The following is a 57,671-nucleotide window of genomic DNA, read 5'->3' on the forward strand; positions in this document are numbered from 1 at the left end:
ACCTTGAACTCGGTGTCCTCGTTGCGGCGGGCGATCTCGAGCAGCTGGTTGCGCGTCAGCACGAGCTCCGAGACCATCGTCATCAGATGTTCGAGCGTGTCGACATTGACGCGGATCGACTGGTTGGCGACCTTGTCGCTCTCCTGCACCTCGCCATCGGCATTGGCCTTCGGCCGCGCCGCCTTCTTGGGTGCTTCAGCCTTGGCCTCCGCCTTGGCCGGTTCTGGCTTGGCCGCTGGCGGGGTTGCCTTGGTTTCAGCCTTGGTTTCGGCCTTGGCCTCGGAGGCCTGCTCGTGCGCCGGCGGGGTCTCGATGGCGGTTTCGCGGAAGGCGCGCTCCAGCTCGTCCAGCGACACCTCGCCGGGACGCAGCGGACGCTCCAACGTCTGGTCGATCAGGGTGCCCTGGGTGGCAGCCTTGGCCGCAGGCGCGGCGGGAGCTTCAGGGGCAAGCGGGGGCGCGGCCTCGGCTGCGACTGCAGCCGGCGCGCCGGCCATCGCGGCCATGCCGCGCTCGACCATCGCCTCGAGCTCGCTGATGAGATCGCGGTCTTCGCCCTCGGGCTCGGACTCATTGGCCTCGAGCTGGGCCAGCAGGTCCTTAATGCGATCGATCGTGGTGAGGATCAGCGTCACGGCCTCGCCGGTGACCGGCATGCCGTCGCGAAATTTGCCCATCAGGGTTTCGGCGGCATGCGCCAGCGCTTCGAGCCGCGGCAGGCCGAGGAAGCCGCAGGTCCCCTTGATCGTGTGCACCAGCCGGAAGATGTTATCCAGGATCTTGGCGTTGTTCGGCTCCTGCTCGAACCGCACCAACTGATTGTCGACGGTATCCAGGCTCTCGCTGGTCTCCGTCAGGAACTCACGCAACAGATCGTCCATGAAACTGGCCTTCCAAGAATTGGTGCGGCGATCGCGGGCGACCGCTGATCCTGTCAGAGCGACGGTTGGTCCGGTGCCTTCGCCATGCAGCGCATACCCAACCGCCGTCTGGCTCGGCTCAACGGACTTTCCTCGTTGCCATCGTTAGGCCGGGCTTTTATCCGTCCCGTTAATTTTAGTGTCCGTGCTAATACGGAACTTAACACCGGCGCCGAGGGCGCTCCGGCGGGGGGCTCAGGGCGCAGCTTCGGCGTGGACGGCCGGGCAATCCTCGCGCTCGAACAGCGTCCGAATCTCCTTCAAAGCCTTGTAGAGGGAGCCTTCCGTGACATGGCGATCGACCACCTCGGCCTGCCCCGCGGCATGGGGAAGTGCCCTGCGCAATTCGTTCATGCAGGCGAGATAGGACGCTCGATAGCGGATCGTGTCATTCTTCAGATACATCGTCTGGACGCAAAGATAGAGACGCTTGGCCGGTGTATCGGCCGTTTCGGCCGTCACGGTGTCTCGCTCGCGGAGAATGGGCGCATCGCCCTCGACGATGAAACGGGCGCGCGTATTCGAATTGACGATGACGCTGTCGCCGATCACGATCCGTTCAAACGGCTTCAGCTCGACCCGCAAGGGCATACGCAGATCTCCTCTCAGGAGTCTCGCCCGGGAGGCTCCTCGCGGGAGCGGCGTCGTCGGCAGGCTGGGTCGGCGCGATACGACGTTGCTCGCGTGCTTGGCTTCTCGGCTCATCCGCCGCACAGGTCGATGCGTGGCGACGTCATGTCCGGAGCTTGGAGCCGAAAGCGGCGGGGAAAGCCCCGCCGCCTCCGATGTTGATGAGTGCTGACCGCGCCTTAGCGCAGGAGCTGCAGCACGCTCGCCTGCGACTGGTTGGCGAGCGACAGCGCGGACACCGCGATCGACTGGCGGGTCGACAGCGCCTGGCTGTTGGCCGCTTCCTCGTTGGTGTCGGCCAGAGTCAGGTTCGACGAACCGGTCTGCAGCACGTTGATCAGGTTCTTGTTGAAGTCCTGACGAACCTGCACGACCGAGAGGTTCGAACCCAGCGTCGAGGCCTCGGACCGCAGCGTGGAGCTGGCGGTGTTGAGGACGCCGATCACCTTGTTCGCCGAGTTGTTGTCGAGGAAGTCGGTGCCCGAGGTCAGGCTCGAGAGGCCGAGGCCCGCCGAGTTGAACGTGACACCGGTGATCGACAGCGTCGACTTGCCGGTCTCGTTGAAGGTCAGCTTCAGCGTATCGCCGTTCAGCAGGTTGATGCCGTTGAACGAAGCGTCGGCCGCGGTCGTGTTGATCTGCGCAAGCACGTTGTTGTACTGCGAGACCAGGCTCGAACGCTGCGACTGAGCCGTGGAATCCACGACGGGAGCCGCAACGGTGGCGCCGTTGAAGGCGTTGCCGCTGACGGAGAACGCCGTGCCGCCGATGGTGCCGATCGTCGACGACGCCGCATCATTGGTGGTCGAGATCGTCAGCTTGTTGGTCGACGAGTCGAGCGTGGCCTGGAGGTTGTTGGCCGCGAGCTTGGTGTTGAGGTCGCTCAGCGACTTCACCTGCCCTGTTCCTAGTCCGAACGTGAAGCTGGTCGCCGTTCCTCCGCCTGTCGCCGCGATCGTCAGCGTCTGGCCCGCCAAGGCGTTGCCGGTGGCCGACAGGCCGAGCTTGGCCAAGGTGCCGGAGCTGCCGGAGACGGTCAATCCTGCCGCCGGCGGCGTCAGGGTGATCGCACCCGCGGTGACCGAAGCGGTCACGCCGGCCTGCGTCTGGATCGCCGACAGCAGGTTGCTGACGGAATCGCCGATACCAATGCTGGTGCCGGTGGAGGTTGTGCCGGTGACGAAGGTGAAGGTGGTGCCGTTGACGACCAGCGTTTCACCGGAGGTGATGCCGGTGGCCAGGTTGTTCGACGCCGTGCCTGCGGTGCCGGACAGCTTGGTCGAGCCGGTGATCGCCGAGGCGGACGAGGTGTTGTCGTTGTTGACAACCGAGCCCGTCACTGCGGTCGCGCTGGAGCCCAGCAGGTCGCTGGCGGTCGCGCCGGTCAGAGCCGAGGAGACGACGTTCGACTTGGTGGAGTAGCCGACCGCGCTCTGCAGCACCTGGTTGGCGATCGACTTGGCGCTGTCGACGAGCTTCTGCAGCGAGGTGATGCCGGTGTTGGCGGCCTGCAGAACCTGCACGCCGTTGCCGATGCCGTCGAGCAGATTGGAGATGTCGGAAGCGCGGTTGTCGAGACCCTGGGCGGTGAAGAAGTTGGTCGGATTGTCGAGAGCCGAGTTGACCTTCTTGCCCGTGGAGAGGTTGTTCTGCGTGGTGGCGAGGAGCTGAGCCGTCGACTGGAGCGAGAGCAGGTTCTGGCGAACCGACGCAGAGAGTACGATACCTGACATTGTCATTCCCTTCTGGATGAACACGAGTAGACATCGCCGCACCATTCTGTCGGCGATATGCGACACTGGGCCGCGGAATCCTACCCGTTCCTTAAATCGATCCAGGAACTGCGACGCGAGGCACCCGCCTCCGCCGTTAATCCTAACTTGCTGCTAATCGGCTTGGTAAAATACGAGAAAACGGCCGGAATTCGCGTCTCGATGGCACAGTCTTGCGCAGGCGGGCCTGGCCGCGCGATCGCGGCGCGACGCTACCGTTAGGGCGCCGCTAACCATGGCGCGGAAGGACCTGCCGGCTAGGAGGGCTCTCGGTCCATGCGCGGAAGGACGATTTCGACACACGCCGTCCGGTCGTGCGGCTCCTTCAACGCCAATCGTCCGTTCGAGCGCCGCACGAAGTCGTCCACCAGCTTGATCTCGGAGAAGATCGGCTCGGACGGAGAGACACCGTCCGCGTTCACCGATGCGGTGAGCACGATCAGCACGTCGGCGCGAGGGTCTTCGCCGGCCGCGCCGCCATCGCTGATGCGCCTCGCATCGATGTCGATCCGGCCGCCATGTTCGAGCCGGTGGCGCGCGCCGATGGCAAGACACAGCAGGGCCGCCATCAGCTGGCCGGGGTCTGCGTACACGGACGGTACATCCGCCGCCACCGAGGTCGTCACCTCGACATCGGTGCCCAAGGTCGGACGAAGCAGACGGCCGACATCGACCAGAAGTTCGTTCAACTCGACCGCACATGGCCGCGGCGGCCGGCCCCGCGCGAAAGACAAGAGCTGCGACGTCAATCGTGCGCCGCGCGTGGCTGCCTCATCGATCAAACGCGCGACCGCTGCGAGTTCGGGTTTGTCCTCGACCGCCTCGGCGAGAATGTCGATGGTGCCTGTAATCACCGTGAGGATGTTGTTGAAGTCGTGCAGCAGTCCGCCGGCGACCTGACCGACGATGGCCATTCCAGGATTGACGCCGGACGATTCCGACTCCGACACGTCGACACTGCTGCTCGGCGACGGCGATGACGAGGCGGACCGTTGGTGGGAGCAAGAGGCCATGAAATCCTGAGCTACCTGTTTGGGAAACGGCGGACCTGCCGGGATGACGCGAACGAACCAAGGCGATGGCGGCATTCAGCCTCGATGCGGAGGAGCTCAGCCTCGTTGCTGACCATCGATCGCGCTCCGCGCCGGATGCGCAATCAGCCCCCTGCTCAAGTCCTGCTGTTGCAGGACGACTGCTACATCATCGTCGGTCGCCGAACCTCGGCCGAAGCCGCCATTCAGGAGCACAGGGTTGCATCGGACATGAAAATATCCGTCAACGAATCAGCGCGGTTATTAGCGATTTTGGCTTCAAGATGTCGGCTGTCAATCGCGGTGGCATGCCGCCGTGCCGCGGCGAGGGCGAGAGGACGCGAGCCATTCGAGCAATCATGCGCTTCGAGTGATGACGAGGGAGAGAAAGCTTGGATGCGATCTGTATACAAGCGGCACTCACGTAGCTGGCTCTCCGCCGCGTTTTTCGGCGGACCAATCTTCCACGACATTTTCACGCACATCTGCACACCAACGAGCACAGAGGGAACCATGGCGCGTGACAGCTTGTTATTTCTCTTGTCAGCCGATGGGGCGCAGTTTTAAGGAACCTTGAGTGCATCGAGATCTGCGAGGCTCAGTCGCTGCAATGCAGGAGATGGCTTTGGACCCCAGCTTGCGTTCTCCCAACGGCTTCCTGTCATCGCTGGTTGACGAGGATTTCGAGCTCATCCGCCCCTATTTGCGGACGGTCGATCTCGTGCAGGATTCCGTTCTCGCCGAAGTCGGCGAAAAGCTGACGCGGATTTATTTTCCCCATCGTGGCGTCATCTCGCTGGTCGTCAATCTCGCACGCGGAGAGCGTGTGCAAGTCGCGATGATCGGGCGCGACAGCTTCTTCGGAGGCATGTCGCTGCTGGGCGGCGGCGACCCGCTCGTGCTCAACAGTGCGGCCGTGCTGGTGCCGGGCAGCGCGTCGGTCGTCGATATCGACAGGGTGCGCGCCGCCGCGGAGCAGAGCTCCACGTTCCGCGCGGCCATCCTTCGCCACGCACTCGCCATTTACGTGCAGAGCCAACAAACCGCCGGTTGCAACGCTGCCCATACGGTTGAATCCCGCCTTGCCCGCTGCCTGCTGCAGACGCATGACCTCTCCGGCGGCAACAAGCTCTACATCACCCAGGAATCGCTGGCCCAGATGATCGGCGCCCGGCGGAACAGCGTGTCGCTGGTGGCGAGCACGCTGCAACAGGCCGACTTCATCCATTACAGCCGCGGTCATATCGAGATCATCGATATCGACGGGCTGAAGAAGACGGCCTGCGAATGCTACGGTGCCGTCAAGGCTCAGTACGAAAAACTGGTGCGCCCGCGCCCGCTGCCCTGAGAGGGCTTTTTTCCGGCGATCAACTGCCGGGCGGCCCCGCCTCCGTACAACTACGGCCTTACGCACGATCCGCCCCGTTCGCCCGCACGGAATTAACGCGCTGTTCAACGGGCGCTGATAATTGTCGATGTGCTGACGAGCGCGAGTTCCAAGAAGCGTCGAATCATCTTCGTGCTGAAATATCTCGCCCGTGTTCGGCTTTTGACCAAACGCGCGGAGTAATGACATGGCCTTTGATCTGTCGATGCCGATTCTGGTGGTCGATGACTATGCCACAATGATTCGGATCATCCGCAACCTGCTGAAGCAGCTCGGATTTGAAAACGTCGACGACGCCAGCGACGGATCGGCCGCCCTCGCCAAGATGCAGGCGAAGAAATATGGGCTGGTGATCTCCGACTGGAACATGGAGCCGATGACCGGCTACGACCTGCTTCGCGAGGTCCGCGCCAGCCCGGAACTGTCGAAAACGCCGTTCATCATGATCACGGCCGAATCGAAGACCGAGAACGTCATCGCCGCCAAGAAGGCCGGGGTCAGCAACTACATCGTCAAGCCGTTCAATGCGGCGACGTTGAAGACCAAGATGGAAGCCGTGTTCGGCCCCGCCGACTGATCCGGCTGCCCCCCGAATGATGCGCAACGGCCGGACCTGTCCGGCCGTTTCCTTGTTGCCGGGCTGAAGATCGCACGGCCTGCGATCGGCGCGCGTGGCGGCCCCTGCCTTGCTTCCCGTAGTTGTACGGAAACCAAAATTTACGAGGGGGTCAGAGGCGCCCGTTAGACATGGCCTGCTTGCCGTCAAATCCTCCAGGATGGCAAGGGGACAGGGCTTCATGCGCAACGAACTCCTCGTGATCGAAGACGCCGACGTGCATCAGTCGATCTTACGGAAGATCGCATCCCAGTCTGGTTTCAACACCACGGGCGTGAATTCCGTCGATGCCGCCTCGAGCGTTCTGCAGAAGAGGCATTTCGATTGCGTCACACTGGACTTGTCGCTCGGCGAACGGTCCGGGACCGAGGTTCTCGATCGTCTCGCCGAGCTGAAGTTCCGCGGACCGGTGCTGATCATCAGCGCGTCCGAGAAGGATGCGCTCAACGCCTCGGTTCGTATCGGGAATTTTCTCGAGCTGAACGTCTATCCTGCCTTCTCCAAGCCGATCGATGTCGTTCGTCTGAGGGAGACGCTGAAGCAGATCGCGCAGGAGACCGATCTGCGACGGATGGTCAGGACCGCGGGCTGGTAGCTGGTGATGAGCAACAAGAAACGTTTTCTGGGAGCGCCTGCGGCAATCGCGCTCATCCTCATCTGCGTCATTGCCGGCAGCAACCTGTTCTTCCTGTCCAATCTGCGCGAGAACGCGCTTCAGCACGCCGAAGAGGATCTCAGCCGGCACAGCCTCACGCTGGCCGAGAACGCCGACCGCTCCGTCAAGTCGGTCGACCTGGTGCTCACCAGCGTCCGCGACTATCTGGCGCGCGGCGGCGCGATCGACGCTGTAGCCTATCACAAGATCGCCTCCGACTATCAGACCCATCTCCTCCTCAAGGAAAAGATCGCGGGACTGCCGCAGATCGATGCCGTGACCCTGATAGATGCGCAAGGCAAGCTCCTGAACTTTTCGCGCTACTGGCCGATTCCGGACGTCAACATCTCGGACCGCGACTACTTCAAGGCGCTGAAGGCCGATCCCGCGCTGCAGACCTTCGTCAGCAAGCCGGTCCAGAACCGCGGCGACGGCACCTGGAACATCTATTTCGCCCGCCGGCTGGATGACTCCGCCGGCGCGTTCATGGGCATGATGCTCGGCGCGATGTCCGTGCCCCATCTGGAGAACTTCTTCGGCTCGACCGCGCTCGGCCTGGATGCCTCGGTGTCGCTGGTCCGCGACGACGGCATCCTGCTCGCGCACTTCCCGCCGACGAGCGAGATCGGGCGAGCGACCTCCGGCTTCGGGCAGCGCGCACTCTCGGCCGGCGGCGTGCTGCGGGAGCCATCGACGCGGACGGGCGAGATGCGTCTGCGGGCGGCAAAGATGCTGCCCAACTATCCGGCCATGATCGTGGTGTCCGTGCCCGAGCAGCACGTCCTGAAGGAATGGCGGGCGATGGCCATCCTGCTCGTCATCACCTCCCTGCTGACCGCCGTGGCGGTGCTGGCCGCGGCCGTGCTGATCTCGCGCTGGTGGGAACGGCACGAGCAGTTGATCAACGCCGCGGAAGCCGCCAATGCCGCGAAATCGACCTTCGTCGCGATGATGAGCCACGAGATCCGCACGCCGATGAACGCGGTGCTCGGCCTCGCAACGACCCTGCTCGAGACCAATCTCGATCCCGAGCAGCGCCGCTCGGTCGTGGCCATCCACAATGCCGGCGACAATCTGCTCGAGATCCTGAACGACATCCTCGACTTCTCCAAGCTGGAATCCGGCCAGCTGTCGCTCGAAGACATCGCCTTCTCCGCCGAAGCCCTCGTTCACAACACGCTGAGCATCATCGGGCCGCGGGCGTCCGCCAAGGATCTCAAGCTCCGCAATGTCAGCGATCCAGCGGTGCCGCCCGCGCTGGTCGGAGACGCCGGCCGCATTCGCCAGATCCTGCTGAACCTCGTGTCCAACGCGGTGAAGTTCACGTCGTCCGGCGAAGTCGTCGTCACCACGCGCTGCATCGACAAGGACGCCGAAAAGGCAACCGTGGAATGGACAGTGACCGACACCGGCATCGGCATCGCCGCCGACAAGATCGGCTCCCTGTTCGCCAATTTCGTCCAAGCCGACAACTCCATCAGCCGCCGCTTCGGCGGCTCCGGACTCGGACTTGCCATCTGCAAGCGCCTCACCGAACAGATGGGAGGCGAGATCAAGGTGACATCGACGCTCGGCAGCGGCTCGACCTTTTCGTTCCGGCTGACCTTGCCGATCGCAGAGACGGTGGCCTTGCCCGAGCAGAACGACGACAGCATCTACGCCTCGCTGCAGAACAGGATAGCGGCCTTCGGCCGGCCGCTGCGCGTGCTTGTCGTCGACGACAATCCGACCAACCGGCTTGTCGCGACCAAGATGCTGAAGGATTTCGATGTCCAGACCGACACGGCCTGCGACGGCACGGAGGCCGTCACGGCGGCCAGCCGCTTCAACTACGACCTCATCCTGATGGATGTGCGCATGCCGGAGATGGATGGCTTCCAGGCGACGCGGACCATCCGCGCGCGCGGCGAGCGCCGATCCAACGTGCCCATCATTGCCTTCACCGCGAACGCCTTCATGGAGGACATTCGCGCCTGCCGCGAGGCCGGGATGAACGACTTCGTCGTCAAGCCGGCGCGCAAGAAGGCGCTGGTGGAGGCGATCCTGCGCGTGCTGCCCCTGCCTGCCCCGGCCATCGAGCTGGCGGGCGCCGAGACCGCGTCACTGGTTCCGGCGGATCCGGACGCCAGCGGGCCCGACCTCTCTCCCGAAACGGACGTCGCTCCCGAGCCGGCGCTCGATCGCGACGCCTATGCGGAGCTGGTCGGCGAGATCGGCGACGACGCGGCGCAGGAAATCCGCGACGTGTTCCTCAGCGAGACGGACGCCCGGCTGAAACTGTTCCGGAAACTGTCGCTCGACAGCGAGCGTATCAAGATCGGGCGCGAGGCGCATTCGCTGAAGAGCGCCGCAGGCACTTTCGGCTATCGAAGGCTCGCCAGCTATGCGCTGACGCTCGAGAAGAACGCACCACGCCTCTCCGAGGGAGAGTACATCGAGCTGCTGGACAATATCGACGCCGCCTATGCGGCCGCCCGCGCTCAGGAGCTGCAATATTGAGAATGAGGCCGTTCGTGAACGTGCCGCCGAGTATCCGCCGGTCTCTGCGCTTCTGGCCCCGACACGCGTCCACGGTCCGCGTAGCGACATCACAATGACCGCGACGATTTTCGACAACTTCAAGTCGACGGATTCGCGAAGCGCAATGGGTATATTCCCTTACAATGAGTTGACGCCGTACTTCTACGGCTCATGATTTTCACGATCAACTAATCATGAGCTGCGAGACTTGGGCTCACATAGGAGATGTGTCCCATGTTTACCTTTGAAACCGCCGACCAGAAGGAAGTCAGGCGTTTCCGAATTGCGCAGTTCAACGGCCGGACGGCGACCGTGAAGTCCGGCGGATCAACAATCACCGGCCACGTCCGTTCAGTGATGGAAAAGGAAGCGAGCGTTCCGCCGCGCTGGACCATCACGATCGTGCCGACCCCTCCCAAGGCGCAAGCGCCGTTGCGGCCGACCTCGCGGGTTCGCCCTTTCGCCGAAGATTATTTCTAAGCCCACGGCCACACAAGCAGCCGCTGTCCGATCGGCCGCCTGAGGCGGGCCCGATCGGATAGCGGCGCGTGTCGTCATCGTTCGAATAGATCAGCCGGCGGCGATCGGCCGCCTGCACGTGCCGCGTTCACCCGATCGGATTGAGAAGGGCCGCGCGGACCAGTTCGGCGGTGTTTCGCGCGCCCAATTTTCGCATGGCCTCCGCACGATGGCTCTCGAAGGTGCGCGGGCTGATGCCCATGCGCAAGGCCCCTTCCTTGTTGGAGTGACCTTCGCTGATCAGCTTGAGAACCTCGCGTTCGCGGGGCGTGAGCGACTTGCTGGCGCGGCCGGGCTGTCGGGCCGTGCCCTGTTCATCGACCGGCGGCGTCTGTGAAGGCGGGGCGAACTGATTCTTCGCACCGGCCATCTGATGAACCAGGGCACAGACCCGTTCGGTCTGCAGCAGCGCATTGTCGACCACCAATTGGACATGCCGCCGCTCGCCGGGCGCCTTGGCGATCTCGTCACTGCGCTGCTTGATTTCGCCCATGTAGAGCATCAGTGCGGTAAGCGAGCCGTTGAGCTGGCGCGCCAGGGCGACCACGTCATGCTCGTCGGAATGGTTGGAGCGCAACGCGCCCTGACGGGCGGCCGGAAAGCCGGGCTCGTTAACCCTCTGGCCGCCGGACAGGGAGGCGGCGCGATCGTCCGAAACGCTGTTGCTCAGCTGTGTCATGCCCCATCCTGGCCCGCCGGCAACTTTAACATGGTTAACATTGCCGTCCGTAACAATACGGGATTCTTCCGCAACCTCCCGCAAGCGTGGAGAAATTCCCCCATAAGTTGCGATCGAAAACGTTAACCCGGCGAAAGCGCGAAAGACGTTCGCCAGGCGGCCGCGCACCCCTGACGATCCAATCCACGACAGCGTGCATTTCTACGATTGTTTACTGATATTAATTCGGCACCAACTGTTTCGTGATTCCATGCGCCCCGTTCTCGTCCGTGGAGATGAGCACTCATGATTGACAGCCGATAGCCTGACGCCGATGGGACCGGTCGACCGGATCTGGGAATTCCTGCAGCGGTTATCACCGTTGACGCGAAGCTGTCTGCTCAGCGAGCTCGAGCGGCTCGAACTGAGCGGCGTCGACATGCCGGGGTCAGCCGACCTGCAGGCGCGGCTGCGCGCGGAGATCCGCAACAACAACGGCGCCGGCGGCCACCGCGTCATCAATCCCTCTCGCTACTTCTTCATGCCGATCGAGCAGCTTCTGATCGACGGCTCGCCTGAACATGCCAACGAAGGCCGCATCGCCCGAGGCTCCCTGACGCCGATCTGGGAATGGATCTCGCGGGATCTGCTCCCGACCATGGCGCGGGACTATAACGCGCAGATGCGCGAGCTGATCGCCGGGGACAAGCAGCGTGAATGCCGGCAGGTCGCAAACGCATTCCAGACCAAGGTGACGAAGTCGTTGGAAGGCACCCTGTCGCGGGCCGACGGCATCGAACAGGTGCGCGAGAAGCTCAAGGCCTACACCGCCTCGCCCTCCGTGTTCGACGACGTCATCAAGCTGATGAAGGCGCTCCGCGCGCGCGAAGAGCTGGCAAAGTTCGCCGACTCGCTGCCGGACCGGATCGCCGAGTTCGACGATCCCCAGGTGAAGAAGATGGCGCTGCTGCTCGACGGCCTGCGCAAGAAGGAGCCCGAAGCCGTCCCATTCGCGCTAACGCTCGTCGCCAAGCGCCTGAAGGAGCCATGGCAGGTGATGCGCCTGGCCACCAAGGCGGCGCGCTCGAAGAACGTGGCCGATGTCATCACCGCGCCTTACGCCCTGACGGTGCCGATGGTGCTCGACCAGCTCGAGGACAAGCGGCTCGCGCTGCGGATTGCCTTGAAGAACAACCGCGTCGTGACCGCCAAGGAAATCCTGACCAGCATCTACGATATCGAATACGCCATCCAGGTCCGCATCGATCGCATCGAGGACTCGGATTGGGGCACGCGCCTCGCCACCATTCTCAGTAACACCGACAGGATGGTACAGGCCGAGATCAAGCGCTTCCCGGCCGAGGTCGGACACGTGCTCGGGTCGAACAGGCTGCGCGGCCATCGCTCGATCGGCGACCGCCTCAGCTATTTCGCCTGGAAGGGCCGCGACGCGATCAAATCGGCGCTGCGCTCGGCGACCGGCTGAGGCCCGGGCACGCCGGCACGTCCCTCCCCAAGCGGCGCCGCGCGCCGACCTCGGTCGGGCTGCGCTCATGCGAGCGCTCTTTCGCCGCCGCAGGATCCGGATCATCGCTGGACGGTTTCAGTGAAGCGTGGTTGAGCTGCGCGGCATGTCACATGCCCGATGACGCGGTCTCGTACCCTGTTTCGGTCGGCAAAAACAATGGAGAGACACGTGAAAGCGAGCAAGATGTTGCTGGTTGCGCTGGCGCTGGGATGCGCCGCGCTTGTCAGTTCCGACGGTGGCGCACAGAGCGTCGCGGAGCCCGCGACCGCCGCGCCGACGGCCGACAATGCCGTGCTGCTGACCGTCTTCCTCAAGCACGATCAGTCGCGCCCCCTGAGCGAGCTCAACGCGCAGCTCGAGCGCCAGGGCTTTTACAAGGCGTTCCCGCCGGCCGGCGTCGAGGTGGTCAGCTGGTACGTCATGATGGGGGTTGGCCAGGTGGTGACGCTCCGTCTCGCGGCCTCGCGCCTGCGCGAGGTCAACCGCATCTTCGAAACCACCGCCTGGGGCGCCTATCGAACCGAATTCTATCCGACCTATGACTACAAGGCGGTGGGGCTCGGGAATCACGACAAGGCGCTGCAATAGGCTGGCTTGGCCGACGCGTTCGGATCGTCGCGTCATCCCCTGGCCAGGCGCTCACGCGCCGATTTGAACCCGGCGACGAAGCGCGCCAGGGTGTCCGAGGTCTTGCCCCGCGGCAGCATCACCTCGATCAGCGAGAACTGTCCGCGCCGCTGCACGGCGCGCTGCAGCGCCGCCACGAGTTCGGCGCGCGTTCCGACACGTTCGCCGGCCCCACCGATGGAGTTGGCAATCTCGGCGTAGTGCCAATCGTCGAGGTCGTTGAAGCGCGATTCCGGCTGGAATACGCGCAGCATTTCCCAGCTGCAATTGTTGAACAGCACGACGATCGGATCGAGCCCGTAGCGGCGGCAATTGCCGAGCTCCCAGCCGGTCATCTGGAAGGCGCCGTCGCCGACCAGGATCAGCGGCCGCAATCCGGTGGCGGCCACGCCGATGCCGGCGGGCACGCCGAACCCCATGCCGGCATAGTAGCCGGGCGCGGCGAGTGCGGTGTTATCGATCTCCATCGCCGTGAACAGGCAGTCGCCGATATCCGAGGTCATCGGCATGCGGCCGTGGCGGTCGAACATGTCGTTGATCGCGGTGGCGATGTCCGAGGGCGCGATGGGCTGGCTGTCGGCAACGAGGCCGCGCGGATAGACGGAGCGCTGCCGGAGCGGTCCGGGGCTCGGCGCACGCGGCGTGGCGCGGGCCTCCAGCGCGTCGATGAGATCGCCGAGCGGCATGTCGCGATAGGCGTGATGGCCGATCTGCACCTCGCGGCTCGCCGCCAGGATCATGCGGCGCGGATCCGGCGCGCGGTTCGACAGCGCGAAATTGGTGTCGGAGAGAATGACGCCGAGCATCAACACCAGGTCGGCGTCCTCGACCAGCTGGGTGATCGCCGGATTGCCCGCGGCGCCGAGATAGGTGCCGGCCACGACGTCGTCGGCCTTGTCGAGCAGCCCGCGGCCCATGAAGGTCGTGACCAGCGGCAGGCCGAGCTTGCGCGCCAGCGCCGCGATGCGGTCCTCGACGCCATAGCGGCGGATCTCGACGTCGACCACGATCACCGGGCGCTCGGCACGGCGGATGCGCGCCAGGATCTCGTCGACGCATTCGTCGAGCGCCTCGCGATTGGCGCGGCGCGGCGGCAGCGGCACCACCGCCTCGACCTCGGCGTCGACCATGTCGCGCGGGAATTCGAGATACACCGGCAGCGACATCTCCCGTGCGCTGCGCAGCACGCGCGCGATCTGCGCCGGCGCTGTCGCGGGATCGCTGAGCACCGCCTGGTCGCAGGTGATCTCCTTGAACACCGCGAGCTGGGTGTCGACCGTGCGCGCCTGGTGATGCAGCAGGAAGCCGGAGACGCGCTCGCGCGCGCCGGGCGCGCCCGCGATCACCACCACCGGCGAGCGCTCGGCATAGGCGCCGGCGACCGCGTTGACGACATTGAACGCGCCGGCGCCGTAGGTGACGACCGCCACGCCAAGGCCGCCATGATAGCGCGCGACCGCATCCGCCGCGAAGCCGACCGCCGGCTCATGGCTGAGCGTCACGCTCGGCAGGGTGTTGCTCTCCTCGATGACCTTGAACAGCGGCAGCACGAAATCGCCGGGAATGCCGAAGATCTCCCGGGCACCGTGATCCTTCAGGGCGGCGAGCAGGACAGAAGCGAGAGCGGGCATCCGACGTCCCCGTGTGCATGACATCCGCCCTGGTGCTACACGAGGTCAGCCGCGCTGCCAATTGCCGAACCAGTCATGCGCGCGCAGCTTGAAGGGCCGGCGGGACCGAGCGGCACGGGCGCATCAATGTCCCGTCATCAGCGATGCCTGGACCAACAGTGCTGACGATCCGACCGCGTGCGGGATGACGAGGGTGGCCGCAAACAGAAAGATGGCAGCCACCATCATGACGACCTTCATCACGACGGTTCTGCGATCGGTGATCGGCAGGAACAGAAAGAACAGCAGCACAGCCGCCAGCGTGATCTCGAAGACATAGGACATGGCTCATCTCCTCCGTTGCCCGGACACGATGAGCCATGCCGATCACATGGACTGTGGAACGCGTCACACAGACCGGCGCGATCCGCGCCGAAATGCGATGCGCGCCGGCGCGGCTGCGAACCAGCCGCGAGCGGACGGCCATCCGCTCAGGGCTTTGGGCATTCCGAGTAGAACGTGCCGTTCGCGGCGACGAGCCGCTCGAGACATTGCCGCTTGTCGGTGACCGATCCAGCGACGGAGAAATCAAACGCCCGCGCCTTCAAGACGAGCGCATAGCGGCCGGGACTGAACTGCAGATCGGGATCGCGCGGCGTGAGCTCATACATCTGCGGATCATCCTTGAGCGGCGACGCACGAAAGGGGATCGAGATGTTGCGGATGACCCAGGTCTCGTCTTCGTTCGCAACGACCGGCTTGCCCGAAGCATCGAAGCTCGTCGCCTGCCGGACGCGCGCGACGATCCGGGCCTCGACCTTGTCAAAGGCGTCGGGAGCAGCGTCGCGCTGGAAGACGACGAAGCGCAGGCGGCCATCCGGAAGAATCGATTCGCTTGGCTTGGTGATGGCGGCCGAAATCGCGACGCGCGGATCCGGCACGCGGCCCGGCAATTGCTGCAGTTCAAACATGCGGCCATTGCTGTCGGCATAGACACCGTAGGCGGTCGGCAGGCGCGGATCTCTCGTGGGTGCGGCAACCGGAGCGCTTGGGGCAGCGGCGGGCACCGGAATCTGCGGCGACGGCACGGACGTCGCCACCGCCCCCGCGGCAGGCTCGCGCGCGCCGGCCGGGCTGCTTGGCCGGGCCACCATGTCGCCACGGCCACGTTGAACCAGAGCGACGACCACCACGACGACCACGATCGACAGCAGAACCGCGGCAACACGCGCGGGCATTGACTCGAACAGGCGACGGACTTGCCAGCGAGAGCTGGTCACCGCCGTTGCGTGGCTCTCTCTCAAAGATGGAACGCCAGGGTCGACGGCGGATTGGGAGCTCTCGATGAGCGAGACCGCAAGACGGCTGGGCTGCGGCGCCACTATGCCCGTCGGCCGCGGCAGAGCTTGTGGACCTGCCTTGGCGACGTGCGTTTCGACGCCGGCAATCGCCACTTCGAGCGCCTGCATCAGGCGGGCTTTCTCGGTGGGATCGTCCTCGGACAGTTGCTGCAGCTTGTGACGAGCGAGTTCGTAGACTGCACTACGCAGTTGCTCGGGATCTCCGCTGACAGCGTCGATCGTGCGTGCCAGGACGAGCGCAAATTCAACCTCGGGATGAGCAGCGGCGATGTCCTTCACGCGCGGGAGTGCCGAATCCGACGTCATGACTCAATCCAGCCACACATGAAACTTCACACTCGTTTGTTAATTCGCGGGCGAATGCGTGCGGTCCGGCCCATCAAAAGCCGACACAAGGGCCGGAAAGGACGGCAGCGCCGCATGACATCGTATCATTGCAACAGTCTCATTCATTAACATTTTCTCGGACGGCCGGCACATTTACCTTGCAACGACCGCCGAACAAACCGGCTACCCAAAACGGCCGAGTCGTGACATAGTCGCGTGCATTGTACGAGGCCTCGCGTAATTCGGGTGACGGACACCTTGCCGTCATGTGTTTGTTCGAGGCTGCCGGTAAATCATTGAACATGACGTCTACTATTAGTTGCCTTTCAGACTTGGGATAAGAATTGGGATAACAACATGAAGCTTAGTGACATGAACTCTTTGGACGACGCCCATGACGATCAGGGCGGACTGCGCGGATCCGGTTTCCACCTGCAGCAACGAATCGCTGTCCTGATGGACGAGAACGAGAAGCTGCGGCGCATTGCGTCGGAACTCGCCAGTCACAACGGCCGTATTCGCAGGTCGAACCTTCGTCCGAACTGAGGTCGGACGACAAGCGCTTCCCTCAGCGCAGCAGCGGCAGCAGATCGGGCCGCGTCTCGGCGACGGCGCCGATCAGAAGTGTACGGCCGGCGTTCGATCCATCGCGATAGGCCTCCGAAATCTCCGCGGGAAGACGGGTTGATCTCACCCCTTCCCGCTGCAGCAGGAGCATCGTCACGTCGGTGCGGATCAGATCGGCGAGTTCGCGGTCGTCCAGCTTCTTCAGCCGCGTCGCGACACGCAATCGTTCGCCCGCAATGGTTCCAGACGCTGACGACGTGAAGTAGACCATCTTCATGCTCTCGGCGATCCCGCCGTCTTCGGCCTCCGCGCGCTGCAGCAGCGCCACGCGCCGAAGCCACAGGCCCGGCTGCAGCGGCTGCGTGCTCAGCGCGCGAGCGATCGATTGCTGGGCATGCTCGAGACGGAACACCAAGCCGGCGCGATCGTCGCTCGCAGCCGTCAAAGCGGCGTCGGCCGCCCTGGCCGTCGCGGCGGCGTCCGGCGCGGCGTCGAGCACCGCGAGCGCGTCGGACGGCACCGAGCCTCGGGCCGGAAGCGCGACGAGGTTGCGGGATGCGAGGCCCAGCCAGGCATTTCCAGCTGACGCAGCCAGCACCGCGAGCAGCACCAGGGCCAGGCCGGCGCGCAGCATCTGCCCGCGGACGGTCCGCCATACGAAGCGCTTGGCGTTGCTGGCAACGACCGGCACGGCGAACTACACGGATCGGCCGACATAGCGAATGTCGATCTCGTGCCCGCGAATGATGAGCACGGCTAGGCGACCGGTCGCATAGGCGCCGACATCGATGTTGATGCGATGGTCGCGAATGTCGGGCTCGCGAACCGGCGTGTGACCATGCACCACCACCTTGCCGAAATCCTCGGCGCTGCTGAGGAACGGCTCGCGGATCCACATCATGTCGTCCTCGCTCTGCTGCGACAGCGCAACGCCTGGGCGCACGCCGGCATGGACGAAGAAGAAGTCGCCGCAGGTGAAGGATGGACGCAACGCCGCAAGAAACTCGCCATGCGCCCGCGGCAAGGCCTGCGCCAGCGATCGGCGCAGCGATCCGGCATCGACATTCGTACGAGGCACGAGAACGTCGTAGGACATCAGCGTGGTCGATCCACCCAGCCGAAGCCAGTCGGCGACGAGATCGTCACGATGCAGCACGTCGCTCAGGATCGCCTCGTGATTTCCGCGGACGAACGCGCTCGGATGACGGCCGGCGCGCGCGATCAGCAGATCGAGCGTGCGGCGCGAATCGGGACCACGATCGATGTAGTCCCCGAGGAAGACATGGATGGCGCGTGCGGGACGGCAGCGAGCGATGTCCTCGTCGATCAATGCGAAGGCGTCGGCCAGGAGACCAGCACAGCCGTGGATGTCACCGATGGCATAGAGCGTGAGGCCGTCCGGAATCCGCGCGCGTTGATCGACGCGCGACAACAGACGGCTAAACATGCGAGGCCACCGGCGGGCCGATCATCAAAACGTGCCGCAGGTTCGGGTCAGCGGTACCAGCCCGTATAGGCGCCCCAGTATCCGGGACCACCATAGGGACCGTAGGCGCCGTACAGCGCCATGCAGGAGTAGCGATCCGGGCAGCCCCAATGCCGGTGACGGATGGGACGCGAATAGACCTCGCGCTCGGTCACGACCTTCACATACCGAGCCTCGCGCCGGGGGATCGGCGCATCGGCGGCAGATGCGGCCGTCACGCCGGCGATGCCGAACAACGCCCAGATGGCCAAGCCACACGCGAGCGACTGGCGAATGGAAGCGCGAAACGGCATCTGGTCCTCCTTGACGAGCGGGGCTCTGCTCTCATCGAACGTTAACATAACACTATCCGGAAATCTAACTCCGCGGCGGCCGGAGCGGCGCAGCCTGGTCCGCGCGGGTGGCGGGCGCAGCACGCCGCCGCCCCGACTTGACGCGCTTTGCTGCGAGGGCCACTCCGCCGGACCGCTTGCCGCTCTTGGCGGGAGCCTGCTCCGACTTCTCCGCGGCTGCCGCGCCGCCCGACTTGCCGCGACGTTCCCACGAGGGCAACACACGGCCGGGCCAGAAGCGGCGCGATGGCGGCGGCGGCGGCTCCGCCGTCAGCAGCCCGCGCATCCGCGGCACGCAGACACGCTCCGCGTCGAAGTTCTCGATCACATGGCGCCTGGCCGCATCGCGCATCGGCTGCATGCGTTCGCGATCCTTGAGCGCTGCCGACACCCGGTCGGCAAGCTCATCGACGGCGTGGAACGGCACCAGGATTCCGTTCTCGCCATGCTGCAACACCTCGCGCACGGGTGCAGTATCGGAGCCGATCACCACGCAACCGGCGCTCATCGCCTCCAGCATCGACCACGACAGGACGAAGGGATAGGTCAGATAGACGTGCGCGGAGGACAACTGCAGGGTCGCCAGGAAGGCCTCATAGGGCACACGCCCGAGAAAATGCACGCGGGAGAGATCGAGCTGTGGCCTGACCTCGTTCAGGAAGATCGTCTTCCAATTGGTGCCGGGAGGCGGCGCCAATCCGTAGGAAAGACCGTCGCCGCCGATGATCACGACATGAGCCTTCGGTCGCCGCGCCAGGATCTTCGGCAAGGCGCGCATGAAGATGTGATAGCCGCGCAGAGGTTCCAGATTGCGCGCAACGAAGGTGACGACCTCGTGGCTTCGATTCAGCTCGCGTCCGTCGGGCAGGCGCAGGCGCGCGAGCGGATTCGGCTTCACCAGCGACGTATCGATCCCCTCGTGGACGATCTCGATCTTGTTCTGATACTGCGTCGGGAACGTCGAATGCTGCCACGACGTCGGCGAAACGCCGATGTCGCAATCCGCCAGCGCGAGCAGCGTCGTCGCGTTCTTCAGGTGAAGACCGATGTGGCCATCCAGGCCCGGTGTCGGAAACTCCGGATCGAAGCCGAGATCGCGTCCTTCCGCGCCATAGAAGAACTCGCAATAGAGAATGATGCGGGCCTTTGGAAACATCGTCCGTAGCGGCAACGTCTCGCCCCATCCGGGATGAGCGAGGATCACGTCGGGCGCGAAACCGGAAGCTGCCAGACTCGACAGGCTGTAGAGCACCTGCTCGGCCCGGCGGCATTCGAGGTCGAAGCGCCGAGCGAACGGATGCGTCGTCGAGACATCCGCTCCGGCGAGCGCGTATTTGAGCAGCCGCACGGACGGAAGCATCTGCGCATTCGCAGCGCCGATCGCGACGAGCTCGTTGCCTGGCTCCTTGGCGAGCGCCATCGCGAGGTTGCGATACTGCGCCGGAAAGTTGTTGTGTACGAACAGAACTTTCATCGGGCCGCCTCCACGCGAGCGCGCCCGATCCAAAAGCAGAGTCGTCGCTGGAGTCCTGCAATCACCTGCAAAAACGAATGCCCAAATATTTCGCCCGCACCTTCACTATAACGAACATTTCCAGGCGCGAAGTGTGAAGTATGTGATATTATGCAATACGGTAAAGCAGCATGGTGGATTTGTCATGCTGATCGGACGCTGCGTGAAATCGAGATATTCGCACGAGCGGGAGTAAAAAATGAATCGCGGCACAGACCTTGACCAGCAGAAAGTCGTCCAGCTCGACCGGGGCCTGTTCTTCGTCAGCTACAAGAGCGCCGAGGATGTCGCGGCGCCGCCTCGTGTGATGGTTTCCCCGGCGCCGGGTCACGAGCGCCGCATCGAGCTGGTTCTGCATCCGGACGCCGACGAAGCCGTGCTCTGGCAGCCGAACTCGTCGCTGGTCGTGCGCGTCGAAGCGCCGGCGACTCTCATCGTCCAGGTTCTGCCGATGCGCCACGGCGGCTCGCGGGCCGCGGCCGTCCGCATCGAGCCGATCACTCCGGGCAGCCCGCCGACGCTGACACGCACGGCCGCGGCCTATGCGCCGACGGCGCCGTCTCCCGCGCTGACGCAGGATGTGGGTCCGGGATTGCGCATCCTGGCCCATGTTGCGGGTATCGGCGATGTCATGGTCGGCCAGAATGCCTGGATCGCGGGCCCGTCGGCGCCTTCGCGCGTCGAAGGCATCATGCTCGACTGGCCCGACATGCCGCCGGGCGTGGACATCCGCTATGCGGTTCAGTTCGCCAACGCGCCGGCCGGCAATAGCAAGATGGTGCCGCTGGGGACCTTCGCGGGAACCCGGGGCCGCGCGCTGCCGATCACGGGCATCGTGCTCGAGATGCACGGCGCCAATGATCTTCAGTTCGCGGCCGAAGCCGTGTTCCTCAGCGCCCCGACGCTGCGGGCCGTCGGCCGCCGGGTCGTTCTGTCGGGTCCGACAGGACGCGAGCCGCTCGTCGGACTGCGCATCAATGTCGAGAGCACCCAGCCGGCCGAGGACGCCGTGCCGATGGCTCCCGAGCCCGCCAAGGTAAGCCGTAAGGAGGCATCGTCCGGCCGCGTCCGCGTGTTCCGCAGCCGGCCGCGCCAGGACGTTCCCGCGACGGGATCAGCACGCTCGTCTCATCCATGATCTCTGGGACTTCAGCCTGACGGCTAAAGGTTATCGTCATGGACGGGGCCATTTCCGAGCTGGCGAAGCCAGCTCGGCATCATTTGCGCCTGGAGCGTCTGGCCGCGAAGGCGCTTGCGGCCGAGGACTACGCTTCGGCGTTCAAACATGCCGACCGGCGCTGCCGGATCGATCCGCCGGCGCCGGCGCATTGCTTCGTGCTGCGCGCAGAGGCCGCCTGGCGCCTGGGCCAGCGCGATACGGCCCTCGCGGATCTTGCCAGAGCGCTCGCGATTGCCCCTCATGACATCGGCGCCAACCGGCGGTTGCTGGCCTGGGCCGATGACGACGGCAGACGCCAGGCGGCCCGAGAGCTGCTCGCGTCCGATACCGGCCACGCCAGCCTGCGTTCGGCCATGGCCATCCTGCGGGATGGCGGCGAAACCTGCTGGGCGGCGCTGTCGATCTACGATTCGGAGATCGTCGGCTGGGTGGCCTGGAGCGGCGATGCCGAGCTCGAGGCCCGCCTCACCACCGCGGATGGCTCACTCACCAGCCTCCTCGAGGCGGACCCCTTTCATCCCCTGGCGACTGGCAGGATCCAGGCAACCGCGGTCCGCCTGCGTCGGCCGAATGCGGCCTCGGCGCAAACCCTGACGCTGCGGCTCGATGGGCGCATCTTCCGAACGTACCGGCTGCCGCCGATTGCCAGCAGACCTGTCCTTGCCCGCCCCTCCGATCCGCCCGTTGCTCGGCAGGACCGGGGCATTCCGACCGTCATCGTTCCCGTCTATGGCGACGCCGATGCAACCATCGCCTGCCTGGACAGCCTCTGTCGCGCGCGCGCCATGGGCACCCAGCGCGGGGCCGGATCGCCGTTCCAGATCCTGGTGGTGGACGATGGAAGCCCGGAACCCGCGCTCAAGGCTCACCTGCAGGCGCTGGCGGCCCTCCAGGAGATCTCCCTGCTCGTGAATTCGACCAACCAGGGCTTCATCGGCGCGGTCAACCGCGCCCTGGCGAAAACCCAGGAAGGGGATGTGGTGCTGCTGAACGCGGACACCGTCGTGCCGCCGGGCTTCGTCGAGCGCCTCGCCGCCACAGCGTACTCCGCCCCGGACATCGGAACGGTCACACCGCTCTCCAACAACGGCGAATTCTTCTCGTTTCCGCGGCCGGACACGCCGAATCCCATGCCGGACGAGCAAGAGATCGGCGCACGGGACAAGGCCGCGGAGCAGGCCAATGCAGCGGCGGCCGTGGACATGCCGAGCGGCATCGGCTTCTGCCTCTACATCAAGCGATCCGTGCTGGACCGCATCGGCCTCTTGTCCGAGAATTTTCAGCGCGGCTATCTCGAAGACGTCGATTTCTGCCTCCGCGCCCGCGCCGCCGGCTTCCGCAACGTGTGCGCACCATCCGTCTATGTCGGGCACCACGGCTCGCTGTCGTTTCAAATGAGCAAGCGCGCGTTGGTGCTGCGCAATTTCGACATTCTGGATCGGCGTTTCCCGAGCTATCGTGACGAGTGCCGCGCCATCGAAGCGGCCGATCCGCTGCAGCCGGTTCGCGCGGCGATGGAGGCCGCCCTTCCGGCCAGAGAACGCAGCCCGGCGCTGCTCGTTGCCGGGCGCGGTGCGCTGCGGCCGATTGCCGAGGCCCGCGCGCGCCATTTGATCAACAGCGGCGAACATGCCGTTTTTCTCAGCCCTCAGCAGGCCAGGCTCAGCTTTCGGCTGGAGGCGGCAGACGGCGACGTCCCGCAATCTCTGTTGCTGCGCTTCGATTCGCCGACCGCCATCGCCGAGGCCGAAGGCGAGATCGCGCGCCTGCGCCCGACACGGATCGAAGCCATTGACCCCGCAATTCCGCCGGCCCTGACGGACATTGCCCGCCGCCTCGGCGTTGCTCTGGACCGCTGGATCACGACGGCTGATGTGCCGGTGCTGCAGGCACACCCTGCTGAGCGGCTTCTGGCGCCCACCCAGGCTGCGCTTCGCTATGCGCAACGGCGCGCAAGCGAAGGCCAGCGGCCCCGACGTGACGAACCTCAGGGGCGCATCACCCAGCTCAACGGATGGTCGGTGCACCCGCTGGCGCTGGTCGATGCAGTCCCCGAACGGCCACGCGCCCTCGTGATCATCCCAACCGGACCGACAAGCCAGGCCTGGCAGGCGGTCCGGACCGTCGCGCATCACATTCGCATGTCAACCAACCCGGTCCCGATCGTGGTCGCCGGCGAGACGCTCGATGACCGGCGCCTGATGTCCTTCCCGAACGTCTTTGTCACAGGCCCGGTCGCCATTGAGGAGTTGCCGGAGCTGCTGGCGCCGCATAATCCTGGCTGGATCCTGACGGATTTTGAAGCGCCCCTGTTCGGTCATCCTCTGATCGAGGCGGCCAGACTGGCGCCGCGACCCGTTGCCTATCGAAACTGGGCAGGCGAAGCGCTCGAAGCGCGCGCAGGTGACCTTGCCCTTCCCGGCACGGACGATGACGAAGCTCTAGCTGCAGCGGTGACCCGCTGGATCGCAACATCATGACCACCTTGCGTAGGCACAACACATCGCGGCGGCCGGCTGCAGCATCCAAGATCGAGGGGCTGGCCGAGACCAGCCGCCTGGCCCTTCTGGCCGACGGGACGCTGGCGGGCTTCGTCCTCGATCCGAACGATCTGGAGCGCCGCTTCACGGTCGAGGTCCTGCTCGACGGCATCGTTGTCGCAACGGCGCATGCCGATCATTTCGTGCCCGAGCTGGCCGGACTGGGACTCCATGACGGCGCCTTCGGTTTCGTCGCGAGCATCCCCGCCGTCAAGCTGGCGGCTGCCAGCCGCGTTGAGGCGAGGCTCGCCAATGTCGGCACGGCGATCGGCCACCCGATCGATCTGACGTCCGTCGAGGACGGCGTCGCGGATCCGCGGCCCAAGGCGCGGCTGCGCTGGCACGGCGGCTTGCGCGTCTCCGGGTGGATCGACAGCCAGACCGAAAGTGTTCTCGAGGTGATGGTCGATGGTGAGGCCGTGGCTCAGGTCCGCGCGGCGATCTGGTCGCGTCTCGACGACCCAGCCGACCCGTCCGGCGGGCGAAATGTGCGCGCCTTCGACCTTCATCTGCCCGAGCGTTTTGCAGACGGGCGCGTCCATCAGCTCACGATGCGCAAGGAGTCCCGGGAGCCGATCCCGGCCAGCACGATGTTCGTCGCCCATCCGGACGGACTGGCCGGCCTGATGGAGCGACTCGGCGAGTTGCCGTCCGAGCGGCTGCGCGGCGAGCTCTACGACCAGATCATCCCATCATCGCTGCCGCTCGCGAGCTACGGCGCCTGGCGCGAGCGCTTCCCGCTGCCGGCGCCCCCCGAAAGCCAGCTGCAGCTCTCTGTCATCATCGTTGGCCAGTCGGGCGCCGAGCGCACGATCGATTCGCTGGAGGCGCAGAGCTATCCGCACTGGACGGCCGGCATCCTGGAAGCACCGGCGCCGGCACTCGATGCCGATGCGTTCGAGGAGTTTCTCGACGAGGTCGCCGCGGATTCCGATGCGATCATCGCGCTCGCCGCAGGCGCTCTGCTGGCCCCGGACGCTCTCGCCCGCATCGCCGCCGCCTTCGATCAACATCCGGACTCGGTCGCCCTGTACGGCGACGTCGACCTCGTCGCCGCCGACGGGCAGGTCTGGCCGCTGGCCTTTCCATCCTTCGACTATGAACGCATGCTCGAGCAGGGCTATTGCGCGCATCTGTTCGCCCTGCGCGCGAACGCAGCGCGTGTCGCGCTGGTGGTCAGGCCGGAGAGCCTCTACCGGCTCTTCAACGCATCGTTCGACGTTCCCGGTCCGGCGGCGGCCGCTCCCGTGCTGCATCTGCCGGGCTCGCTTGGCACGGTCGAGCGTTTCGACGTCGCCGCAGCCAGCCAGCACCTGGCCTCGGCCACACGGCTGCATCTCGAGACCCGCGGCCTGCCGGCAAGGGTGAGCGTCAGTGACGGCGACCTGTTTCCGGCCGTGCGGGTTCGCCGCGAGACCGAGCGGCAGAGCACCACCGTCGTGATCCCGACCCGCGACCAGTTGCCGCTGCTGCGGGCCTGCCTCGACAGCATCGCCCCGGCCGTCGCTCGCGCAAAGGCCGACATTCTCGTGGTCGACAACGACAGCTCGGATCCGGAGACGCTGTCATTCCTGGCCGCGCTGCCCGACCGGGGCATCGCGACCCTGAAGGTCGCCGGCCCGTTCAACTTCGCCCGGCTCAACAATCGCGCCGCCGCGTCCCTCGATAGCGACATCCTCTGCCTGCTCAACAACGACATCGAAGCCAGCGACGATGGCTGGCTGGAGGAGATGCTGACCCGACTGGCCGAGCCGGATGTCGGCGCAGTCGGCGCGGTTCTGACGTGGCCAGGCGGCGTTGTTCAGCACGGCGGTATCGTGCTCGGGACCAATTTCGCTGCAGCGCATGCGTTCACCGACCGGATGGCCGACGATGGCGGCTATCTCGACCTGCTGCGCGTCAGTCACGAATGCAGTGCCGTGACGGCCGCCTGTCTGGTCACGCGACGCAGCGACTATCTCGACCTCGGCGGCATGGACGAGATTCGTTTTCCGGTGGCCTACAACGACGTCGATTATTGCCTGCGGCTTCGCGAGGCCGGCAAGCGGATCGTGCTGACCCCGCACGCAAGGCTGGTCCACGCGGAATCGGCGAGCCGCGGCAAGGACCGCCGCGCCGACCGCCGCGATCGCTATGAGCGCGAGCTGGAAATGCTGCGGGCACGTTGGGGCGAGCATCTGATCGCCGACCCGCTCTACAGCCCGCTGATGTCCCGCAACGGCGTGCCCTATGGCGCACTTGCCTGGCCGCCCGGCGACCGCGAGCCGCGCCTCAACGAGCCGCCGATCGCACGCGACCTGCCGTCCGGCATCTGAGCAAGGCGCCCTCTTTCGCAAAGCGCTCCAAAAAAAAACGGGCGGCGCAGATGGCGCCGCCAGTTCTCATATCTCGAGGCTGGAGCCGGCGGCTCAAGCGGCCGCGCTGTCGTCCTCGGAGCTTGGCACCAGGGCCTGGGCCCGCGCGGCCAGCATCACCCGCGTGGCGACCGGCACCTGACGGTGCGACTTGGCGCGCGGATAGGGCAGCTCGTTGATCGGCTTGCCGTTGGGATAGAGCGCCTCGTGCTCAGCCCAATTGTCGAAATGCAGGCGGTCGATGTTATCGACGAAGGTTTCCGCCGGAGTGTTCTCGGCCAGGATCAGCGAGTGGTCCTCGACCTCGACATGGTAGTAGGTGAACGTCGTCGGCACGTTGGTCTCACGCACGATCGACGTCCCATTCACCAGCGCACCGGCGTGGATCAACGCACCCTCGACCAGGATGGCGTGATCCGGCGAGACCAGCAGGTCGCGCGCCGGCACGTTGTCGCCGAGCGCACCCGCCTTGATGCGGATCGGCAGCACACGCAGCTTGTCGGCAAAGCGCAGCGAGATCGTCTGAACGCCGAGCCAGTCGACCGTCGCGATGCGGCCGTCGTGGGTCAGCACCTGGTCACCGCGCTTCAAAGTCTCGACCGCGGCTTCGCCGTGCGGTGTCCGAACAAGCGTGCCGGCCATGAAGCACAACGAAAAATTCGTAGGGTTCGTGTCGACGTTCTTCAGCGTGCCGTTGTTGCCGTTCAAGTTGCCGGAATAGGGCTTGTCCGTGAGGAAGAAAAGATTGCCGCTCTTGTCCGCGATAATGACGCCGCTCTGTCCCTGGAGCTTGGCCGTTCCGATAAATTCATACTTGGAACTTGTACCGAGCGAGCCACTCGCCGTCTCCGGCACACGGACCGTATCTGAGTGATTCAAAAAGCCGCCGTCGGGGTCGCGAAGCTTCACGCCGTCCGCGACAGGATTCACGCCAGGAGAGCCCGGATTGGCATCTACCAACTTATAGGTGTTACCGTTCTGGATGACAGAGTAAGCGTAACCAAAAGTCTCAGTCGTTGCGGCCATGAAAACACCCCCTACTCGAAATCGGTTGCGGGGATTTGTTATCAATGTGATAAAAACTGAGCAATTAACATACGCACTCCGTAAACGATTTGGTAACAATCTGAGACGAATTGCAAAATCAGCGGCCACCACTTACCTCGTATGGACCTGACTTATTGCGCCGAGACCCCTGTAGAGCCGATCTCCAGCGCGCTTGGTGCTGTGCGCTGGCGTGACGATCTGTTTCCGGTCTTTGATGTTGCTGAGGAGTGCACTGCGGCGCCCGGCGACCAGTTCAGCGTGTGGGCAAGCCAACGTGGAGCGCTGAGCGTGTGCCAGGGTGGACCGCAGGAATGGATTCGCGTCCCACGCTTAGCTAATGGCCGCGCATTCGATCAGATCGGCATTTGCCTCGTTCGCTCGGGCACGCTGAGTGTGGAGGCGCAGGGTGACCGCCGGCCCTGCGCGGCTGGAGGCATCGTTGTGTTCAGCCTTCGCTATCCGTTTCGTCTTCGCTGGGACGATGCGGAAGCGGAGCGGTCCTGCATCACTCTGTGGCTCGCGCAGGCAAGACTGAACGGCGTGTCCGACAACCAGGTGCATGGACGGGTGCTGCCCGCGAGCGCCGCGGTGGCCGTCTTTGGCGCTGCTTTGCAGACGGTCGCCGACGAAGTGGCGCGCACGGGCCCGCAAGCGCTGGACGCCGTGACCGACGGAGTGGCGTGGCTGGCGATCAACCTGCTCTCGACCGAGGGCGGACCGGCGGCCACGCCCCCCTCCGAACTCGCGTCCTTCGTGACGATCCGCAACTACATCGACGCCAATCTCAACGTGCGCGATCTCAACGCAGCCACCCTGGCTCGCGCCTTCGGCCTGTCGCGCGCCTCGCTCTATCGCCTGTTCGAGCCGGTCGGCGGCGTCGCCAGCTACGTCCGCGCCCGCCGTCTCGAGCGCGCGCGTGAAACAATCAAAGAGCCGGGCCTCTCCAACAGAAGAATAGCCCCCGTGGCCTACGGCACCGGCTTCAAGAGCATCGCCTCCTTCAACCGCGCCTACCGCCAGGCCTTCGGCGAAAGCCCGCGGCAGTCCAGAAAGGGAGCGAGGAAAGGACCCGCGGATGGGCGGACCGCGGACCACTTGGGCGTGCTGGCGCGCGGGTTGATCATGATTGGGTAAGCTGCGCAGGATTTCCCGCCATCGACATCTCAGCTTCAAATTCCATTTTGAAGCTACGGCAATTCAATAGGAAGCTCAGACGACGCAAAGTGCGAGCGACAGCGTTCCTTGTACCAATGGATCAAAATGACCGAACAAGCTAGCGAACTCGTCGCGCACGGGAGGCGGTTGCGGTCTACGGGCGATCGATCCTCATGCCTGCAAGCATTTGCAAGAGCGTGCGAGCTTGATCCAACTCATGTCGTTGCATTTGTGGAATGCGGCCACGAGTTCTTGCACCTGAAGCAAGTCCAAGATGCCATAGACGCGTTCGCTCGCGGTCTCGCGATCGAGCCCGACAATATCCCTTCACTCGTTGGTTTAGCCGCCGCGCAGCTCCAGGGGCAAAAGTTTGACGAAGCGGAACGCCTGCTCCGCAGGGCGATTGAGCTTGACCCTCAAGGCCCGGAAAGTCGCCTGAGCTTAGCGCGCCTTCTGAAGCAACAGGGACGAACAAGCGATGCCATAGATGCATACAGACAAATTGCCACCGACACACCTACACATTTTACAGCTCGGATAGAGCTTGGAAATCTACTGCGTGAGAGCGGCGCGATCGACGAGGCCGAACATGTATTGGCCGATGTCCTGAAGGACGCCCCTCTTAACGTGGGAGCGCTGAATGCGCTGGGGACCGTTTATTGGAGAAAACGCAAGCTAGACGAAGCCAAAGCAAAGTTTGAGCGAGTGACCGAAATTCAATCTAACAACGTCGGAGCACTGAATGCTCTCGGTATGATCGCGAGGGAGCAGGATGACCTCCTGACTTCGTTGAGGCACTTGGCTGCTGCACGCACGGCGGATCCGAAAAGCTTGAATTCGCGCATGGAGCACGGCAAAGGCCTCGCTCTTTTGAAACGTTACGACGAAGCAATCAATGAATACAATTCGATTCTCACTGAGAATCCTGCGAGTGAAGCCGCGATCCTGGGACTCGCTCAAACGCTCCGCGAGGCCGGACGCTTCGATGAGGCTATTCGCGCTCTCGAGCATCGTGCGACCCTCTCGCCAAAAAGCACTGAGGCGAGGCTCGCGATTGCACGTATCCTGAAGCAGCAGGGGAAGGGGCCCGACGCAGTCGCTGCCTATCGGCAACTCGTGGAAGACGCTCCATCGCATGTTACGGCAAAAATTGAGCTGGGAAATCTGTTACGCGAAAACGATCTAGTCGATGATGCAGAGCGAGTCTTGTTGGAGGCCTTGGCGCAGTCTAGCGACAACATCGGGGCGATGAATGCACTCGGCACAGTTTACTGGAGAAAAGGGGAGATCGAACTCGCCCGCAGCCAGTTCGAACGAGTCTTGGCCAATCAGCCTGAAAACTTTGGCGCCTTGAACGCCCTTGGCTTGATCGCGCGAGAGCAAGGAGATCAGGCGACGGCGCTGCGTCACTTTGCGGATGCAAGGGCGAGAAATCCCAAGAACGCTGCCGCTCGCACCGAATACGGCCTAAGCCTTACGCTCATTGGTCAGCACGATCGAGCAATCCAAGAGTTGACGTCTGTCGTCGACGAGTTTCCTGACCATCGGGCGGCCTATCTTGGGCTTGGGCGGAGCCTGCGAGAGATTGGTCGCCTCGAAGAGGCTCTGGCCGCTTTCATGGCGGCCGATCGGCTTGATCCCAATCATCCGAGTGCGACCATTGACACGGGCCACCTGCTTCTGCAGCTTGGGCGTTCATCGGATGCAGAAGAGTGCTTCAGACTCGGACTGGAGCGTGGACCGCGCAATGTCACAAAGCTTGTCGGCCTCAGCCATGCATTGAGTCGACTGGGTCGGCTCACCGAGGCCGAGGCTTCTCTTCGAGAAGCTCTAGCGCTTCAGCCGTCAAACAGGAGCGCGGCTATCGCGCTTGGCCATTCGCTAGAACGCCAACACCGGCTGCCGGAGGCAGAAGCGCTGTTTGCGAGCGTCATTGCTCAAGGCCAAGAGATTCCGGACGGTTTGGCTGGATTGGGTTACGTCCGTCGCCGTCAAGGCCGACGCAGCGAAGCGTTGACACTTTTCCGTAGAGCGGCCGCGTCAGATCCCAAGAGCGGTAGGCGTCTCGCGGACGTGGCTATTGAGCTTCGTGAGCTCGGCCGCCTAGAAGAAGCCGAGAGCCTGCTCGCGCAAGCGGTCTCGGCGGAGCCGGCCAACATATGGATCCGGTTGCAGCAGATCGAGCTGTGGCGAAGAAACGGGCGGTTGAAAGAGGCCGTCAGAGAACTACAGCTGCTTCTGGAAGCGGACCCGGACAATGTGGGCCTGATGACGGAGCTTGCCAGCGCCCACCGCGACGCTGGCAACCCGTTCGACGCGGAGTCTTGGCTCTCACGAGCCCTGGCGTCGGATCCCGGGAACCCGTCGGCCTTGTGCGGTCTCGGGGATTTGGCCCTTCAGCGAGGTGAGCCCGAGCTCGCCAAAGGATTCTTCGAACGGGCGGCAGCGACTTCACCCACAAGTGTACCCGCGCACCTTGGGATTGCTCGATCGTACTCGGATATGCGGGACTACGACGCAGCATTCGCCACCCTTGACCGAGCGATGGAGAGGGTTGGGGGCCTGCCTGAATTCATCAGCTTGAAGATCGATTTCCTCAAGGACAGACGGGACTGGCCCGCGGCGGCCGCCACCCTCGCCGCCGCACCTGATCATCTCAAAGGGCATTTCGGGCTGTGGGCGCATGGGGCGCAGCTCGCGGTTGCGACGGGGGAGATTGAAGAGGCGGCAGACGCGCTGAAGGCATCGACCGCGGAGAGAACCGTGGAGGTCGCCCAGGTCCGGTTCATCGAGGGGCAACTCGCCGAAGCATCGATGCAATACGCGGCCGCGGCGGACCATTATCGCGAAGCCACGCGGCTCAACCCGGCGAATGTCGGGGCTTGGTTCGAGCTGGCGCGCGTCGGCCTGCTGAACCTGGATCTCGATACGGCAAACCGGGCGCTCCGGGAGTCCAACCGGCTGAGCCGCGCCGCTCTGCTGTTGCGAGGCCAGTCACTGAGCCCATCGCAGACCCATGTCGGGCAGCTGCTCGACGAATACGCGCTCGATGCCGCGGCCCTGGAGGCATTGCGGACCGCGCGCCGTCTGACGGCCGCGGAGCGGCTCGAGGCGCTGCGACGAACGATCAAGAACCATTCCGACTACACGCCGGCGGCGGTGGAGCTGGTGCTGGCCCTCCGGCAAGAAAGTCTGCAGGAAAACCTGCAGGCAACCCCATCTTCAAAACCGGAGGACGGCCTCACCAGCGCAATCCCGCCTCGCATCGTCCAATACTGGACCGACGATGTGCCTGAGGATGTGGGGACGCTGATGGCGACCTGGCAAGGCCTCAACCCGGATTTTCAACGGACCCTGTTCGATGACGAGCGGGCCGGCGATTTCCTCGACCGGGAGTACGGGCCGGACATCGCGCGGGCCTATCGCAGGGCGAGCGTGGCCGCGCAGAAGGCCGACATCTTCCGGCTGGCCTATCTGGCCGCGCGCGGCGGAATCTATGTCGACGCCGACAACCGCTGCCTGGCGCCGGTGGCGGGGCTGCTCCGGCCGGGCGCGAACCTCGTCGTGTACCAGGAGCGCTGGGGCACGCTCGCCAACGATGTCATCGCGGCGACGCCGGAGCATCCGGTCATCATCCGGGCGCTGGAGCTGGCGGTCGCGGCCGTCAACCGCGGCGACCACGATTTCATCTGGCTCGCGACCGGTCCGGGGCTGCTGACCCGGGCCTTCGCGCAGGAATGGGCGGCGCAGACCTCGGGCGGGCTGACGCGCCGGACCGAAATCCTCGATCTCGGCATCGTGCAGCGGTCGATCGGGATCGGCTGCCCGCTGAAATACAAGTCGACGCAGCGGCACTGGGTGCAGGCCAAGAGCCGGCGCGAGATTCTGAGGGCCAAATCCGTCAGCTCTCCTCCCGATCAAGCGCCCGATCAAGCTCCGCAGCCAGTGCCTCCCGCCAATCCGGAGGCGTGAGGCCGAACACCTGACGCAGCCGCGTCAGGTCGAGCCGCGAATTGAGCGGGCGGATCGCCTTGGCGCCGAACTCCGCGGTCGAGATCGCGCGGATCTCCTGCACGGCCAGATCCATCCCGCGCGCGCGCATCCCGGTCACGATGGCCTCGGCGAAGCCGTGCCAGCTGGTGACGCCGGCATTGGCGACATGCACCACGCCACCGGCCGCGGCAAAGGCGGCGGCGAGATCGGCGGCGCCGCCCTCGACGATCGCGGTCAGAACCGCGGCCAATGTCGCGGCCGAGGTCGGCGCGCCGACCTGGTCGGAGACGATGCGCAGCTCCGGGCGCTCGGCGGCGAGGCGCATCATTGTGCGCAGGAAGTTGCGGCCGTGCGCGGCGTAGACCCAGGAGGTCCTGACGATCAGATGCGGGGCGCCGGCGGCCTGGATCGCAAGCTCGCCGTCGCGCTTGCTGCGGCCATAGACCGACAGCGGGCGGCAGGCATCGTCCTCGCGCCAGGGCGTCTCGCCGCTGCCGTCGAAGACGTAGTCGGTCGAGAAATGCACCAGCGGCACGGCGCGCCCCGCGGCCCAGCGGGCCAGCGCGGCGGGGGCCTCCGCGTTGACGGTGAAGGCGGTGGCGGGATCGTCCTCGGCCTGGTCGACGGCGGTAAAGGCGGCCGGATTGATGATCAGCCCGGGCGCCCAACCCTCCAGCGCCGCCGCCAGCGAGGCCGGCCGGGCGAGATCGAAATCGGCCCGCCCCGGTGCGATCACCTCGTGGCCGCGCCGGCGCAGCAGCGGCAGCAGCGCGCCGCCGACCTGTCCGCTGGCGCCGGTGAGCAGGATGCGCATCACATCCGCCCCATCACACGCGCCCGTAATCCGGCAACCGCGCCGCGTCGGCCAGCAAAGGCGCGGCCGCGTCGCGCGGCGACAGGGTCGGCGCCGTCACGCGCCAATCGATGCCGAGCGCCGGGTCGTCCCAGCGGATCACGATCTCGTCGGCCGGGCTGTAGAAGGCGTCGCATTTGTACATCACGTCGGCGCTCTCGGAGAGCACCGCGAAGCCGTGCGCGAAGCCGCGGGGCACCCAGAGCTGGCGGCGGTTGTCCTCGCTGAGCTCGACGGCGACGTGACGCCCGAAATGGGGACTGCCGCGGCGGACGTCGACCGCGACGTCGAGAATCCGCCCGCGCAGCGCGCTGACCAGCTTGCCCTGGGTGTTGGGGATCTGCAGGTGCAGGCCGCGCAGCACGCCATGGGCGGAGCGGGACATGTTGTCCTGGACGAACGGGCCGGGAATGCCGGCCTCCGCGTAGCGGGCGGCCTGGAACAGCTCGACGAAGAATCCCCTGGCATCGCCGAACAGCCTGGGCTCGACGATCAGGACCTCGGGCAGCGCGGTGGCGATCACATTCATGCCGGGTCCGGGATTAACGTTCGAATGATAAGCAACTTGTGCCGCCTGCGGTATCGGGTCTAAATCGCCGGGTCAATCGAGAGGTGCGCGGCCCATGAAGGGCATCATCCTGGCCGGCGGAACCGGCTCCCGGCTCTACCCGGTGACCGCCGTGGTCTCGAAGCAGCTGCTGCCCGTGTTCGACAAGCCGATGATCTATTATCCGCTGTCGACGCTGATGCTGGGCGGCATCCGCGACATCCTCATCATCTCGACCCCGCAGGACCAGCCGCTGTTCGCCCGCCTGCTCGGCGACGGCAGCGACATCGGCCTCAATTTCAGCTACGCGACGCAGGACAGCCCGCGCGGGCTCGCCGACGCCTTCATCGTCGGCCGCGAGTTCGTCGGCACCGACCGCGTCGCGCTGGTGCTCGGCGACAACATCTTCTACGGCCACGGCCTGCCGCAGCTGCTCGCCGCCGCCTCGGCCCGCGCGACCGGCGCGACCATCTTCGGCTACACCGTCACCACGCCGGAGCAGTACGGCGTGATCGAGATCGGCAAAGGCGGCCGGGCGCTGTCGATCGAGGAGAAGCCGCGTCAGCCGAAGTCGAACGTCGCCGTCACCGGCCTCTATTTCTACGACAACGACGTGCTCGACATCGCCGCTCACATCCGTCCCTCCGCGCGCGGCGAGCTCGAGATCACCGACGTCAACCGCGCCTATCTCGCCCGCGGCGACCTGCATGTCGAGCTGCTCGGCCGCGGCTTTGCCTGGCTCGACACCGGCACGCATTCGTCGCTGGTCGAGGCCAGCCATTTCGTGCAGATCCTGGAGCAGCGCCAGGGCCTGCGCATCGCCTGCCCCGAGGAGATCGCGCTGCGCCAGGGCTACATCTCGCTCGACGCGTTCGAGCGGCTCGCCCACCGCAACGGCCGCAGCTCCTATGGCGACTATCTGATGTCGGTGCACCGCGCGCTGAGCCAGCAGCCCGACGGACTGCGGGCCTGACATGAGCGCGACCGCTCCCTCCGCCCGCTTCGCCGGCCGCACCATCCTGGTCACCGGCGGCTCCGGCTTCATCGGCTCGGCCGTCATCCGGCATCTCCTGCGCGACAGCGGCGCGCGCATCGTCAATGTCGACAAGCTCACCTATGCCGCGAGCCCGGCCGCGCTCGCCGCGATCGAGGACCATCCGGCCTACGCCTTCCACCGGCAATGCATCTGCGAGGCCGACGGCTTGCGCGCGATCTTCGCCAGGCATCAGCCCGACGCCGTCATGCATCTGGCCGCCGAGAGCCATGTCGACCGCTCGATCGACGGCCCCGGCGACTTCATCCAGACCAACATCGTCGGCACGTTCACGCTGCTCCAGGAGGCGCTGCGGCACTATCGCGGCCTGCCGCCGCAGCGCGCGCGCGGCTTCCGTTTCCTGCACGTCTCGACCGACGAGGTGTTCGGCTCGCTCGGACCCGACGGCCTGTTCAGCGAGAGCTCGCCGTATCAGCCGAACTCGCCCTACTCCGCCAGCAAGGCGTCGTCCGATCATCTGGTGCGCGCCTGGCACGAGACCTATGGCCTGCCGACGCTGGTCACCAACTGCTCGAACAATTACGGGCCGTATCAGTTTCCCGAGAAGCTGATCCCGCACATGATCATCAAGGGCCTCGCGGGCGAGCCGCTTCCGGTCTATGGCGACGGCGGCAACATCCGCGACTGGCTGCATGTCGAGGACCACGCGCGCGCGCTCGGCCTGGTGCTGGAGCGCGGCGCGGTCGGCGCGACCTACACGATCGGCGGCCGCAGCGAGCGCAGCAACCTCGCCGTGGTGGAGCAGATCTGCGACGCGCTGGATGCGCTCAGGCCGGCCCCTGACGGCCGCTCCCGCCGCAGCTTGATCCGCTTCGTCGCCGACCGGCCGGGCCACGACCGCCGCTACGCCATCGATCCCGCTGGAATCGAGCGCGAGCTCGGCTGGTCGCCGGCCGCGAGCTTCGAAGCCGCGCTGCGCGACACCATCGGCTGGTATGTCGACCATGCCGATTGGTGGCGCGGCATTCTCGCCGGCGGCTATGCCGCGGAGCGGATCGGCGGCCACGCGGCGCCGCAGGCTGCGGACGCGTGAGGAGAGGCCGGACACCGATGCGCGTGACGGCACGACCGCCCGGGAAGCGAATGGCATCTGAGGTCATCACCTTGCGCCGACCGGCGGCGTCGCGTTCCACCTCTCGCGCGGCGCCTGCGGCGCAGCCGCGCGCGCTCTCGCGGCGCCTGTCGCGCCCGAGGGATGATCGTAGGTCACCCTCGCGAGACGAGGGTGCAGGGAATGCCGGGTGCTGGCCTCACCCATGGCCCGCGTGCGAAAAGAAGTGCACGCGGCGGTCACCACAGGTTCAGCCGGGACATCCGGCATTCCCTGCGCGATGGTTTACGTCTTATACGCGCTCTCCCCGGGGACCGGCTGTCTTGCCCCCGTCACGCACGCGATGCATCAGCATCGACGCGCGCTTGGCACCAGCGTCGGGATGCCAGGACCACACGATTTCGCCGTCCGCGCCGCGGGCCGTTCGTCGACCGGCCGCGTCACGTCCACCGCATCCCACGCCCAACGTCCGTAACGACGCGTCCGCCCCTCCGAGGGGCGCGGGACAGGCCGGAGGATGCGGGTGATTTGCCCGACGGCACAAGCACAGCGAGGTGCGACATGGTAACGCGACGGGCAAATCAGTCCTCAGTCATTGCGGTCTGCTGCGCGCTCGCTGCGCTCCTTGCGGTGGTGACGACCGCCATTGCACAAAGCGCCCCTGCCGTCGACAACTCGACACTCACCGGCAAGCTGATCATGGGTTATCAGGGCTGGTTCGGCTGCCCTGATCCCGCAAAGCGCCAGGGCTGGATGCATTGGAAGGCCGGCGATGCCGTCACCGTCGACATGATCCCCGATACCAGTGAACTATCTCCCGAAGAGAAATGCGATAGCGGGCTGCGGACGACCGAGGGCCGGCCGATCTATTTCTTCGACAGCGGCAATCCAAAGACGGTCGATCGCCACTTCGCCTGGATGCAGCAATACGAGATTCCCGGCGTCGCCCTACAGAAGTTCGCCAGCCAAATTCTGCGACCAGAAACCCAGGCCCGCGCCGACCTGATCCTGCACAATGTGAAGCAGGCGGCCGAGGCTCATGGCCGCGTGTTTTTTCTGATGTACGATCTCTCCGGCACGACCGACGACAAACTCGATGGCTTGGTCCAGGACTGGATTCGCCTCAATCGCGATGGTGTAAGCAGTAGCCGCGCCTACCTCCGGCACAAGGGTCACCCCGTGCTCGGCCTTTGGGGCATCGGCTTCAACGGCCGCCCGCTGACGCCAGGGGGCATCACCGCATTCATTGACAAGCTGCGTGCGGAGAGCGCTGCTTTCGGAGGCGTGACCTTCGTAGCCGGCGTGCCGGCGGGCTGGCGAACTGGTACTGGTGATGGCAGCGACGATCCCGGTTGGAAGAATGTTTGGCCTCGCCTTGACGTGATCAGCCCGTGGACCGTGGGCCGCTATGCCGATGATCGTGGATCTGATAACTACCGCGCAAAGTTCATCGAGCCTGATTTAGCTGAGTCGAGGTCTATCGGTGTAGACTACATGCCGGTGATTTTTCCCGGCTTCTCATGGTCAAACCTGATGCGGGCACGTCATTTGGATGACAAAGCCGTCCCGAACCAAATTCCACGACGCTGCGGCGCGTTCTACTGGAGACAGGCACGCAACGTACTAGCTGCAGGCGCAAACATGGCTTACAATGCGATGTTCGACGAGGTCGACGAAGGAACAGCAATGTTTAAGACTGTCACGTCTGTGACAGTGGACAAAAATCCAACTTCATTCGTCACCATCGACGCTGACAGTTGTGCCGCACCTAACGACTTGTACCTTGAGCTTGCAAAAACAGTAAGTCGGAGCATCCAAAAGGGCACACAGCTACCAATTTCATTTACGCCGATCGAACGATAGCCGACGTTCACACTGCCTCTGACCAAGCGCGCTCCCACAAGCGTCCCGATCGAAGTGGAACGCAAATACAACAACGAGCGATTAGCAAACGACGAATGATTCACGCCTTACTAACGAACCACATACCATTCGCCTACCTGCTCCTCATATTTGACGTGCTTTACGCCGGCTGCGTCTGGCTATTCGTGAAGAAAGCACCGAAAAATCCGGCGAAGTTTGTTCTTCATGTCTTTCTACTACCAATTGGAGTATGTTTTGCGCTCTTCACCTTTGCAGCGTTTGGCTACGGGCTCGCTTTTGGATTCTAGGCGAACAGTTGGATTGAGCCACCAAGGCAATCGCCGTCACTGCCGAACCGTCATTAGACGTCGACCCGAGCGACGGACGAAAGCAATCTCTAATTCAAGTATGGCGCTCTTTTCATCCGCTTCGAGGCCCACCATCTCGTGACCTCCTTGAAACTCTACAAGCTCGTAGGGAACTTTATTAGCTTTCAAATTCTGAACTAGCGCCTCCGATTGGGCCGGCGGAACGAGTTGATCGAGCGTCCCCTGAGCCACAAACACGGGAGGGAAATCTGCCCCCACTCCGTTCAGAGGGGATAGCGCTTTAGCACCCAAGCTTCTGTCGGCATCCGAAACGTCAGGAATGAGCTTACGAAGCGCACCACTTACGGGCGGAGGATACGTCAGGTCAACGACGCCCCAATTGTCCACGATACAAGCCGGCTTGAATTTTCGGCGGGTGGTCGGTTCGCCTGACCCGAGCATTAGAGCGATGTGCCCGCCGGCTGAATTTCCAAATGCGCAAATCTTTCCCGGATCCACATTGTATTGAGACGCATGCTCCGACAACCACGCACCCGCCTCTTCCACGTCATTAAGCTGAGCCGGCCAGGCCCCTATGCGCGAGCCATCTGCCAACTGATAGCTCACGGTGACCGCGACTATCCCCTTCGAAGCAAAAAGCTTGCACCAGGGCCGGAAGCTTTCCTTGGTGCCACCGCTCCATCCCCCGCCGTGGATCATTACGACGGCTGGCGCAAGAGTCGGAGTAGACGGTAAACACAGATCGAGCTTTTGCTGCGGCTCCGGTCCATAAGGCAGATCGTATAGTTCTTGCGCGCCCGCCAAAGCGGGGACCAATAAAATCCACGCAAACGACGACAGCCCCAAGATTCCTTGGCGAGCCGTATTGGTGACAGTCCACCTCACATGATTTGTCGACAACTCGCTTTACCTCAAGTCGACAGAAATCGTGACATGCGAAGGTATAGGCAGGGTGACGCGCAAATCTCGCTGCCAACCTTGCTCAACCTTGCTGAACCCGCTCCTTGAGTAAAGATCACGACACGGAAGATTCTTTTCCGTCTCGACAAACGCAGCGGACGCTGTAACGGCACCAGATTCATGCCACCTTTTGCAAAGCTCGGCAATTGCCGCAATTTCCACTTCGAGCCCCAACACTCTGCAGCTCATTACAAACTGTTCTATCCGAGCTTCCGACAGAAGTATAACGCCGACCAGTCCGTACTCCGTGAACTTATCGGCAACATCGAAGGCCAGAATTCGAAGACCGCCCTGCATCGCCTTCACGCACTCCTCATGCGTCCAGCGCCTTCCAGTTGTGTTGAACTGATTGGTCTTGTTGATAAGTTCGAACACGCGCGCGAACTTCGCATCCTCGGGCGACGACACTTCAAAGAGATTCAACTTCACTTCTAGAGTTGCAAGGAACTCTTCTCTTGAGAGCTTCTTGCGCTCGCCTTCGCGAACAACTTGCGCTCGCACCATCTCTGTGCGCTTCGAGGACTCATCAGTTATTTCGGCCACCTGCGTCTCGGGCGACCATAGAAGGATACGGCGCCAAGTAATGGGCGACCCGCCAAGAACTCGGATTTCTGGGAACGCCTCCTTGATTGCAGCGCGCTCAACGGGATTGTCATCGATATAGACAACGTTCCTCGGCAGAAGATTTACTTTGGCAAGCACCTCAGCCATATTTTGTGGCTTCGGGTCCCAATTGATCTGAACGACCGCGAAATCGTCCAGCTTCAATTGTCCCCGGAGTATCTTATCCCAGAAGCTTCTCACCCGTTGCTCGTCATTCTTACTGACGATCGCAAGAAGCACGCCGCGCCGCTTCAAAAACGCGAGCGCCTCCCAGAAGCCTTTCGGCCACCCCTCTGAAGTCGGGAACTGCTCAGGATCCAGTTCGGCGCTGATACCGCGCCACAAGGTGTCGTCCAGATCAATGACAACCAATTTCACCGCATCAGCCTGACGTACCGTCCGATACATCGAGACTAATTCCTGCCAACTCGCCTGAAAGAACGGCCAGACACGCTCTTCGAAGAGGTCCGTCGCCTTGTCTGACGGCTCAAGCCTCTGACTATCGTGATTGAAATCGTAATTGCTGATGAACGCACCGTGGTTCATGGCAGTAACAACATCGTCCTGCACGAACCGACGACCAAAGTACGACGCCATATCGTTAATATCGAAAAGATAGGCGTTCTTATACTCACGCAAATCAGCCGCCAGTTGTTCATTCAGGCGCTCGACAAAATAGACTGGATTCCTCAAATCGTAACGCGGAAGCAGCCGACCAACAGGATTCTGGACGGGTGCCAGAAAGGAAAAAACGAACGTCAATATTCCTCTATCTCTGTTCCAGAGCATTGCCCTTTCGAGATGCTGACGCATTGTGCCCACTGCGTGGTCAAATAGCCGCTCGTGCGCAGCCAAATCCGAATCCTTCAGTTTCGCGAATGCCATATCGGGCAAGACAAACCGAAGAGCCAATTGGACAATCTGAAAGTCGTAATCCTCCAAAGGACGCGGCAACACATCGATTGGCTGACCTAACAGGAAGAGGTCCGACTCGCACGGCACCGGCAAGTGCTTCATTCGATTGGCAAACCCCTCGGACAGACAGGAGCCGACAATAAGGACTCGCTTTGGCGGGGTGGGATTTACAGCCAGATCCTCTGGAGCGCGGAGTACCCTAGAATCAATAAGCTTCGACATTCTGCCTCCAAGAGCGAGCCACGAAATATTCAGGCATGTTTAAGAGCAAAGCGAGAGGTAGATAGCCGGCAGATCTAGCCAGCGTTGCGGATTATTCCACCAGATCCTTCCAGGTTGTTTCCAGCGGACTATAAGGCTCAAGCTTACCTCTGTAGCGAGCTTCAAGAAATCTGTCGGCAAACTGAAACGGATCCCTTAGATTGAACTGGTAAAGGTACTTCGGATGGTAGTCCCACCAATTCGTCTGTATTAGGAGGGAGCAGAGCACATCATCGAACCTCTTCTTGACAGGACGCGCCGGCACACCAGCGACAACGGTATATGGCGCAACATCCCTTGTAACGATGGAGCCTGCCGCGACGATCGCGCCATGGCCAATCACCACTTTTTGCGCGATCTTAACATCGTCCCCTATCCAGACGTCATTGCCGATATCGGCACCCAGGTATCCCAGCTCCCTCGGGTGATAGACTTCTTCATTACCGAGCAATTCGGCTCGCCCGGCAGCCACATGTGGATAGCCGATATTGTAAGTGAAATTTGACTGGGTCACCCATTCTGAGGGGTGCCGTTCGCCAAACATCTTCACACCGTTGCCGATTGAAGTGTATCGACCAACTCTCATGTTGTGATTTTCGTGGCTACTTTCGATATACGAGAAGCTACCAATCGAAAATAGCTGCTTCGTGAAGGCGAAATGGGAGAAGGCCTCCAACTTGGCATTCTTGGGCAGAATTAGAGAGCTTGGAGGAGCGGCGCCGGGTCGGGATATGAATATTCGTCTCGAAGCCAATTTCGCAGACAGCGCTTCTGAATATGACAGCTCAATGGCTTCGTCGTTCTCAAAGATTATCGTTGTCATCATTCTGTTCTGCGTGGGTGGCTACTGGGAATGCGGAGACCGGAACCCTATCCAAAGTCGAACTGCCGCTGAAGTAGGTTAGCCAAGGCATCTGCCGGCAGCAGACCTTCTCGCAAGTTCAAGGCGACTAGGCTCCCTTCCTGCTTTTCAATTTCGAAAAACTTCAGCACGTCCCGATAGGCAGGCCTCTCGTCAGAAAAATCGTGAATAAGGACCAGCGGACTGCGATCGAGATCTCGTCCCCCGCAAATGACGGCGACTGAAAAGGCGCAAGAAACTCGAAATCGTCCATCTATGTAGACGATGTCAGGGAGAGTTAGACGCTTTGCCCATTCGCGCCATCCCGTTGCGATATAGTTGGGCCACAGCTTCAGACTACTTTCATCTTGGGGATTTCCCCATTCCCGTGTAGGTCCGATGTTTCCGTGGAGAATGGTGGCTCGTCCCTGGTTGATGGCGTCTGCGAACTCAGCATGTCTCTTGACTGCGGACACCCAGGCAGGATCAGAGTCGACTGCAACGATTGCATCGAAGCTGTGGCGGACTGCCATGAGGGTAGACCCGCCAAGACCGAATTCGAAGTAGCGTCTATATCCGCGCTGAAAGACCTCCTCCAACAATGACAGCTCGTTTCCAAAGAGATGAGGCGGGCCGATTGAAACTGACATCCTCTCCTCCAGTGACAGAAAATTCAGCTAACGATACGTCCCCAGATTTTATTGAACTCGTCTGAAGCCATCAGGCTCGCAACAAAGTTCCAGACGGCCATCTTGTCGACCTGTCGGGCAAATATTCCGTCATCCTCTGCCTCTCGGTGCATCAGGATGTGATACGCCTCAATGATATCCTCGACCGTGCATGGCCGGAGCGGATCGAGGTGGCGCGCCGGATCGAACTTTCGCTCGGGCAGGCTCTTGAACTCCTGCGAGCTCAGAATGGAACGGACATAGACCGCGACCGGGGTCTTGCCGGCGTGGCGCTGGTAGATCTCGTCAGTCTCCGGCACGCGATGCAGCAGCAGGCGGTAGGCATATTCGATGTCGGTCTGGGTGCAGGGCCGCATCGGATTGAGGTAGCGGCCGAGGCCGCGGCGGAGATCGTCGATCTCGGTCTCGGCGATGCGCCGGAACAGCGCGCGCTGCTCCTCGATGTAGCCGCGCACCTCGGGCTTCGAGGGCCAGGCGAGATCGGTGACCGGCGTCTCCTGCGCGGTGACGCGGCTGAAGCCGATCTTCTCGAACAGCTCCTTGTCCATGTGGGCGCCGACATCGCCGGTGTAGCGCGCGAAGGGCAGCGCGGTGTTGCAGCGCCACAGCCCGAGCCGGGCGCAGGCATGCGCCTTGGCGGCATCCTGCGACGAGCCGCGCGGGCAGGAGCCGAGCGCGGCATACATGTCGTAGACGGCGCGGTGGTTGCGGCGGGTGTAGTCGTTGCCCATCACGATATCGAGATAGGGCTGGATCGCCTTGCGGATGGCGGCGCGGTGCTTGCCGAACAGGCCGAAGCCCCAATGATGGTCGAGCGGGATGACGGCGCGGGCGCGATCCTCGCTCAGCGACGGCGGCGAGTAATAGTCGCCATAGCACGCGAAATAGGCGATGTTGCCGCTTTGCTGGGCCTTGTGCTGCATCACGTCGAGCATGCGGACATAGGCCGGCGACAGCACGAGGTCGTCCTCGAAGAAATAGGCGCAGTCGGCCTTCAGCTCGTCGAACAGGAAATTCTCGGCGCGCTCGAAATTCTCGCAGACGCCGATATTGCCGTCGGCGAGATGCACGCGGCCTTTCGGGAACTGGCGCTTGAACACCTCGACGCAGGCGGCGACCTGCTCGTCCTCGGCATAGCGCATGCGGCTGTAGCGGTTGACCGCGTTGTCCTGGAACAGATGGACCTCGCGGCGCTCGATCTCGCAGTCCACTTGCGCCTTCAGCGACGCCAGCACGCCATCGAGCTTGTCCGGCCGCCGGAACGACATGACCGCAATTGGAGCCAGACTCATCGAATCAAATTTCCCCCGGCCATCCCGGCGTCATCGTGATACCGGACGACTGTCTATAACTGTTATAATGGGGGAACTTAACCACAAAAGATGCAACCGTTGAAGGCCGGGCCGCCGGGAACCGGCGGCCGTTTCGTCACAGGGTTACCCGCCCGCGCCGTGCGCTATTCGATCGGGCGGATCTGCAGCGAGAACAACTGCACACCGAGGGTGCGCGAATCCTGGCTGCCGAACTGGCTCGGGCTCGCCGCCTCCGGCGAGTCGATCGTCAGCACGTTCTCCTCGGCCTTCAGCAGGCCGGCATCGAACGAGAACACGACGGTCGAGCGCTTGGTGCAATAGAGCGAGCCGATGCGCAGGCCGTTGAAATAGAACATCAGGTTCTGGCCCTTCAGCTCCTCGCCGTGCTTGTAGACGTCGAGGTCGAGGATCAGGTCGCACAGCGCATTGGCGGCGACGCCTTTGGCGTCGAAGGCGAAGCTGAGCTCGCACCACTTGCCGCTGGACCACACGAAGCCATCCTCGGGACCCCAGAAATTGCGCAGGCCTTCCTCGGGCTGGACACCCTTGGTGAATGTCAGCGAACTCTGAAACGTCAGCATCGAACCAATGACCTTTGTTGTTATGGAGACCCGGTGTTTGTTAAGTAGCTTTTTTGCAGTGCGAAGTAAACCTCCCCAGATGAGAAGTGGGCGCATGGTGTATTTCGCGATCAACGCAGTGAGGCCTTTTGGGTTCGGCGGTGGTGCGAGTGCGCGAATGCGCTGCCCATGATTGCGCCCTCTCCCTCGCGGCAATCGCGAAGCGATTGCCTGGAGTGGGAGAGGGCTACACTGACGGTCGCTCTGGACTCACTCGGGTGAGGGGTTGCCTGCCACGAGCAACACTGCTCGTGTGGAAAGAGACCCCTCACCCGTCATCGGAGTGAAATCTTCCGTTCATCAACATGAAATGGCAATTTCAAAATCAAACAACATCAGATCGAGCAACATCAAAACGAGCAGCAACAAACAGTCATCAAACCCATCACCACATCAATCAATACACATTCGTCATACCAGCTTCATGAACGTTCAACGCGCGGTCACGCCGACACCCATTCGATGATCGGCTCGGCCATGCGGGCCGGGCCGAACAGGCGGCTCTGCGCCAGCGCGCGGGAGGCGAGCTCGGCCTGGAGCTTGGGCTTCGTGAACTCGGCGAGGCAGGCGGCGAAGTCGGTGGTCGAGAGCGGATCGAAATACAGGCCGGCGTCGCCGATCACCTCGGGAAAGCTCGAGGTGCGCGAGGCCAGCACCGGCTTGCCGAGGCTGAGCGCTTCGAGGGCTGGAATGCCAAAGCCCTCGTAGAGCGAGGGGAACACCAGGAATTCGGCGTTCTTCAGCAGGCGATACTTGATGAACTCGGAGACGAAGCCGGAGAACACCAGCTTCTCGCGCTGCTCCGGCGTGAGGTCGGCGAGGAACTTGTCGACCAGCCAGCCCTTCTTGCCGATGACGATGAATTTCAGCCCGGAGTCCGCGATCTCCGGCAGCGGCATGGCGTTGATGAGAAGCGTCAGGTTCTTGCGCGGCTCGATGGTGCCGATGACGGCGGCGTAGCGGCCGAGATTGAGCGGCGGCATGTTCTCGTCGAGCAGCGCGAATTCCTCCGGCCAGTCGACATATTGATAGAGCACGCGCGCCTTGTTGCCGACCGAGGGGAACGCCGACAGCAGCGCCTCGCGCGTCGCCTCGGAGACGCAGAATACGACCTCGTCGCTGGCAAGCTCGTTCTTCAGATGGTCGAGGTGATAGGCGATGTTCGCCTCCTCGTGGTTCTCCGGCATGAACAGCGTGCTCATGTCGTGAACCGTCGAGGCCTCGTGGCGGGAGACGTCCCAGGCGGGCTTGACCGAGGGAAAGAACAGATGGCTGCCGGGATCGACCAGTTTCGGCGCGCGCGCGGCGTTGGCGAGGCTGTCCTTGAGGAAGGCGCCGGTGCCGATCTTGATCGCGGCGTTGACGTGCTCGGAAGGGATCAGCGAGTAGTTGCAGCAGAATTCGAGCTCGACGCGGCCGTCCTGCTGCAGCGCCTGGATCAGGCGGCGGGTGAACACGGGGATGCCGGTCCACTGGTCTTCCAGCAGCGGCGCGACGTCGATCGTCACCTTGGGGCGAGCGGCTGGCTTTACCATGCGGCGATCAACCCGGTGTCGTTGGGATGCAGCGCGAGGTGCTCGAGCCAGTAGAATTCGGGCCGGCGGCCGAGCAGATGATCGATATATTCGACATAGAGCTCGCGGGTGTCGGTCGCGCGCGAGGCGGCGACCACGATGTGGTCGAAGCGGCCGTAATATTCCGGCGGATGCAGCCAGGCATCGAGGCTGTTGTGCAGCACCAGCTCGACGCGGCGGCTGCCCTGAAACAGGAAGCTCTCCGGGCATTCCTGGCTCGCCAGCACGATGCGGTGGCTGGCCACCGAGGGGATGCCGCCGGGAATGCCGCGCAGGGCCTCGACCAGGGTCTCGATGCCCGCCTTCATGTCGGATTCGGCGGTCTCCGCCGTCGGCAGCGCCAGGATCACGCCGACGGTGGGATCGAAGAAGGCGGCGGCGATCTCGCGCGCGATATAGCGGCAGAAGCCCTCGCTCTGCAGCGCGATCTCGCTGAGCGGCACGTAGATCAGGCGGCTGCAGCGGCTGAAATTCTCCGTGAGGTCGATCTTGCCGGACAGCGCGATCTGGTCGAACGTCGCCTGCACCGAATGCCGCACCAGGCAGAACGGCAGGAACGCCGGATCGAGGTTCATCAGCCCCTCGGCGGGCTGCAGGATCACGGTCGGGATGCTGGCGTCCGCGGGGAAGGTGAAGGCGGAGTTGATCTGCGAGGCAAGGCCGCGGATCAGCTCGGGGCAGCGCTTCTGCAATTTGACGAAGCGCTCGAAATTCTTCTCGACGCCGAGCCGCATGAAGAAGGCGTGGTTGGTCATGCCCGGCACGACGCGCACGGTGCGGCCGTCGCTGATGCAGATGTGGTCCTCGATGCCGCCGATGCGGTTGTGCAGCCAGGCGGTGGTCGGTCCGTTGGTGAACATCTCGGGCCGCGCCACCACGAGGCTGTCGACGCCGTGGTCCTCGCAGATGTCCTTGATCAGCCGGACGGCGGCCTTGAGGTCCTCGCGCAGCTCGAGCGCAAGCAGCTCCTGCGCCGGGAAGATCGAGCCGGGGACGCGGACCTTGGCGATGTCCGCGGCGGGAAGCGAGATCAGCGCGCCTTTGTCCTGGAACACGGCGATGCCTCAGGCGAAGGGGAAGCCGGGCGCGACCGGCGAGGTCAGCAGCCGCGGCCGCGAGCGGAATTCGTCGCTGTCGGACAGGATCTTCAGCAGCGCGAACGGCGAGATCTCGCCGCGCCGGAGCTTCTTGCCATACAGGCTGATACCGGTCGGATCGGCGGCGCGGCCGAGCACATAGACATAAGCGAGTTTCACGAAGCCGTCGACTCCGCGCTTGCCGATCACGGCATTGAACACGCCCTCGCAGCCGGCGAGCTCGTCGATGCCGCCGATCATGGTCGGATCGGTCTTCAGCAGCACCTCCACCGAGCTGATCGACGCCGCGCCGTCGGAGACGACATTGGGCTTCTCCACAACATGCAATTGCCGCTTCGCCTGGCGATCGACCAGGACCAGCGTCGCACGGCGCAGATTCGCCGCGCTCTTCAAACGCAGGCGAAATCCGTGCCAGCCGGTGCCGAGCTTGCCGGCGACGAGATCTGGCCGATAACGGTGCGCAAATCCGGTGGCATGCTCCGTCCCGTTGGAGTCGAACACCGATACCGCCCGCACGCTGAGCGGACGATGATCATCGAAGGCCCAGCCTTCGACATAACCCGACGACGTCAACCCGTCGATGTGCCCCCGCAGCATCGAAATCCTCGCGAATTCACAAGCTCAAATTTTATAACAAAACGGATCGATTCCAAGCCGGCCGATGGGTTAAACTTAACACTCGCGAGCCCTGGATCGGCGCAGCCAAGTCCCATAGACACAATTCCGCTCGCGTTCATCAAGGCTTTCTCAAGCTGACACAGAATTTGCATGACGATCTGGCAATGCGATCGTATTTGATCGCGATATCAGATCGGTCGAGGACATGTTAATGAAAAAGCTATTGCCAGTGATCATGTGCGGCGGTTCCGGAACCCGGATGTGGCCGGAATCGCGTGAGACCTATCCCAAGCAGTTCATCGCGCTGCTCGGCGAGCGCTCGACATTCCAGATGGCGCTGCAGACCGTCAGCGCGGACATGTTCCAGAATCCGATCGTCATCACCAATGCGGCCTACCGCTTTCTCGTGCGGGACCAGATGCAGGCGGTCGGCGTGACCGGGCAGATCGTCCTGGAGCCGGTGGCGCGGGATTCCGGCCCCGCAGTCGCGGTCGCGGCTGAGATCGCCGCCATGGCCGATCCCGAGACGGTGATCGTGATGCTGGCCGCCGATCACGTCATCCGCGACACCGCCGCCTTCCTGAGCGCCTGTGAGCAGGCTGCCACAGCAGCGACCCAGGGCGCGATCGTCACCCTCGGCATCACCCCGACCGAACCTGCCACCGGTTACGGCTACATTCGTCCTCAGCGTCACGACGGAGCGCAGGGCGGCGCAATGCGCATCGAGCAGTTCGTCGAGAAGCCGAACGCGGATCTCGCGCGCAAATACGTGGCCGACGGCTATTTCTGGAACTCCGGCAATTTCGTCTTCCGCGCCGACGTCATGCGTGACGAGATCGCTGCGTTCGAGCCCGAGATGGCCAAGGCCGTCGCCAACGCCGTGACCGCCGGTCAACGGGATCTCGGCTTCCTCGTGCTCGACCGCGCCGCCTTCGAGACGGCTACCAAGAAGTCGATCGACTTTGCGGTCATGGAACGGACGTCGAAAGCCGCGGTTGTTCCCGTGGACATGGGCTGGTCCGATGTCGGCTCGTGGGGCACGATCTGGGAACTCTCGGAGCGGGACCGAAGCGGCAACTCCATTCTCGGCCGCGGCGCCGTGCTCAATGCGCGCAACGTCCATATTCGCTCGAGCGAGCATCTGACGGCCGTCGTCGGCGTCGACGACGTGGTCGTGGTCACCACCCAGGATGCCGTCCTGGTGCTGCGGCGCGACCAGTCCGACAAGGTCAAGGATCTGGTGCAGCAGCTGAAGGCGAGCGAGCGCAAGGAGGCGTCCGAGCATCGCCGCTCGTTCCGTCCCTGGGGCTATTACCAATCGATCGATCAGGGGCGCCGCTACCAGGTGAAGCGCATCGTCGTGAAGCCCGGCGAGCGGCTGTCGCTGCAGAAACATTTCCATCGCGCGGAGCACTGGATCGTGGTCTCGGGCGTCGCGGAGGTCACGCGCGACGACGAGATCAAGATTGTGCACGAGAACGAATCGATCTATCTGCCTCTCGGTTCCGTGCACCGGCTGACTAATCCGGGCAAGATCGACCTCGAACTGATCGAGGTTCAGACCGGGTCCTATCTTGGCGAAGACGATATCATTCGGATCGAGGATATCTATAATCGGACCTGAACGCGGGCTTTGCCCGAGATGACCGGCGGCGTATCCGATGGCACCCCCGCTCGACGTGGTTCTTGAGGATTCCGTCGTCCGGGCGGTGTATCTGCTTTATGCAGGCGAGCGCGGACTGCGTGAAGATGCACCCGAGACGCTTGTCCAGTTCTGCTGCTGGCTGATCGTATCGGGGCGCCACGACATTGCGCATCCCATAGTCATCGCCCGCGCGGTCATCGTTGCTCTGACGACTCCGGATACGAGCGGTACGCACGCGCTGATGTCTTTCGTGGCGCGGGCACAAAGCCATCCACCGCCACCGGCCAAGCTTCCCGGCTTTTACTACACCCGTGCTGTGCCGGCTCTTCGGCTCGCACCTTTTCTCGGGCCTGGCGATTTCGCCAACCTGCCAAGCTTCGGCACGGATTCGCGCAACAACGACCCGGACGAACTGACCTTCATTCGTGAACTAGCGTCGGGCCCAATGCGCGCCGATTGCCCTTCGGTCTCCATCATCGGGTTTCACCGATCGGTTCTCGGGCTCGGTGAGGATGCGCGCAGCATGTTCCGCGCTCTGATCAGTGCGGGCATAAGCGCGGAACTAATCGATGTCTCTCCGCCATCCTTGGAGAGCTCGGAGGAGATCGAGCCTTACAAACCTTTCGAGGCGTCCAGGCCTAGCGGCGAAGCCCTCATCTTCTGCATGCCGCCCTTTGAAATGATGCGCACCATCGCCAACCTGGCGCTCGAGGCCGGGCGGAGCCGCCAATATCGGATCGGGTACTGGGCCTGGGAGACAACATCGCTTCGCAGTGACTGGCTGCTGGCGGCCGACCATGTCGATGAGATCTGGGCGATGAGCCACTTTCTGAAGGGGGTCTATGAATCCCAATGTGGAACGAAGCCCGTCATCTATATGCCTCCCCATATCGACGAGCCGAGTTGTCGGATTCCGGGAGATCTCGCACCGATGTTCTCCGGAGGCTTCAGCTTCCTGTCGATCTTCGACTTCAATTCACGCATCGAGCGCAAAAACCCGTTGGGATTGATCCGGGCCTTCAAGGCAGCTTTTCCTGACGGCGCAGAGCCCGTCAGATTGGTCTTGAAGACCCTCAATCAGGAAAAGCATCCTGAGCAATTCGCCGAGGTCATGAGCAGCATCGGCGCCGATGAGCGGATTATCCTGATCGACGGCCCCCTGCATCAGTCGGACCTTAACGGCCTAATCTCGCTCGCAGACGCCTACGTCTCGCTGCATCGCTCCGAAGGTTTCGGCAGAACGATGGCCGAAGCCATGCGCCTCGGGGTTCCCGTCATTGGCACCGGATGGTCGGGACCCGCCGATTATCTCGATGAAACCACTGGCTATCCCATCGACTCGATCAAGATTCCGGTCGCTGACCATCAATATCCATTCGCGGCGGGCGAATGGGCGGACCCAGATTTGGATCAGGCAGCCTCGGCCTTCCGCTCCGTCGTCGACAATTGGGAACAGGCTTCCGGGCGGAGCGAGAGGGCCAACGCGCGAATCAGTCAGCTCTACTCACGGCATGCTGTGGCAAACCTCCTCCGAGCTCGTCTGCTGCAAATTGGTACGCAGATCGAGGCCAGCTAGCGCTTTAACCCGTCATATCAATTTGTGCCGAATAGAAGCTACTCCTCGGAGGCTGGATTCTTGAATGACCTGATGAAGCGGCTCAGGAGGAAGACGGCGACGTCGCGCGGACCGCTTCCAATCGTTGCTTCGCGCCTTCATGACCCTGGGCGGCTGCGCGATTGAACCAGAGTTCGGCGGCTGCGGCATCCTTCGGGATCCCGTTGCCCGTCGCCAGGGCATCACCAACCGCAACCTGCGCGGCCGCCATACCGTTTTCCGCGGCGATTCTGAACCACTCGATGGCCTTCACTGGATCGCGCGCACAACCCTGCCCCTTTGAGGTCATCACAGCGAGGTTGTACTGCGCCAAGGTGTGACCGCCATGAGCGGCCGCCTCATACCAACCAACCCCCTTCTCGAGATTCTGCTCGACGCCGTTACCCGTACAAAACAAGACAGCGAGGTCGAACTGCGCGCCCGGATGTCCAGCCCGCGCAGCTTTTTCAAGCCACGCCAAACCAATCGAGGGGTTTGGGATCGCGATCTTGGAATCGAGGTACAGGCGAGCGAGGACGAACATGGCCTCGGCCAGTCCAGCCTCCGCGGCACGCGTGTACCAGACGATCGCATCAGCGACCCACGGCACACCGCCAAACTTTCCTTCGCGCAAATATCCGAGTTGCAGCGCCGCCGGCGCATGACCAGCATTGGCTGCATCCTCGAATAGTTTCGTTGCACGTGCCACGTTCGAGGGTGATTTTTCAGACTGTAGCAGGAACAGCGCCAGGGCAACCTTTGCTTCGGAATCTCCGCTGTCGGCTGCTTTACCGAGCCAACGCTCTGCTCGAGCCTGATCACGCTCCACGCCGGCACCGGCGGCATAGATGCGACCGAGTTGCACCTCTGCCGCGCGCAGTCCGCCTTCGGACGCCTTCTCGAACCATCGGATCGCAGTCGCTACATCGCGCGGAACACCAGTGCCGTTGAGATAAAAAATGCCGATGTTGAACGCTGCGGTTCCGTGGCCTCCCTCCGCAGCCTTGAGAAACCAGCGCGCAGCTTCCCTCTGGCTTGGCGACACTCCCGTCCCGGACGCGTAGAAGCGGCCAACGAAGAATTGCGCCTGCACGTCGCCGCGTTCCGCCGCGGCCTCGTACCAGCGCGCAGCCTCACGCATGTCTGGCTCCGAGCCCAAGCCCTTGGCGTAGAACTCCGCCAATCTTTGAATAGCAGGAAGATGTTCCTTCCGTGCCGCTCGCCGCAGTGCCGTCTCCGCGCGATCGATCGACTTTTCGACACCATCACCCGAAAGGTACATCAACCCAATGTTGTAGAGGGCGAGGGGATCATCATGGCGAGCAGCGTCAGCGAACAATCGAGCAGCCTCGGCAGAATCCTGATGAATGCCGATGCCCTTGAGATAACTGAAGGCGAGCGCGACCTTGGCGCGGACGTGGCCTTCATCGGCCGCCTGTCGGTACCAGCCGACGGCCGCCTCTGGATCAGCATCCACTCCGAGGCCTTGAAAATACACGTCGCCAAGCCCAAACGCGCCCGCAGCGAGGCCGCCGGCTGCAGCTTTCGCGTACCAACCGCGCGCCGCGGCCAGATCGACCTGGGCTCCTCCCCATCCGAACCGAAGGATATCTCCCATTCTGGCCTGGGCCTCGAGATGGCCAGACTCGGCCGCCTCGCATATCCACTTCAGAGCTTCTTGAGGATTCTTGTCGACTGCCAAGCCTGAGGGAAACAGCAAGCTTTCGACAGATTGGCGATCAACGCCGCGCGCAGAAACTGCGCGTCTCCAGAGTTCAGGAGCATTCAACCCGAGCGGCGCTTCGACCCCACCCTGCAGCAACAGTCCGAGTTGGTACTTGGCGTCGGCATGTCCCCGTTCCGCTGCGCAACGATACCACACCGCTGCGTCCGGGTAGGAACGCGCGACTCCCTCGCCATTTCGGTAGGCTTGCGCGACACGAAAGGCAGCATCGGCGGAGCCCGCATCCGCCGCTCTCTTCCAGATGCGGACTGCATCCAGGTAAGCTCCGGCCCTATGACGCGCGTCTCCCGCTTCCACGGAAGATCCAGAAGGACCGAACTGAGGAAGGATGCCCGACAGCACCTGACTTATCCGGCTCATGATGCCGCGATCACCTACGGTTCGCGCATGGCCTGACCAACACCATGAATCATGCCTCCAAGCAGATACATGGCGACCGATCTGGTCCCGACGTTGACGTCGCCAGTCAGGGTCATACCCGGGATGAGCCGGAAATTGCCCGGAACGTCGTGAAACTTCGTCCCGTCGACTGAGCATCGGGCCTTGTAGAACGCATCGACAGGCTTGCCGTCCTCATCAACCGTAAACGCACCTTCGCTAATCCACCGCACCTTGCCTTCGGCTGTGCCATGCTCGGCCGCATTGAAGGCGTCGACCTTCAGGGTGCATGGATCTCCAGCTCTTATGAACCCGACGTCGCGAGACGAGATTTTGATCTCGGCCTCGACACGCGTCGAGATCGGCATGAGAGTGATGAATGGATCACCCGGCTTCAGAACCGAGCCCACCGACAGCTTTGCCATCGTGAGCACAACGGACGGCTCCGCCGCAGTCAACCGAACCAAGTCTTGATGCCTGATCGCCTTCTCATACGCAGCCTTTGCGGCGTCGAGGGAATTCTGCGTGGTCACCAGATCCTGGCTAAGCTGCGCATTCCATTGCTCCACGAAGGCCTTCCGGTCAGCCTTCAAGGATTCCAACTGATGCCTGGCTTCGGCCAGACTATTGTGAGTGCTATCCATCTGGCGCAACAACTCCAATCGGGTGTCTTGCGAGATGTAGAGGTTGAGCTTCGATCCGCTACCACTCTCAGCCAGGGTCGAGCGCATCGATTCGATCTTCTGCAGGACATCATCACGCTGCGCGTAGCGCTCGTCATCTTTCTGCAGTTTCTGTATCGTTGCCGCCGTCTGACTGATTTTGGAATCGAAACTCGCTATCTGCGCCTCGTACTGCGCCCTCCTCTGCTGGTAGAGAGCCTTCTGCAAGGCAGCATAGCTGGCGAATTCGGCGTCAATGTTTGCGGGAAAGACCAGAGCCGTGTTGCTCAGCTCGGCCTTGTCGCGCAGCACCTGTGCCGTGAGGCTTGCGACCTGAGACTTGTACTGTGCGACGTCGGCCTGCGTGAACGTTGGATCCAGGGTGGCCAGCAGTTGGCCAGTCGCGACCTGGTCTCCCTCCCGCACGTCGATACTCTTGATGATCGACGCATCGAGCGCTTGAAGAACACTCACGGAATCGAGCGGAACGATTTTTCCGCCAACGCTTGAAATGACCCGGTCGAGCCGGGTCAAGCACATCACGATGACCAGCGACACAACGAACGCGACCAAGACATAGAGCGTAGCACGAGCAACGATCGGCTCGGGCGCCTCGCGAATGGCAGCCGTCTCGGATTGGAACTGACGAACGGTCGCTAAGGACGCGGTGTTAGCTGACAAGGGTCGGCCCTCCGTATCCGGGGCGGCCGCGACGCGGCGCCGCCATGGCATGGCTGTTTTGCTGGTGCCAAAGGCTCGAATAGATCTCATTGCGCTCCAGAAGCTCTTCATGTCGACCGAGATCGTCGATGACGCCGCGGTTCAGAACCAAGATCGCATCGCAGTCCACCAGCGATGAGAGTCGGTGAGAAATGACGATCATCGTGCGGCCATGCGCGATACGGGCGATGTTGGCGTTGACGATCGCTTCACTCTCCGCATCGAGGGCGCTTGTCGCCTCGTCCAGGATCAGCATGGGCGGATCGACGATCAAGGCTCGGGCAATGGCCAGACGCTGACGCTGCCCGCCAGACAGATTTGGAGAGCCCTCGTAGATATACGTCTCATAGCCGCGCGGGAGCTTGTCGATGAATTCCTCTGCTCCAGCGAGGCGCGCCGCACGCGTGATTTCGTCGAACGTTGCATCGGGCTTGGCGGCGGCGATGTTTTCCCGAATCGTGCCGCTGAACAGGAAGTTTTCCTGAAGCACCACTCCGATGTTGCGACGAAGGTGATCGACATCGTATTCGCGGACGTCGACGCCATCGATCTTGATCAAACCCTGATAATCCGAGTGAAGCCGTTGGAGCAGGCGGGTGATGGTGGTCTTTCCCGAGCCGCTCTTCCCCATCACGCCCAGAGTCGTTCCCTGGGGAACTTCAAATGACAGGCCATTGAGCGCAGGAGAGACTGCGCCCTTGTACTTGAACGTGACACCCGAGAACTCGATGTGTCCTTCAAGCGGCTTTCGCACGCCATGTCCTGAGCGCCCCTCTTCGGGCTCCTGATTGACAAGATTGCCAACCATGCTGACGGCGGTCCGCGCTTCATCCAGCTGATTGACCAGCTGCGCCATCTGCATGAGGGGTGCCGCGACCCTTTGGGAAAGCAAAAGGAAGGCAAACAGTGCGCTGATGAACACCGGGTCGCCCGACACCAGCGCGAGATAGACACCGATCGCGTAAGGCGCGCTGACGGCCAAGCGCTCCAGGGGACGCACGACCGCCTGAATCATGGTCCCGACCATTCCCTCGGCCAGGCGCGCCTTTGCGACCCGCGCGACGAGAACATCCCAGAGGTGCTTCTGCCTTGCGTCGAGAGCCAGAGACTTCACCGTGCGAATGCCCGCGAGATTCTGGAACATGAAAGCGCCGAGTTGACCTTCGGCGGCGATAACAACATTCGATCGCTTGCGGTACACCGGCAGCATTGCGACCAACCATGCCGCGATCACCGCGACGAAGCCCAGCACGATGAAAGTCATCAGCGGGCTGAAAAAGAACATGACCGGCAGGAAGAAAAACAGCGTTGTCGAATCCAGGATCGTTCCGAACAGCTGACCCATCAAGAATGTTCGGACGCGGAAGATCTCACGCATGTCTCGCGCGATGATACCGACCTGGTTCCGCTCGAAAAAGTCAATCGGGAGGTTCAACACCCTCTCGAAGACATAGGTCGACAACTTCACATCGAGCCGGGCCGTGAGCTGATGGACCAGGAATTGGCGGAGGAAACCAAAGATTGCCTCGAAGGCAATGACCACGGCCATTCCGATACAGAGAACGGTGAAGGTATTGTATGCCTTATAGTAGATCACCTTTTCCGACATGAGTCGCCAGAACATGATCGGCGCCAGGCCGAGAAAGCCAAGGACAATCGCCGATACAGCGATGTCCCGCGCCATCCGCCGCTCCCTGAAGATCAGCGCTGTGATCAGGCCGAGGCTGAAGGGCTGGGTTTCGTCGGAGATCTCGTAGTCGCGCTTCACCAGGACGACGTCGCCGGTCCAGACGTCCTCGAGACGGAGGCGGTCGATCACCAGGAGGGTGTCGTCGTCGACATTGGGGTCGCGCAGCACGACGCGCGGGTTGTTCTCGTCGCCCTCCAGGCGCAGCAGCACCATGCTGCTGCCGTCCTTCAGGCGCACGATCGCCGGCAGCGCCTTCTTGAGATGGCTGAGGCCGTCCCAGTCCAGCTTGACGACCTTGGCGGTCATGCCGGAATTGTTGGCTGATTTCACGATCTCCGCGGTCGTGACCTCGGCGCCGGACAGCACGTTGTCATGGATCAGCTGCGAGACGGTGAGATGCAGGCCGTGCTGACGCGCGACGATCACCAGCGCGGCAAGCCCGGTCGGCGCGGCGCCGTCCTGCGCGGCATCGAAGCTCGAGGAGAGCGGCGCGGGCTGCGGGACGATCGCGGAGGATGAGGACATCGCAGAGATGCTCCTGAAAATTGCCGTTCGCAGCGACAACGTTCCGCTGCGCTAAACGAGCTATAACATTTCATTAGCATACCGCATAACAGCGGAGAAAGCCAACGCCGGTCCGGGGCTCACACGCCCTCTCGCACCCACGGCCGAGACACGTGATTAACGCGCGACACGCGTGCGGGCGAATGGCTCAGGCGGCTTCCCGCATATCGAAGCCGGCTCGGGCGAGCGAATCCTCGACATCGGCGACGTCGGCCTCCGGCATGAAGGCGAGCGCGCAGATCTCGAAATTCTCGCGCCGGACATTGATGGTCGGGAAGCCGGCCGACATCAGCAGGTTCCCGAGGCGCTCGGCCGTGAAGCCGGTGCGATGCGCCATATAATAGTGTCCCTCTTCGATCGCCCGCGTGTGCCCGTAGAGCATGTCGAGCGGACGAATCGGGCCGGCCGGCGAGTTATAGGCAATCGACGCGATGCCGTGATCGATGATGTGCTGGGCCACGGCCTCGATGTCGGGACTCATCACCAGCGCGAAACCGTCGGCGCGCAGCACCCGGTGAATCTGGCGCAGCGCAGGGTACACCTCATGCGCATAGAGATGCTCGAGCACGTGCGACGACCACACCGCGTCGAACGACTGGGCCGCAAAGGAGGAATCGAGCTCGGTGATCGAGCCGACGACATCGGGCTTGACCTCCGGATCGATATCGAGCCGCACCTCCTCCCAATGCTTCTCGGCGATGAGACGGGCGATGCGGTGAGCCGACCCCGGCCCAGATCCGGCATTCAGCATGCGCTTGAGCGTCGACGACAAAGACTGACCCACTCCCTTCGAGACGGATGCGGCAACGGACGGGAACCGCCGCCACCCTCAAGTTAACAGGTCTGTTAAGGCACGGCCAGTTAACGACCCGGATATCACCGAAGAGCGTAAATCCGTCGCCGGCGCGGCCGGCAAAAGAAAAACCCCGCCGAGGCGGGGTTTCTCCGTCAAGATGTCGGAAGACATCAGCTGAGCTTGACCACCTGGTCGGTGAAGTAGAGCTCCGACACACCAGTGAGATGGATCTGCTGGCCGTCGTTGAACACCAGATTGTAGCTGCCCGAGCCGGAGTCGTAGTTGAGCGACTGCACGTCCGAGAAGGCACGGTCCTTGAAGCCCGCGATATCGGTGCCGCCACCGCCGATGATGGTGTCGTT

At 63.2% G+C, this 57,671-nt stretch carries 48 protein-coding genes (1 of these 48 running past the window's edge); 19 read left to right on the forward strand and 29 right to left on the reverse strand.

Features of this window, described 5'->3' with window-relative positions; translation table 11 throughout:
- The 4 genes from ACQR1L_RS23220 to ACQR1L_RS23235 form a co-directional block, all read right to left on the reverse strand.
- On the reverse strand, window positions 1–881 hold an 881-nt coding region (locus tag ACQR1L_RS23220), incomplete at its 3' end, for an Hpt domain-containing protein (RefSeq protein ID WP_434860249.1).
- A gap of 234 nt (window positions 882–1,115) precedes the next feature.
- On the reverse strand, window positions 1,116–1,511 hold the full coding sequence (flbT, locus tag ACQR1L_RS23225; protein WP_434860250.1) for a flagellar biosynthesis repressor FlbT: 396 nt from the start codon (window positions 1,509–1,511) through the stop codon (window positions 1,116–1,118).
- 218 nt (window positions 1,512–1,729) lie between these two features.
- Window positions 1,730–3,283, reverse strand: a complete 1,554-nt coding sequence (locus ACQR1L_RS23230; protein ID WP_434860251.1) for a flagellin — start codon at window positions 3,281–3,283, stop codon at window positions 1,730–1,732.
- 296 nt (window positions 3,284–3,579) lie between these two features.
- The gene (locus tag ACQR1L_RS23235) at window positions 3,580–4,335 is read right to left on the reverse strand and encodes a histidine kinase dimerization/phospho-acceptor domain-containing protein (protein ID WP_434860252.1); all 756 of its coding nucleotides are present in this window, start codon (window positions 4,333–4,335) and stop codon (window positions 3,580–3,582) included.
- Window positions 4,336–4,440: 105 nt separating this feature from the next.
- Here ACQR1L_RS23235 and ACQR1L_RS23240 point away from each other — a divergent pair, with 105 nt between their 5' ends.
- The 6 genes from ACQR1L_RS23240 (at window position 4,441) to ACQR1L_RS23265 (ending at window position 10,011) form a co-directional block, all read left to right on the forward strand.
- Window positions 4,441–4,920, forward strand: coding sequence for a hypothetical protein (locus ACQR1L_RS23240; protein WP_434860253.1), 480 nt, complete (start codon window positions 4,441–4,443; stop codon window positions 4,918–4,920).
- Window positions 4,921–4,978: 58 nt separating this feature from the next.
- Window positions 4,979–5,701, forward strand: coding sequence for a Crp/Fnr family transcriptional regulator (locus tag ACQR1L_RS23245; protein WP_434860254.1), 723 nt, complete (start codon window positions 4,979–4,981; stop codon window positions 5,699–5,701).
- Between the two features lie 226 nt (window positions 5,702–5,927).
- The gene (locus ACQR1L_RS23250) at window positions 5,928–6,317 is read left to right on the forward strand and encodes a response regulator (RefSeq protein ID WP_009026776.1); all 390 of its coding nucleotides are present in this window, start codon (window positions 5,928–5,930) and stop codon (window positions 6,315–6,317) included.
- A 220-nt stretch (window positions 6,318–6,537) separates the two neighbouring features.
- Window positions 6,538–6,951, forward strand: coding sequence for a response regulator (locus ACQR1L_RS23255; RefSeq protein ID WP_434860255.1), 414 nt, complete (start codon window positions 6,538–6,540; stop codon window positions 6,949–6,951).
- Between the two features lie 6 nt (window positions 6,952–6,957).
- Window positions 6,958–9,510, forward strand: a complete 2,553-nt coding sequence (locus tag ACQR1L_RS23260; RefSeq protein ID WP_434860256.1) for an ATP-binding protein — start codon at window positions 6,958–6,960, stop codon at window positions 9,508–9,510.
- A 255-nt stretch (window positions 9,511–9,765) separates the two neighbouring features.
- A complete protein-coding gene (locus tag ACQR1L_RS23265) occupies window positions 9,766–10,011 on the forward strand; it encodes a hypothetical protein (protein WP_006614403.1) in 246 nt (81 codons plus the stop codon).
- A 127-nt stretch (window positions 10,012–10,138) separates the two neighbouring features.
- Here the strand turns inward: ACQR1L_RS23265 and ACQR1L_RS23270 are convergent, their stop codons facing one another.
- The gene (locus ACQR1L_RS23270) at window positions 10,139–10,729 is read right to left on the reverse strand and encodes a response regulator transcription factor (protein ID WP_434860413.1); all 591 of its coding nucleotides are present in this window, start codon (window positions 10,727–10,729) and stop codon (window positions 10,139–10,141) included.
- A gap of 313 nt (window positions 10,730–11,042) precedes the next feature.
- Here ACQR1L_RS23270 and ACQR1L_RS23275 point away from each other — a divergent pair, with 313 nt between their 5' ends.
- Window positions 11,043–12,194 carry a hypothetical protein gene (locus ACQR1L_RS23275; protein ID WP_434860414.1) on the forward strand — a complete coding sequence of 384 codons (1,152 nt, stop codon included), beginning with the start codon at window positions 11,043–11,045 and terminating at the stop codon, window positions 12,192–12,194.
- Window positions 12,195–12,392: 198 nt separating this feature from the next.
- Window positions 12,393–12,824 (forward strand): hypothetical protein, encoded by a 432-nt coding sequence (locus ACQR1L_RS23280; RefSeq protein WP_434860257.1) that lies wholly within the window; start codon window positions 12,393–12,395, stop codon window positions 12,822–12,824.
- A gap of 32 nt (window positions 12,825–12,856) precedes the next feature.
- Here ACQR1L_RS23280 and ipdC read toward each other — a convergent pair whose 3' ends face one another.
- The 3 genes from ipdC to ACQR1L_RS23295 form a co-directional block, all read right to left on the reverse strand.
- Window positions 12,857–14,494 (reverse strand): indolepyruvate/phenylpyruvate decarboxylase, encoded by a 1,638-nt coding sequence (gene ipdC / locus ACQR1L_RS23285; protein WP_434860258.1) that lies wholly within the window; start codon window positions 14,492–14,494, stop codon window positions 12,857–12,859.
- A 123-nt stretch (window positions 14,495–14,617) separates the two neighbouring features.
- The gene (locus ACQR1L_RS23290) at window positions 14,618–14,818 is read right to left on the reverse strand and encodes a hypothetical protein (protein ID WP_434860259.1); all 201 of its coding nucleotides are present in this window, start codon (window positions 14,816–14,818) and stop codon (window positions 14,618–14,620) included.
- Window positions 14,819–14,964: 146 nt separating this feature from the next.
- Window positions 14,965–16,140, reverse strand: coding sequence for a hypothetical protein (locus tag ACQR1L_RS23295; protein WP_434860260.1), 1,176 nt, complete (start codon window positions 16,138–16,140; stop codon window positions 14,965–14,967).
- Between the two features lie 378 nt (window positions 16,141–16,518).
- Between ACQR1L_RS23295 and ACQR1L_RS23300 the strand changes: the two genes are divergently transcribed.
- Window positions 16,519–16,707, forward strand: a complete 189-nt coding sequence (locus ACQR1L_RS23300; RefSeq protein ID WP_434860261.1) for a hypothetical protein — start codon at window positions 16,519–16,521, stop codon at window positions 16,705–16,707.
- 22 nt (window positions 16,708–16,729) lie between these two features.
- Here ACQR1L_RS23300 and ACQR1L_RS23305 read toward each other — a convergent pair whose 3' ends face one another.
- The 4 genes from ACQR1L_RS23305 to ACQR1L_RS23320 form a co-directional block, all read right to left on the reverse strand.
- Window positions 16,730–17,362, reverse strand: a complete 633-nt coding sequence (locus tag ACQR1L_RS23305; protein ID WP_434860262.1) for a hypothetical protein — start codon at window positions 17,360–17,362, stop codon at window positions 16,730–16,732.
- A gap of 63 nt (window positions 17,363–17,425) precedes the next feature.
- Window positions 17,426–18,175 carry a metallophosphoesterase family protein gene (locus ACQR1L_RS23310; protein WP_434860263.1) on the reverse strand — a complete coding sequence of 250 codons (750 nt, stop codon included), beginning with the start codon at window positions 18,173–18,175 and terminating at the stop codon, window positions 17,426–17,428.
- Window positions 18,176–18,222: 47 nt separating this feature from the next.
- The gene (locus ACQR1L_RS23315) at window positions 18,223–18,507 is read right to left on the reverse strand and encodes a hypothetical protein (RefSeq protein ID WP_434860264.1); all 285 of its coding nucleotides are present in this window, start codon (window positions 18,505–18,507) and stop codon (window positions 18,223–18,225) included.
- Between the two features lie 64 nt (window positions 18,508–18,571).
- Entirely contained in the window at window positions 18,572–20,020 is a 1,449-nt protein-coding gene (locus ACQR1L_RS23320) for a glycosyltransferase family 4 protein (protein WP_434860265.1), read from the reverse strand.
- Window positions 20,021–20,258: 238 nt separating this feature from the next.
- Between ACQR1L_RS23320 and ACQR1L_RS23325 the strand changes: the two genes are divergently transcribed.
- The 3 genes from ACQR1L_RS23325 to ACQR1L_RS23335 are packed head-to-tail and all read left to right on the forward strand — an operon-like array spanning window position 20,259 to window position 26,094.
- Window positions 20,259–21,197, forward strand: coding sequence for a hypothetical protein (locus ACQR1L_RS23325; RefSeq protein WP_434860266.1), 939 nt, complete (start codon window positions 20,259–20,261; stop codon window positions 21,195–21,197).
- 38 nt (window positions 21,198–21,235) lie between these two features.
- Window positions 21,236–23,719, forward strand: a complete 2,484-nt coding sequence (locus tag ACQR1L_RS23330; protein WP_434860267.1) for a glycosyltransferase — start codon at window positions 21,236–21,238, stop codon at window positions 23,717–23,719.
- Complete coding sequence (locus ACQR1L_RS23335; protein WP_434860268.1) at window positions 23,716–26,094, forward strand: glycosyltransferase; 2,379 nt, start codon at window positions 23,716–23,718, stop codon at window positions 26,092–26,094. The genes ACQR1L_RS23330 and ACQR1L_RS23335 overlap by 4 nt, the downstream gene beginning before the upstream one ends.
- 93 nt (window positions 26,095–26,187) lie before the next feature.
- Here the strand turns inward: ACQR1L_RS23335 and ACQR1L_RS23340 are convergent, their stop codons facing one another.
- The gene (locus ACQR1L_RS23340) at window positions 26,188–27,159 is read right to left on the reverse strand and encodes a Hint domain-containing protein (RefSeq protein WP_434860269.1); all 972 of its coding nucleotides are present in this window, start codon (window positions 27,157–27,159) and stop codon (window positions 26,188–26,190) included.
- 141 nt (window positions 27,160–27,300) lie between these two features.
- Here ACQR1L_RS23340 and ACQR1L_RS23345 point away from each other — a divergent pair, with 141 nt between their 5' ends.
- Together ACQR1L_RS23345 and ACQR1L_RS23350 are read left to right on the forward strand one after the other, a co-directional pair.
- On the forward strand, window positions 27,301–28,314 hold the full coding sequence (locus ACQR1L_RS23345) for a helix-turn-helix domain-containing protein (protein WP_434860270.1): 1,014 nt from the start codon (window positions 27,301–27,303) through the stop codon (window positions 28,312–28,314).
- Window positions 28,315–28,440: 126 nt separating this feature from the next.
- Window positions 28,441–32,307 (forward strand): tetratricopeptide repeat protein, encoded by a 3,867-nt coding sequence (locus ACQR1L_RS23350; RefSeq protein WP_434860271.1) that lies wholly within the window; start codon window positions 28,441–28,443, stop codon window positions 32,305–32,307.
- Here ACQR1L_RS23350 and rfbD read toward each other — a convergent pair.
- Together rfbD and rfbC are read right to left on the reverse strand one after the other, a co-directional pair.
- Window positions 32,237–33,142 (reverse strand): dTDP-4-dehydrorhamnose reductase, encoded by a 906-nt coding sequence (gene rfbD, locus ACQR1L_RS23355; RefSeq protein ID WP_434860272.1) that lies wholly within the window; start codon window positions 33,140–33,142, stop codon window positions 32,237–32,239. The genes ACQR1L_RS23350 and rfbD overlap by 71 nt on opposite strands.
- Before the next feature lie 13 nt (window positions 33,143–33,155).
- The gene (gene rfbC / locus ACQR1L_RS23360; RefSeq protein WP_434860273.1) at window positions 33,156–33,710 is read right to left on the reverse strand and encodes a dTDP-4-dehydrorhamnose 3,5-epimerase; all 555 of its coding nucleotides are present in this window, start codon (window positions 33,708–33,710) and stop codon (window positions 33,156–33,158) included.
- 94 nt (window positions 33,711–33,804) lie between these two features.
- On the opposite strand from rfbC, the gene rfbA reads away from it, so the two are divergent.
- The 3 genes from rfbA to ACQR1L_RS23375 all read left to right on the forward strand — a co-directional run bounded on the left by rfbA (window position 33,805) and on the right by ACQR1L_RS23375 (window position 37,696).
- A complete protein-coding gene (gene rfbA, locus ACQR1L_RS23365; RefSeq protein WP_434860274.1) occupies window positions 33,805–34,701 on the forward strand; it encodes a glucose-1-phosphate thymidylyltransferase RfbA in 897 nt (298 codons plus the stop codon).
- Window position 34,702: 1 nt separating this feature from the next.
- Entirely contained in the window at window positions 34,703–35,815 is a 1,113-nt protein-coding gene (gene rfbB / locus ACQR1L_RS23370) for a dTDP-glucose 4,6-dehydratase (protein ID WP_434860275.1), read from the forward strand.
- Between the two features lie 579 nt (window positions 35,816–36,394).
- Window positions 36,395–37,696 (forward strand): glycoside hydrolase family 71/99-like protein, encoded by a 1,302-nt coding sequence (locus tag ACQR1L_RS23375; RefSeq protein ID WP_434860276.1) that lies wholly within the window; start codon window positions 36,395–36,397, stop codon window positions 37,694–37,696.
- Window positions 37,697–38,040: 344 nt separating this feature from the next.
- On the opposite strand, the gene ACQR1L_RS23380 is transcribed toward ACQR1L_RS23375, so the two are convergent.
- The 9 genes from ACQR1L_RS23380 to ACQR1L_RS23420 all read right to left on the reverse strand — a co-directional run bounded on the left by ACQR1L_RS23380 (window position 38,041) and on the right by ACQR1L_RS23420 (window position 47,495).
- The gene (locus ACQR1L_RS23380; protein ID WP_434860277.1) at window positions 38,041–38,925 is read right to left on the reverse strand and encodes an alpha/beta hydrolase; all 885 of its coding nucleotides are present in this window, start codon (window positions 38,923–38,925) and stop codon (window positions 38,041–38,043) included.
- Between the two features lie 6 nt (window positions 38,926–38,931).
- Complete coding sequence (locus ACQR1L_RS23385; RefSeq protein ID WP_434860278.1) at window positions 38,932–40,725, reverse strand: HAD-IIIC family phosphatase; 1,794 nt, start codon at window positions 40,723–40,725, stop codon at window positions 38,932–38,934.
- Between the two features lie 91 nt (window positions 40,726–40,816).
- A complete protein-coding gene (locus ACQR1L_RS23390) occupies window positions 40,817–41,590 on the reverse strand; it encodes a CatB-related O-acetyltransferase (RefSeq protein WP_434860279.1) in 774 nt (257 codons plus the stop codon).
- Window positions 41,591–41,634: 44 nt separating this feature from the next.
- Window positions 41,635–42,255, reverse strand: coding sequence for a hypothetical protein (locus ACQR1L_RS23395; RefSeq protein WP_434860280.1), 621 nt, complete (start codon window positions 42,253–42,255; stop codon window positions 41,635–41,637).
- Window positions 42,256–42,278: 23 nt separating this feature from the next.
- Window positions 42,279–43,586: a hypothetical protein gene (locus tag ACQR1L_RS23400; protein WP_434860281.1), complete on the reverse strand. Its 1,308-nt coding sequence runs from the start codon at window positions 43,584–43,586 to the stop codon at window positions 42,279–42,281.
- A 164-nt stretch (window positions 43,587–43,750) separates the two neighbouring features.
- Entirely contained in the window at window positions 43,751–44,188 is a 438-nt protein-coding gene (locus ACQR1L_RS23405) for a hypothetical protein (RefSeq protein WP_434860282.1), read from the reverse strand.
- Between the two features lie 482 nt (window positions 44,189–44,670).
- On the reverse strand, window positions 44,671–45,762 hold the full coding sequence (locus ACQR1L_RS23410) for a glycosyltransferase family 4 protein (RefSeq protein ID WP_434860283.1): 1,092 nt from the start codon (window positions 45,760–45,762) through the stop codon (window positions 44,671–44,673).
- Complete coding sequence (locus ACQR1L_RS23415) at window positions 45,756–46,856, reverse strand: hypothetical protein (RefSeq protein ID WP_434860284.1); 1,101 nt, start codon at window positions 46,854–46,856, stop codon at window positions 45,756–45,758. Before ACQR1L_RS23415 ends, ACQR1L_RS23410 begins: the two co-directional genes overlap by 7 nt.
- 9 nt (window positions 46,857–46,865) lie before the next feature.
- Entirely contained in the window at window positions 46,866–47,495 is a 630-nt protein-coding gene (locus ACQR1L_RS23420) for a DUF4214 domain-containing protein (protein WP_434860285.1), read from the reverse strand.
- 232 nt (window positions 47,496–47,727) lie between these two features.
- Here ACQR1L_RS23420 and ACQR1L_RS23425 point away from each other — a divergent pair, with 232 nt between their 5' ends.
- Window positions 47,728–49,140 carry a mannose-1-phosphate guanylyltransferase/mannose-6-phosphate isomerase gene (locus tag ACQR1L_RS23425; protein WP_434860286.1) on the forward strand — a complete coding sequence of 471 codons (1,413 nt, stop codon included), beginning with the start codon at window positions 47,728–47,730 and terminating at the stop codon, window positions 49,138–49,140.
- A gap of 37 nt (window positions 49,141–49,177) precedes the next feature.
- On the forward strand, window positions 49,178–50,737 hold the full coding sequence (locus tag ACQR1L_RS23430; protein ID WP_434860287.1) for a glycosyltransferase: 1,560 nt from the start codon (window positions 49,178–49,180) through the stop codon (window positions 50,735–50,737).
- Between the two features lie 82 nt (window positions 50,738–50,819).
- On the opposite strand, the gene ACQR1L_RS23435 is transcribed toward ACQR1L_RS23430, so the two are convergent.
- The 5 genes from ACQR1L_RS23435 to ACQR1L_RS23455 all read right to left on the reverse strand — a co-directional run.
- Window positions 50,820–52,841, reverse strand: a complete 2,022-nt coding sequence (locus tag ACQR1L_RS23435) for a tetratricopeptide repeat protein (protein WP_434860288.1) — start codon at window positions 52,839–52,841, stop codon at window positions 50,820–50,822.
- Between the two features lie 32 nt (window positions 52,842–52,873).
- Window positions 52,874–54,220 (reverse strand): HlyD family type I secretion periplasmic adaptor subunit, encoded by a 1,347-nt coding sequence (locus ACQR1L_RS23440; RefSeq protein ID WP_434860289.1) that lies wholly within the window; start codon window positions 54,218–54,220, stop codon window positions 52,874–52,876.
- A complete protein-coding gene (locus ACQR1L_RS23445; protein ID WP_434860290.1) occupies window positions 54,210–56,474 on the reverse strand; it encodes a peptidase domain-containing ABC transporter in 2,265 nt (754 codons plus the stop codon). The genes ACQR1L_RS23440 and ACQR1L_RS23445 overlap by 11 nt, the downstream gene beginning before the upstream one ends.
- A 187-nt stretch (window positions 56,475–56,661) precedes the next feature.
- Window positions 56,662–57,264, reverse strand: a complete 603-nt coding sequence (locus ACQR1L_RS23450; protein ID WP_434860415.1) for a class I SAM-dependent methyltransferase — start codon at window positions 57,262–57,264, stop codon at window positions 56,662–56,664.
- 215 nt (window positions 57,265–57,479) lie between these two features.
- Window positions 57,480–57,671: the 3' end of a calcium-binding protein gene (locus ACQR1L_RS23455; RefSeq protein WP_434860291.1), read on the reverse strand. It continues 1,137 nt past the right edge of the window; only the last 192 of its 1,329 coding nucleotides appear in the window; its start codon lies off the right edge, out of view — the gene reads right to left on this strand; it ends in the stop codon at window positions 57,480–57,482.

This window comes from Bradyrhizobium sp. HKCCYLR20261 (assembly GCF_051168435.1).
In the GTDB taxonomy this organism is placed as follows: Bacteria; Pseudomonadota; Alphaproteobacteria; order Rhizobiales; family Xanthobacteraceae; genus Bradyrhizobium.

Excerpts from the sequence above, each read along its gene's own strand:
- flbT (WP_434860250.1), bottom strand. The coding sequence starts at position 1,511 with ATGCCCTTGCGGGTCGAGCTGAAGCCGTTTGAACGGATCGTGATCGGC.
- rfbD (WP_434860272.1), bottom strand. The coding sequence starts at position 33,142 with ATGCGCATCCTGCTCACCGGCGCCAGCGGACAGGTCGGCGGCGCGCTG.
- ACQR1L_RS23410 (WP_434860283.1), bottom strand. The coding sequence starts at position 45,762 with ATGGTAAAGCCAGCCGCTCGCCCCAAGGTGACGATCGACGTCGCGCCG.
- ACQR1L_RS23270 (WP_434860413.1), bottom strand. The coding sequence starts at position 10,729 with ATGACACAGCTGAGCAACAGCGTTTCGGACGATCGCGCCGCCTCCCTG.
- ACQR1L_RS23295 (WP_434860260.1), bottom strand. The coding sequence starts at position 16,140 with ATGACGTCGGATTCGGCACTCCCGCGCGTGAAGGACATCGCCGCTGCT.
- ACQR1L_RS23425 (WP_434860286.1), top strand. The coding sequence starts at position 47,728 with ATGAAAAAGCTATTGCCAGTGATCATGTGCGGCGGTTCCGGAACCCGG.
- ACQR1L_RS23280 (WP_434860257.1), top strand. The coding sequence starts at position 12,393 with ATGGAGAGACACGTGAAAGCGAGCAAGATGTTGCTGGTTGCGCTGGCG.
- rfbA (WP_434860274.1), top strand. The coding sequence starts at position 33,805 with ATGAAGGGCATCATCCTGGCCGGCGGAACCGGCTCCCGGCTCTACCCG.
- ACQR1L_RS23265 (WP_006614403.1), top strand. The coding sequence starts at position 9,766 with ATGTTTACCTTTGAAACCGCCGACCAGAAGGAAGTCAGGCGTTTCCGA.
- ACQR1L_RS23345 (WP_434860270.1), top strand. The coding sequence starts at position 27,301 with ATGGACCTGACTTATTGCGCCGAGACCCCTGTAGAGCCGATCTCCAGC.
- ACQR1L_RS23405 (WP_434860282.1), bottom strand. The coding sequence starts at position 44,188 with ATGCTGACGTTTCAGAGTTCGCTGACATTCACCAAGGGTGTCCAGCCC.
- ACQR1L_RS23420 (WP_434860285.1), bottom strand. The coding sequence starts at position 47,495 with ATGCTGCGGGGGCACATCGACGGGTTGACGTCGTCGGGTTATGTCGAA.
- ACQR1L_RS23305 (WP_434860262.1), bottom strand. The coding sequence starts at position 17,362 with ATGCTGCGCGCCGGCCTGGCCCTGGTGCTGCTCGCGGTGCTGGCTGCG.
- ACQR1L_RS23350 (WP_434860271.1), top strand. The coding sequence starts at position 28,441 with ATGACCGAACAAGCTAGCGAACTCGTCGCGCACGGGAGGCGGTTGCGG.
- ACQR1L_RS23375 (WP_434860276.1), top strand. The coding sequence starts at position 36,395 with ATGGTAACGCGACGGGCAAATCAGTCCTCAGTCATTGCGGTCTGCTGC.
- ACQR1L_RS23400 (WP_434860281.1), bottom strand. The coding sequence starts at position 43,586 with ATGAGTCTGGCTCCAATTGCGGTCATGTCGTTCCGGCGGCCGGACAAG.
- ACQR1L_RS23330 (WP_434860267.1), top strand. The coding sequence starts at position 21,236 with ATGGACGGGGCCATTTCCGAGCTGGCGAAGCCAGCTCGGCATCATTTG.
- ACQR1L_RS23390 (WP_434860279.1), bottom strand. The coding sequence starts at position 41,590 with ATGATGACAACGATAATCTTTGAGAACGACGAAGCCATTGAGCTGTCA.
- ACQR1L_RS23275 (WP_434860414.1), top strand. The coding sequence starts at position 11,043 with ATGGGACCGGTCGACCGGATCTGGGAATTCCTGCAGCGGTTATCACCG.
- ACQR1L_RS23235 (WP_434860252.1), bottom strand. The coding sequence starts at position 4,335 with ATGGCCTCTTGCTCCCACCAACGGTCCGCCTCGTCATCGCCGTCGCCG.
- ACQR1L_RS23310 (WP_434860263.1), bottom strand. The coding sequence starts at position 18,175 with ATGTTTAGCCGTCTGTTGTCGCGCGTCGATCAACGCGCGCGGATTCCG.
- ACQR1L_RS23320 (WP_434860265.1), bottom strand. The coding sequence starts at position 20,020 with ATGAAAGTTCTGTTCGTACACAACAACTTTCCGGCGCAGTATCGCAAC.
- rfbB (WP_434860275.1), top strand. The coding sequence starts at position 34,703 with ATGAGCGCGACCGCTCCCTCCGCCCGCTTCGCCGGCCGCACCATCCTG.
- ipdC (WP_434860258.1), bottom strand. The coding sequence starts at position 14,494 with ATGCCCGCTCTCGCTTCTGTCCTGCTCGCCGCCCTGAAGGATCACGGT.
- ACQR1L_RS23450 (WP_434860415.1), bottom strand. The coding sequence starts at position 57,264 with ATGCTGAATGCCGGATCTGGGCCGGGGTCGGCTCACCGCATCGCCCGT.
- ACQR1L_RS23230 (WP_434860251.1), bottom strand. The coding sequence starts at position 3,283 with ATGTCAGGTATCGTACTCTCTGCGTCGGTTCGCCAGAACCTGCTCTCG.
- ACQR1L_RS23260 (WP_434860256.1), top strand. The coding sequence starts at position 6,958 with ATGAGCAACAAGAAACGTTTTCTGGGAGCGCCTGCGGCAATCGCGCTC.
- ACQR1L_RS23325 (WP_434860266.1), top strand. The coding sequence starts at position 20,259 with ATGAATCGCGGCACAGACCTTGACCAGCAGAAAGTCGTCCAGCTCGAC.
- ACQR1L_RS23300 (WP_434860261.1), top strand. The coding sequence starts at position 16,519 with ATGAAGCTTAGTGACATGAACTCTTTGGACGACGCCCATGACGATCAG.
- ACQR1L_RS23250 (WP_009026776.1), top strand. The coding sequence starts at position 5,928 with ATGGCCTTTGATCTGTCGATGCCGATTCTGGTGGTCGATGACTATGCC.
- ACQR1L_RS23335 (WP_434860268.1), top strand. The coding sequence starts at position 23,716 with ATGACCACCTTGCGTAGGCACAACACATCGCGGCGGCCGGCTGCAGCA.
- ACQR1L_RS23445 (WP_434860290.1), bottom strand. The coding sequence starts at position 56,474 with ATGTCCTCATCCTCCGCGATCGTCCCGCAGCCCGCGCCGCTCTCCTCG.
- ACQR1L_RS23385 (WP_434860278.1), bottom strand. The coding sequence starts at position 40,725 with ATGTCGAAGCTTATTGATTCTAGGGTACTCCGCGCTCCAGAGGATCTG.
- ACQR1L_RS23395 (WP_434860280.1), bottom strand. The coding sequence starts at position 42,255 with ATGTCAGTTTCAATCGGCCCGCCTCATCTCTTTGGAAACGAGCTGTCA.
- ACQR1L_RS23255 (WP_434860255.1), top strand. The coding sequence starts at position 6,538 with ATGCGCAACGAACTCCTCGTGATCGAAGACGCCGACGTGCATCAGTCG.
- rfbC (WP_434860273.1), bottom strand. The coding sequence starts at position 33,710 with ATGAATGTGATCGCCACCGCGCTGCCCGAGGTCCTGATCGTCGAGCCC.
- ACQR1L_RS23340 (WP_434860269.1), bottom strand. The coding sequence starts at position 27,159 with ATGGCCGCAACGACTGAGACTTTTGGTTACGCTTACTCTGTCATCCAG.
- ACQR1L_RS23290 (WP_434860259.1), bottom strand. The coding sequence starts at position 14,818 with ATGTCCTATGTCTTCGAGATCACGCTGGCGGCTGTGCTGCTGTTCTTT.
- ACQR1L_RS23315 (WP_434860264.1), bottom strand. The coding sequence starts at position 18,507 with ATGCCGTTTCGCGCTTCCATTCGCCAGTCGCTCGCGTGTGGCTTGGCC.
- ACQR1L_RS23430 (WP_434860287.1), top strand. The coding sequence starts at position 49,178 with ATGGCACCCCCGCTCGACGTGGTTCTTGAGGATTCCGTCGTCCGGGCG.